Origin of the sequence: Corynebacterium xerosis NBRC 16721 = ATCC 373, assembly GCF_001552415.1 — a bacterium.
GTDB lineage: Bacteria > Actinomycetota > Actinomycetes > Mycobacteriales > Mycobacteriaceae > Corynebacterium > Corynebacterium xerosis.
On sequence record NZ_BCRD01000005.1, the window covers coordinates 113,784 to 171,454 of the forward strand.

48 protein-coding genes (2 of these 48 cut by a window edge) are annotated in these 57,671 nt (G+C 69.8%); 7 read left to right on the plus strand and 41 right to left on the minus strand.

Features of this window, described 5'->3' with window-relative positions; all coding sequences use genetic code 11:
* Positions 1-485: the 5' portion of a CinA family protein gene (locus CX1_RS09285; RefSeq protein WP_060925565.1), read on the minus strand. 55 nt of this gene lie to the left of the window's left edge; the window shows 485 of its 540 coding nt (coding positions 1-485); the start codon lies at positions 483-485; the stop codon falls past the left edge of the window.
* Positions 482-1,057 carry a CDP-diacylglycerol--glycerol-3-phosphate 3-phosphatidyltransferase gene (gene pgsA, locus CX1_RS09290; RefSeq protein WP_046650445.1) on the minus strand — a complete coding sequence of 192 codons (576 nt, stop codon included), beginning with the start codon at positions 1,055-1,057 and terminating at the stop codon, positions 482-484. Before pgsA ends, CX1_RS09285 begins: the two co-directional genes overlap by 4 nt.
* Positions 1,058-1,122: 65 nt before the next feature.
* Between pgsA and CX1_RS09295 the strand changes: the two genes are divergently transcribed.
* Positions 1,123-1,407 carry a YciI family protein gene (locus CX1_RS09295; protein WP_046650446.1) on the plus strand — a complete coding sequence of 95 codons (285 nt, stop codon included), beginning with the start codon at positions 1,123-1,125 and terminating at the stop codon, positions 1,405-1,407.
* Here CX1_RS09295 and CX1_RS09300 read toward each other — a convergent pair.
* The 7 genes from CX1_RS09300 to dapB all read right to left on the minus strand — a co-directional run bounded on the left by CX1_RS09300 (position 1,404) and on the right by dapB (position 11,461).
* The gene (locus CX1_RS09300) at positions 1,404-2,579 is read right to left on the minus strand and encodes a TerC family protein (protein WP_046650447.1); all 1,176 of its coding nucleotides are present in this window, start codon (positions 2,577-2,579) and stop codon (positions 1,404-1,406) included. The genes CX1_RS09295 and CX1_RS09300 overlap by 4 nt on opposite strands.
* Before the next feature lie 240 nt (positions 2,580-2,819).
* Positions 2,820-6,044 (minus strand): DNA translocase FtsK, encoded by a 3,225-nt coding sequence (locus CX1_RS09305; protein ID WP_046650448.1) that lies wholly within the window; start codon positions 6,042-6,044, stop codon positions 2,820-2,822.
* A 71-nt stretch (positions 6,045-6,115) separates the two neighbouring features.
* Positions 6,116-6,733, minus strand: a complete 618-nt coding sequence (locus tag CX1_RS09310) for a TIGR03085 family metal-binding protein (protein ID WP_046650449.1) — start codon at positions 6,731-6,733, stop codon at positions 6,116-6,118.
* Between the two features lie 122 nt (positions 6,734-6,855).
* A complete protein-coding gene (locus CX1_RS09315) occupies positions 6,856-8,982 on the minus strand; it encodes a ribonuclease J (RefSeq protein WP_046650451.1) in 2,127 nt (708 codons plus the stop codon).
* A complete protein-coding gene (gene dapA / locus CX1_RS09320) occupies positions 8,983-9,888 on the minus strand; it encodes a 4-hydroxy-tetrahydrodipicolinate synthase (RefSeq protein ID WP_046650452.1) in 906 nt (301 codons plus the stop codon).
* A 49-nt stretch (positions 9,889-9,937) separates the two neighbouring features.
* Positions 9,938-10,690, minus strand: a complete 753-nt coding sequence (gene thyX, locus CX1_RS09325; protein WP_046650453.1) for an FAD-dependent thymidylate synthase — start codon at positions 10,688-10,690, stop codon at positions 9,938-9,940.
* A 12-nt stretch (positions 10,691-10,702) separates the two neighbouring features.
* The gene (gene dapB / locus CX1_RS09330; RefSeq protein WP_046650455.1) at positions 10,703-11,461 is read right to left on the minus strand and encodes a 4-hydroxy-tetrahydrodipicolinate reductase; all 759 of its coding nucleotides are present in this window, start codon (positions 11,459-11,461) and stop codon (positions 10,703-10,705) included.
* A 379-nt stretch (positions 11,462-11,840) separates the two neighbouring features.
* Between dapB and CX1_RS09335 the strand changes: the two genes are divergently transcribed.
* Positions 11,841-13,298 (plus strand): MDR family MFS transporter, encoded by a 1,458-nt coding sequence (locus CX1_RS09335; RefSeq protein WP_060925566.1) that lies wholly within the window; start codon positions 11,841-11,843, stop codon positions 13,296-13,298.
* A 30-nt stretch (positions 13,299-13,328) separates the two neighbouring features.
* Here the strand turns inward: CX1_RS09335 and CX1_RS09340 are convergent, their stop codons facing one another.
* From CX1_RS09340 to CX1_RS09375, 8 genes are all read right to left on the minus strand, one after another.
* On the minus strand, positions 13,329-14,072 hold the full coding sequence (locus CX1_RS09340; RefSeq protein ID WP_060925567.1) for a DUF2786 domain-containing protein: 744 nt from the start codon (positions 14,070-14,072) through the stop codon (positions 13,329-13,331).
* A gap of 206 nt (positions 14,073-14,278) precedes the next feature.
* The gene (gene galK / locus CX1_RS12935; RefSeq protein WP_082719268.1) at positions 14,279-16,669 is read right to left on the minus strand and encodes a galactokinase; all 2,391 of its coding nucleotides are present in this window, start codon (positions 16,667-16,669) and stop codon (positions 14,279-14,281) included.
* 6 nt (positions 16,670-16,675) lie between these two features.
* The gene (locus CX1_RS09350) at positions 16,676-16,963 is read right to left on the minus strand and encodes a hypothetical protein (protein WP_046650457.1); all 288 of its coding nucleotides are present in this window, start codon (positions 16,961-16,963) and stop codon (positions 16,676-16,678) included.
* A gap of 11 nt (positions 16,964-16,974) precedes the next feature.
* A complete protein-coding gene (locus CX1_RS09355; protein WP_082719269.1) occupies positions 16,975-18,636 on the minus strand; it encodes a sodium:solute symporter family protein in 1,662 nt (553 codons plus the stop codon).
* A 48-nt stretch (positions 18,637-18,684) separates the two neighbouring features.
* Positions 18,685-19,668 carry an aldose 1-epimerase family protein gene (locus tag CX1_RS09360; protein WP_046650458.1) on the minus strand — a complete coding sequence of 328 codons (984 nt, stop codon included), beginning with the start codon at positions 19,666-19,668 and terminating at the stop codon, positions 18,685-18,687.
* Between the two features lie 267 nt (positions 19,669-19,935).
* Positions 19,936-22,203 carry a polyribonucleotide nucleotidyltransferase gene (locus tag CX1_RS09365; RefSeq protein WP_060925568.1) on the minus strand — a complete coding sequence of 756 codons (2,268 nt, stop codon included), beginning with the start codon at positions 22,201-22,203 and terminating at the stop codon, positions 19,936-19,938.
* A 182-nt stretch (positions 22,204-22,385) separates the two neighbouring features.
* A complete protein-coding gene (gene rpsO / locus CX1_RS09370; RefSeq protein ID WP_046650459.1) occupies positions 22,386-22,655 on the minus strand; it encodes a 30S ribosomal protein S15 in 270 nt (89 codons plus the stop codon).
* Positions 22,656-22,833: 178 nt separating this feature from the next.
* Positions 22,834-23,814, minus strand: a complete 981-nt coding sequence (locus CX1_RS09375) for a bifunctional riboflavin kinase/FAD synthetase (protein ID WP_046650460.1) — start codon at positions 23,812-23,814, stop codon at positions 22,834-22,836.
* 51 nt (positions 23,815-23,865) lie between these two features.
* Between CX1_RS09375 and truB the strand changes: the two genes are divergently transcribed.
* Complete coding sequence (truB, locus tag CX1_RS09380) at positions 23,866-24,786, plus strand: tRNA pseudouridine(55) synthase TruB (protein ID WP_046650461.1); 921 nt, start codon at positions 23,866-23,868, stop codon at positions 24,784-24,786.
* 45 nt (positions 24,787-24,831) lie between these two features.
* On the opposite strand, the gene CX1_RS09385 is transcribed toward truB, so the two are convergent.
* The 9 genes from CX1_RS09385 to rimP all read right to left on the minus strand — a co-directional run bounded on the left by CX1_RS09385 (position 24,832) and on the right by rimP (position 35,305).
* Positions 24,832-25,476 carry a 4'-phosphopantetheinyl transferase family protein gene (locus CX1_RS09385; protein WP_046650465.1) on the minus strand — a complete coding sequence of 215 codons (645 nt, stop codon included), beginning with the start codon at positions 25,474-25,476 and terminating at the stop codon, positions 24,832-24,834.
* 2 nt (positions 25,477-25,478) lie between these two features.
* Positions 25,479-26,294: a metallophosphoesterase family protein gene (locus CX1_RS09390; RefSeq protein WP_060925569.1), complete on the minus strand. Its 816-nt coding sequence runs from the start codon at positions 26,292-26,294 to the stop codon at positions 25,479-25,481.
* 276 nt (positions 26,295-26,570) lie between these two features.
* Positions 26,571-27,890, minus strand: coding sequence for an MATE family efflux transporter (locus tag CX1_RS09395; RefSeq protein WP_240452604.1), 1,320 nt, complete (start codon positions 27,888-27,890; stop codon positions 26,571-26,573).
* A gap of 1 nt (position 27,891) precedes the next feature.
* Positions 27,892-28,974 (minus strand): DHH family phosphoesterase, encoded by a 1,083-nt coding sequence (locus CX1_RS09400; protein ID WP_244465473.1) that lies wholly within the window; start codon positions 28,972-28,974, stop codon positions 27,892-27,894.
* A gap of 1 nt (position 28,975) precedes the next feature.
* On the minus strand, positions 28,976-29,419 hold the full coding sequence (gene rbfA / locus CX1_RS09405; protein ID WP_046650462.1) for a 30S ribosome-binding factor RbfA: 444 nt from the start codon (positions 29,417-29,419) through the stop codon (positions 28,976-28,978).
* A 659-nt stretch (positions 29,420-30,078) separates the two neighbouring features.
* The gene (infB, locus tag CX1_RS09410) at positions 30,079-33,018 is read right to left on the minus strand and encodes a translation initiation factor IF-2 (RefSeq protein ID WP_060925571.1); all 2,940 of its coding nucleotides are present in this window, start codon (positions 33,016-33,018) and stop codon (positions 30,079-30,081) included.
* A gap of 124 nt (positions 33,019-33,142) precedes the next feature.
* Positions 33,143-33,502: a YlxR family protein gene (locus tag CX1_RS09415; protein ID WP_046650991.1), complete on the minus strand. Its 360-nt coding sequence runs from the start codon at positions 33,500-33,502 to the stop codon at positions 33,143-33,145.
* Between the two features lie 193 nt (positions 33,503-33,695).
* Positions 33,696-34,733: a transcription termination factor NusA gene (gene nusA, locus CX1_RS09420; protein WP_046650992.1), complete on the minus strand. Its 1,038-nt coding sequence runs from the start codon at positions 34,731-34,733 to the stop codon at positions 33,696-33,698.
* The gene (gene rimP, locus CX1_RS09425; RefSeq protein WP_046650993.1) at positions 34,730-35,305 is read right to left on the minus strand and encodes a ribosome maturation factor RimP; all 576 of its coding nucleotides are present in this window, start codon (positions 35,303-35,305) and stop codon (positions 34,730-34,732) included. The genes nusA and rimP overlap by 4 nt, the downstream gene beginning before the upstream one ends.
* Positions 35,306-35,347: 42 nt before the next feature.
* Here rimP and CX1_RS09430 point away from each other — a divergent pair, with 42 nt between their 5' ends.
* A complete protein-coding gene (locus tag CX1_RS09430) occupies positions 35,348-36,292 on the plus strand; it encodes a DUF4439 domain-containing protein (protein WP_060925572.1) in 945 nt (314 codons plus the stop codon).
* Positions 36,293-36,296: 4 nt separating this feature from the next.
* On the opposite strand, the gene CX1_RS09435 is transcribed toward CX1_RS09430, so the two are convergent.
* Positions 36,297-38,048 carry a proline--tRNA ligase gene (locus tag CX1_RS09435; protein ID WP_060925573.1) on the minus strand — a complete coding sequence of 584 codons (1,752 nt, stop codon included), beginning with the start codon at positions 38,046-38,048 and terminating at the stop codon, positions 36,297-36,299.
* 100 nt (positions 38,049-38,148) lie between these two features.
* On the opposite strand from CX1_RS09435, the gene CX1_RS09440 reads away from it, so the two are divergent.
* On the plus strand, positions 38,149-38,904 hold the full coding sequence (locus CX1_RS09440; protein ID WP_060925574.1) for a YaaA family protein: 756 nt from the start codon (positions 38,149-38,151) through the stop codon (positions 38,902-38,904).
* A gap of 20 nt (positions 38,905-38,924) precedes the next feature.
* On the opposite strand, the gene cobA is transcribed toward CX1_RS09440, so the two are convergent.
* From cobA to mqo, 7 genes are all read right to left on the minus strand, one after another.
* The gene (gene cobA / locus CX1_RS09445) at positions 38,925-40,004 is read right to left on the minus strand and encodes a uroporphyrinogen-III C-methyltransferase (RefSeq protein ID WP_046650163.1); all 1,080 of its coding nucleotides are present in this window, start codon (positions 40,002-40,004) and stop codon (positions 38,925-38,927) included.
* Positions 40,005-40,048: 44 nt separating this feature from the next.
* Positions 40,049-41,440 (minus strand): cobyrinic acid a,c-diamide synthase CobB, encoded by a 1,392-nt coding sequence (locus CX1_RS09450; protein ID WP_060925575.1) that lies wholly within the window; start codon positions 41,438-41,440, stop codon positions 40,049-40,051.
* A complete protein-coding gene (gene cobO, locus CX1_RS09455) occupies positions 41,434-42,054 on the minus strand; it encodes a cob(I)yrinic acid a,c-diamide adenosyltransferase (protein ID WP_046650162.1) in 621 nt (206 codons plus the stop codon). The genes CX1_RS09450 and cobO overlap by 7 nt, the downstream gene beginning before the upstream one ends.
* Positions 42,055-42,064: 10 nt before the next feature.
* On the minus strand, positions 42,065-42,739 hold the full coding sequence (locus CX1_RS09460) for a hypothetical protein (RefSeq protein WP_146780690.1): 675 nt from the start codon (positions 42,737-42,739) through the stop codon (positions 42,065-42,067).
* 20 nt (positions 42,740-42,759) lie between these two features.
* Positions 42,760-43,422 carry a vWA domain-containing protein gene (locus tag CX1_RS09465; protein ID WP_244465442.1) on the minus strand — a complete coding sequence of 221 codons (663 nt, stop codon included), beginning with the start codon at positions 43,420-43,422 and terminating at the stop codon, positions 42,760-42,762.
* 109 nt (positions 43,423-43,531) lie between these two features.
* Positions 43,532-44,602: a magnesium chelatase ATPase subunit I gene (locus tag CX1_RS09470; protein ID WP_046650160.1), complete on the minus strand. Its 1,071-nt coding sequence runs from the start codon at positions 44,600-44,602 to the stop codon at positions 43,532-43,534.
* Positions 44,603-44,699: 97 nt separating this feature from the next.
* A complete protein-coding gene (gene mqo, locus CX1_RS09475) occupies positions 44,700-46,196 on the minus strand; it encodes a malate dehydrogenase (quinone) (RefSeq protein ID WP_046650159.1) in 1,497 nt (498 codons plus the stop codon).
* A gap of 180 nt (positions 46,197-46,376) precedes the next feature.
* On the opposite strand from mqo, the gene CX1_RS09480 reads away from it, so the two are divergent.
* Positions 46,377-47,345, plus strand: coding sequence for an alpha/beta hydrolase (locus CX1_RS09480; RefSeq protein ID WP_244465441.1), 969 nt, complete (start codon positions 46,377-46,379; stop codon positions 47,343-47,345).
* Positions 47,346-47,402: 57 nt separating this feature from the next.
* Positions 47,403-48,824 (plus strand): mycothione reductase, encoded by a 1,422-nt coding sequence (gene mtr, locus CX1_RS09485; protein WP_046650157.1) that lies wholly within the window; start codon positions 47,403-47,405, stop codon positions 48,822-48,824.
* Here mtr and CX1_RS09490 read toward each other — a convergent pair.
* The 7 genes from CX1_RS09490 to dxr all read right to left on the minus strand — a co-directional run.
* Complete coding sequence (locus tag CX1_RS09490) at positions 48,821-49,819, minus strand: esterase/lipase family protein (protein WP_052753146.1); 999 nt, start codon at positions 49,817-49,819, stop codon at positions 48,821-48,823. The genes mtr and CX1_RS09490 overlap by 4 nt on opposite strands.
* Before the next feature lie 109 nt (positions 49,820-49,928).
* Positions 49,929-51,422, minus strand: coding sequence for a cobyric acid synthase (locus CX1_RS09495; protein WP_046650156.1), 1,494 nt, complete (start codon positions 51,420-51,422; stop codon positions 49,929-49,931).
* A gap of 4 nt (positions 51,423-51,426) precedes the next feature.
* A complete protein-coding gene (gene map / locus CX1_RS09500; protein WP_046650173.1) occupies positions 51,427-52,335 on the minus strand; it encodes a type I methionyl aminopeptidase in 909 nt (302 codons plus the stop codon).
* A gap of 31 nt (positions 52,336-52,366) precedes the next feature.
* Positions 52,367-54,220, minus strand: coding sequence for a penicillin-binding transpeptidase domain-containing protein (locus CX1_RS09505; RefSeq protein WP_082719271.1), 1,854 nt, complete (start codon positions 54,218-54,220; stop codon positions 52,367-52,369).
* A gap of 106 nt (positions 54,221-54,326) precedes the next feature.
* Positions 54,327-55,487 (minus strand): flavodoxin-dependent (E)-4-hydroxy-3-methylbut-2-enyl-diphosphate synthase, encoded by a 1,161-nt coding sequence (gene ispG / locus CX1_RS09510; RefSeq protein ID WP_046650155.1) that lies wholly within the window; start codon positions 55,485-55,487, stop codon positions 54,327-54,329.
* Between the two features lie 44 nt (positions 55,488-55,531).
* Positions 55,532-56,764 carry a M50 family metallopeptidase gene (locus tag CX1_RS09515; protein WP_046650154.1) on the minus strand — a complete coding sequence of 411 codons (1,233 nt, stop codon included), beginning with the start codon at positions 56,762-56,764 and terminating at the stop codon, positions 55,532-55,534.
* Positions 56,761-57,671, minus strand: the 3' portion of a protein-coding gene (gene dxr / locus CX1_RS09520; protein ID WP_046650153.1) for a 1-deoxy-D-xylulose-5-phosphate reductoisomerase. It continues 268 nt past the right edge of the window; 911 of the gene's 1,179 nt are visible here — the last part of the coding sequence; its start codon lies beyond the right edge, outside the window; it ends in the stop codon at positions 56,761-56,763. Before dxr ends, CX1_RS09515 begins: the two co-directional genes overlap by 4 nt.

Sequence of the window (57,671 nt, forward strand, 5' to 3'; positions counted from 1 at the left end):
GCGCGGATCCCCCAGCGCCCGGCGCCCGGATCCACCTCGAGACGCTTGACGACGACCACGTCCCCGTCATCCGCCCCACGCGTGCCGGGGACCGCGATCCCGCACCACACCTCGCCGACGGGGTGCCCGTCCTGGGCGTCGGGCCCGGCCACGCCGGTCAACGCGACGCCCCAGTCCGCGCCGCAGCGTCGCTTCGCCCCCGCCGCCATGGCGCGGGCCGTGTCGGGAGCCACGGGCCCGTGGGCGCGCAGCGTCTCGGCGGGGACGTCGGACAGCGTCTCCTTCAAATCGGTGGCGTAGGTGATCAGCCCGCCCCGCAGCGCCGCCGACGCCCCGGGCACCCCTGCGACGGTGGCGCAGAACAAGCCGGCCGTCAGCGACTCGGCGGCGGCCAGAGTCTGGCCCCGCGCGGTGAGCTCCGCGACGACCTCGGCGGCACGGGTGGAACCGGCCAATGGATCGGCGGCGGGCTCCCCCGGCGTCACGCGGCGGCCTTGCGCGAATCGACGATGTACTGGATGCCGGTGACCACGGTGATGGCCACGGCGATGATCATGACGATCCACGCCGGCCAGAACAGCCACGCCAGCGGCATGAGGAACAGCGCCACGGCCAACGACTGCGCCACGGTCTTGAGCTTGCCGCCCTTCGACGCCGGCACCACGTGGCCGCGGCGCAGCTGCACCACGCGCCACAAGGTGATGCCCAACTCGCGCACGACGATGATCGCCGTGATCCACCACGGCAACAGCTCGATGATGTTCAGCCCGACCAGCGCACCGATCATCAGCGCCTTGTCCGCGATGGGGTCGGCGATCTTGCCGAAGTCCGTCACCAGATTGCGGCTGCGCGCCAGATCACCGTCGATCTTGTCGGTGATCATGAGCAATGCGAACACGCCGAACGCCCACCAGCGCCACCCGGCGTCCTCCCCGCCCTCCTGCAGCAGCAGCCACAGGAAGACGGGGACGCCGAGAATGCGCAGCACGGTCAGCGCATTGGGCAGGTTCCAGTTGGAGGGCGCGGCATCCGCGGCGGGACGGGTCTGATCGGTCACGCGGACAACACTACCGCCGAATCCGAAACGCTCTAATCGGAGGTGCCGGTCGTAGACTTTCGGCCATGACCATCTACGCAGTGTCCTACCGCTACGACCCCACCGATCCCCGCATCGCCGAGGCCCGCCCCGACCACCGCGCCTTCATCGCCGTGCTGAAGGACGAGGGCAAGATCATCGGCTCCGGCCCCCACCCCGACGCCGAAGGCGGGGCCCTCATCGTCATCCGCGTGGATGACGGCGAAGACCCCGCCTCGGTGATGGACGCGGATCCGTTCCACGTCCGGGGAGTTCTCGATGACCGGGCGATCCGGGAATGGAACCCGGTCATCAACGTCTGGGACGACTAGACCCGGCCGGGACCGCGCCCGTCGTCGCCCGCGTCCGCGTTGCTCGGCGCGGACGCCGGGCCGTCGGAAAGCGAACGGGCGTTGCGCCCGACCGCCTGCGCATCCGCACCCGTGGGTGCCGCGGAACCGTTGGATCCGTTGATCTCCTCGTGCTCCTCGTCGTGGCCTGTCCAGCGCTTCGGGGCGACGCCGCCCATGTTCTCGTCGCGCTTGTTCTTCAGCCAGGACGCCACGACCGTGATCACCAGGACGCCGACGATGACGGCCAGCGACGTCCACGTGCCGATCTCCGGCACCTTCACGTCCTCGCCGCCGTTGATGAACGGCAAGTTGTTCTCGTGCAGCGCGTGCAGGAAGAGCTTGACGGCGATGAAGCCCAGGATGATGCCCAGGCCGTAGGCCAGGTACACCAGGCGATCGAGCAGGCCGTCGAGCAGGAAGTACATCTGGCGCAGACCCATCAGAGCCAACGCATTGGCCGTGAACACGATGTAGGGCTCGTCGGTCAGGCCGAAGATCGCCGGGATCGAGTCGAAGGCGAACATGATGTCCACGAAGCCGATGGCCACCAGCGCCACCGCCAGCGGCGTGAAGAAGCGCTTGCCGTCGATCTTCGCCGTCAGGCGATCCTTGTGGTACTTCGACGAGATCGGGATGACCTTCTTGAGCATCTTGATCACGGCCATGTCGTTCGGGTCCGTCTCCGGCTTGTCCGCCGCCTCGTCCCACACCGTCTTGATGGCGGTGTACAGCAGGAAGATGGCGAACAGGTAGAAGATGTCGGACCACGCGGAAATCATCGCCGCGCCGATGAGGATGAACACCGTGCGGAACACCAGCGCCATCGCGATGCCGAAGAGCAGCACCTTCTGCTGGTACTTACGCGGGATCTTGAACGCGCCGATGATCAGCGCGAACACGAACAAGTTGTCCACGCTCAGGGCCTTCTCGGTGACGTAGCCCGAGAGGAACTCGATGCCGCGTTCATGGTCCCAGAACAGCCAGATGAACCCGCCGAACAGCAGGGCCAGGACGACGTAGAAGGCGGTCCAGCCGCCGGCCTCCTTGAGCGACGGCTCATGGGGCGTGCGGACGTGGGCGTAAAAATCGAAGGCGATGAAGCCCATGACGATCACGATGGTGATCGCCCATACATACAGGGGTACGTGCACTGGTGGTGCTCCTCCGGTCGGTCGACGAATAACCGGAGGTCTCTCCCACCCCACGCATCTGCGTGGGCCGATGGTGCCGGGGTTTCGCCGGCGGGCTGTCGCGCCCGCCGCGATTCCCGTGCTGACGACGGCCATCGCGGTGAAATCCGGGGATACTCCCCTCCACGGCGACCCACTGTACACGGCGACGGGCCCCGCGCGAATTGACTCGCGCGGGGCCCGTCGGCGTCGTGAAGCCCGTTACGCCATGCCGTCGGTCGGCTCGGCGTCGACGACCGTGACGTCGTCGTCGGTGGGCGCATCGGCCGGGTCGGCGCCGCGGATCATCCAGATGATGGTCTCCAGCTCGTCCGGCTTGACCAGCACCTCGCGGGCCTTCGAGCCCTCGGAGGGGCCGACGACGCCGCGGGTTTCCATGAGGTCCATGAGGCGGCCGGCCTTGGCGAAACCGATGCGCAGCTTGCGCTGGAGCATCGACGTCGAGCCGAATTGCGAGGTGACCACCAGCTCGACGGCCTGCACCAGGTCCTCGAGATCGTCGCCGATGTCCGGGTCGATGTTCTTGACCGCCTCGGCGGCCTTGTCCTCGGTGACGCCCTCGGTGTAGTCCGGCTCGGCCTGGTCCTTGCACGCCTCGACGACGGCCTGGATCTCCTCGTCGGTGACGAACGCGCCCTGCAGGCGGCGGGGCTTGCCGGCGCCCTGCGGGATGAACAGCGCGTCGCCCATGCCGATGAGCTTCTCCGCGCCGCCCTGGTCGAGGATGACGCGCGAGTCGGTCAGCGACGACGTGGCGAACGCCAGACGCGACGGCACGTTGGTCTTGATCAGGCCGGTGACCACGTCGACCGACGGGCGCTGCGTCGCCAGCACCAGGTGGATGCCGGCGGCGCGGGCCTTCTGGGTGATGCGGACGATGGCGTCCTCGATGTCGCGCGGGGCGGTCATCATCAGGTCGGCGAGCTCGTCGACGATGCACACGATGTACGGGTACGGGCGATACTCGCGTTCCGAGCCGAGCGGCGCGGTGATCTCGCCGGACTTGACCTTGCGGTTGAAGTCCTTGATGTGGCGCACGCGGGTGGACTTCATGTCCATGTACCGCTGCTCCATCTCCTCCACCAGCCACTGCAGCGCGGCGGCGGCCTTCTTGGGCTGGGTGATGATCGGCGTGATCAGGTGCGGGATGCCCTCGTAGGGGGTCAGCTCGACCATCTTGGGGTCGACGAGGATCAGGCGCACCTCGTCGGGCGTCGCGCGGGTCAGCAGCGACACCAGCATCGAGTTGACGAACGCCGACTTGCCGGAGCCGGTGGAGCCGGCGACGAGCAGGTGCGGCATCTTCTGCATCGAGTGGCTGATGAACTCGCCCTCGATGTCCTTGCCCAGGCCGATGAGCATCGGGTCGTCGTTGGACACCGTCTTCGGTGCCTCGAGGACGTCGGCCAGGCGCACCATCTCGCGGTCGTTGTTGGGCACCTCGATGCCGACGGCGGACTTGCCCGGGATCGGGGTGAGCAGACGGACATTGTCCGTGGCCACCGCGTAGGCGATGTTGGACTGCAGGTTGGTGATCTTGGAGACCTTCACGCCCGGGCCCAGCGCGATCTCGTAGCGCGTGACCGTCGGGCCGCGGGAGAATCCGGTGACCTGCGCGTCGATGTTGAACTCGGCGAAGACGTCCGTGATCGCCTCGATCATGCGGTCGTTGGTCGCGGTGCGGGTCTTCGGCGGCTCGCCGGGGATGAGCAGATCCGTCGACGGCAGGCGGTAGCCGTCGGCGATGGACGGCCGCGCGGGCGCCACGGGTTCCTTCGGCTCGGTCTCCGACTTCGGCGTCGACGCCGGAATCGCGGAGGCGTCGATGCCCGAGCGCGCCGCGATGGCGTCCATCTGGCGACGGGTCGCCTGGGACACCGCGTCGCCGGAGTCGTTGCGGGCCGGCTTCGGGGCGGGCTCGCGCTTGACGACGCCGACGTCGCCCTCGTCCACCGCATCCGTTTCGGCGGCGGTCACGGACGGGGTGGCGACGGGCTCCGCGATCACGGGCAGCGAGGCGGTGGTCGCGGCCTCGTCGTCGATGGTCAGCTGGCGCGTGGCGGTGTCGTCGCCACGGTCGTCGCGGCGATCGTCCACCGGGTACGCGTCCGCGGGCGACGGGCGGCGGGACGCCCGGGTGGGCGCCTCGTCGTCGAGCAGATCGTAGAGGTTGTCCTCCACGGGCGGCGTCGGAGGCGTCGACGGGGTCGCGGCACGACCGCGGGAACGGCGGGTGGCCCGGGACGGCCGGCGGGCGGGCTCCGTGGGGCGGTCGTCGGCATGGTCGTCGAAGGCGTCGACTGCGGTGGCCGAGGCGGCGGGCCCGTCGGGGCCGTCGTAGGCGTCGGCACGCTCATCGAGCATGCCGTCGACTCCGGCGTAGCGGTCGTCGGGATCGAACGCCTCGTCCTCGGCGCGGCCACGGCCGACGCGGCCCGACCAGTCGCCGAGGTTCAGGTACTCGCCGACGACGTCGACGAGACGGCGCACGGTGGTGCCGCTGAGCAGCAATGCACCGTAAAAGACCATGCCGAACAGCAGAATGACGGCGACCCACGGCGTGAAGCCGGCGGCCAGCGGTGTCCCGATGTAACCGCCGATGGCTCCGCCGGCGGCGCGGCGGCCCTCCCAGTCGGCGGGACGCCCGGAGCCGATGTGGACGATCGCGAGCATGCCGCCGGCGATCAGGGCCACGCCCAAGCCCGCCGACGACACCCGGTCGCGGCGGGGAACGGTGCCGAGCATCATCATGACGGCGAGAATGCCCAGCACGACAGGCAGGATGAAGGCGCCGACGCCGATCAGGGTGCGGAACAGCGTCTCGATGAGGTCGCCGACCGGACCGGCCAGCGAGAACCACGTGGCGCCCGCCAACACGATCGACAGGGCGAGGACGAGCAGGGCCGCGCCATCGCGCGATCCCTCGATGGCCGGCTCGACGGGACGCTCGGCCGCGGTGGCCGACGCCTTCTGTCCGGTGGCCTGCACCGGAGGCTCGAGGTCGTCGTAGCCGTCGGCCTTCTTCCGGCGCTTCGGACGGGAGTCCCGAGAGTCAACGGGTGCAACTTGATCCGGGGCGTTCCCGGCGGAAGCTGCCCCGTTCTTGCGCTTGCCGCGCCGTCCGCCCTTCACCTGCGCATCATCCGCGACATGGTCCTCCATCACATTCCTGCCGTCTCGGCCGCCACCGCGGCCACCGAGCTTGCGGGCCAGGCCCGCCACGCCGCGCGCGGTCTGCGACCACGCGCCGGACAACCCCTCCCCGACTGCACGATAGGCGCTGCCGGTGCGCTCGAAATCGCCGCCGTACCCGTCGTCCATGCGTCGGGTGGCGTCACGGGTGGTTCGGGGGCCCGCGGGCCGATGCGCCGGGCCGCGCGAGGTGGGGCGCGTCCGGGGGCTGCGGGTGCGGCTGGTGGCTGACATGGGAACCACCCTAGTCGTTTTTCGCCCCTATTTTCACATCAGTCACACGCGTGTCAGTTAGGCGGAACCTCTCAGATGGTCAGATGCACGACGCCGGACGGGTCCCCGTCAATCTCCACGTTCGCCTCGTCCCGCCCGAACAGCCACAACACCAGCTCCCCCGGATCGCCGGTCACCGTCACGGTATCGGCACCGGACGCGGCCCGGTCCACCGGCGTCGTCGCCGCCCCGTCATCGCGGACGAGCACCACCGTCGACGTGGAATCGCGGAGCATCCGCCGCGACATCGTCGTGGCTATGCGCCACAGATCCCTGCGGCCCGACGGCGACAGCTCACGGGGCACCCACCCCTCGCGCGCCCTCCGCACGTCCTCGTGATGGACGAAATTCTCCGCCGCGTTGACCAGCTGGTCGGCCCAGCGCATCGGATTCCACACCGGCGCTCCGTCGGCCCACGTGTCCACGAGCTCCTCGAAGGGCTTCGCCTCGTAATCGGCGGTGACCTTCTCCAGCCGCTCCCGCAGCGCGGGCACGAACATGCCGCCGGCCGCATCCGGGCGGTTCTCCCGCAGCACCAGGTGCACCACCAGATCCTTCGTGGTCCAGCCCTCGCACAACGTCGGGGCGTCCGGTCCCGTCTCGCGGAGCAGCTCCGCCAATTGCCGTCGTTCTTCCTGCGCGAATGTCATGCCCGCCAGTGTACGGGGATCACCGCCGTTGCATCCGCGGACGCGAAACGGCCCCTCCCGGCGAAAAGGCCGGGAGAGGCCGTCGTAAAGCAAAGTCCGGAAACCACCGGACCGCGCGAAAGCTACAGGCTCTCGCGGGCGTCGTGCACGTCGTCGTCGGAGACGACGCCGGCGGACTCGGAGGACATGGGCACGATGGTCGGGACGATCATCGGGCTGCGGCGGTACTTCGAGTTGATCATCTTCTCCGCGCGACGGCGGACCTCCTGCGCCATGCGGTACGGGTTGTTCTCGCCCGAACCGGCGAGGTCGTACATGGTCTCGTCGACCAGCTTCTCGACCTCGGCGAGGACCTCCTTGACGTCGTCGGAGAAACCGCGGGCCTGGGCGCGGGGCTTCTCCAGCGGACGGCCGGTGCGGTTGTCGATGACGGAGGTGACCGTGATCAGGCCGCCTTCGCGCATCTCCGCACGATCGGCCAGGACGTCGGCGTCGACGTCGCCCATGGACGTGCCGTCCACGTACAGCTGGCCGACCGGGACCTGGCCCGCGACGCGGGCGCGGCCGTCGACCAGGTCGACGACGACGCCGTTCTGCGCCAGCACCACGTTCTCGGCGGGGACGCCGGTGGAGATGGCCAGATCCTTGTTCGCGCGCAGGTGGCGCCACTCGCCGTGCACCGGCATCGCATTCGACGGGCGCACCGCGTTGTACAGGAACAGCAGCTCGCCGGAGTAACCGTGGCCCGAGGTGTGGACCATCGCGTCGCGGCCGGTGATGACCTCGGCGCCGATCTGGGCGAGCATGTTGAGCACGCCGAACACCGACTCCTCGTTGCCCGGCACCACCGACGACGACATGATGATGCGGTCGCCGTCGCGGACGGTGATCTGGCGGTGCTCGCGGCGGGCCATGCGGCTCAGGGCGGCCATCGGCTCACCCTGGGTGCCCGTGGTGACCAGCACGATCTTGTGCGGCGCCATGCGGGCGGCCTCGTTCATCTCGACGATCGTGCCGCGCGGGGCGTTGAGCAGGCCCAGTTCCTCGGCGATGCGCATGTTGCGGATCATGGAGCGGCCGTTGAACGCCACCTTGCGGTTGGCGGCCACGGCGGCGTCGATGACGGCCTGCACGCGGTACACGTTCGACGCGAAGGACGCGAAGATCACGCGCTGCTTGGCCTCGGTGACCAGGCGACGCAGGGTCGGCACGATCTGCGATTCGGACTCCGAGATGCCGGGGGTGGTGGCATTCGTCGAGTCGCACAGGAACAGGTCGACGCCCTCGTCGCCCAGGCGGCTCAGGGCCGGCAGGTCGGTCGGGCGCTTGTCCGGCGGGGTCTGGTCCAGCTTGATGTCGCCCGTGTGGACCACCAGGCCGGCACCGGTCTTGATGGCGATGCCCAGGCACTCCGGGATGGAGTGGTTGACCGCGAAGAAACGCAGGTCGAACGGGCCGCGCTGGAGACGATCCTGCTCGTTGACCTCGACGGTCTTCGGGCGGATGCGGTGCTCCTGCAGCTTCGCCTGGATCAGCGCCAGGGTGAAGCGGGAGGCGATGATCGGGATGTCGCCGCGCTGCTTGAGCAGCCACGGGATGGCGCCGATGTGGTCCTCGTGGCCGTGCGTGACCACCAGGGCCTCGACGCGGTCCCACTTGCCCTCCATGTAGGAGAAGTCCGGCAGGATCAGGTCGACGCCCGGCTCGTCGGAGCTGGGGAACAGCACGCCGCAGTCGACGATGAGCAGACGGTCCTTGTACTCGAAGACCGTCATGTTGCGGCCGATCTCCGAAATGCCGCCGAGGGCGACGATGCGCAGGCCGTCCTTCGGCGCCTTCGGGGGCTCCGGCAGACGCTGGGTCAGGTCCGCGCCCTGCATCGACTGCACGACGTTGCGGCGACCGCCGCGGTCATTGCCGCCGCGACCGCCCTGGCCACCCTGTCCGCCACGGCCACCGCGGTTGCCGTTGCCCTGGCCGCCGCCGTTGCCGCCCTGGCCTCCACGGCCTCCGCGGCCACCACGGCCCCCGCGGGAGGAACCGCCGGAGCGGCCCTGGCCCTGCTGGTCCTGGCGCTGGCGGCCGGACTGCTCGGAGCCCGAGTTCTTGTTGCCGTTCTTGGCTTCGTTCTTCGAGTCGTTCTTGTCTTCGTTCTTCGGCGCCTGGGATTCGGCGCGCGCGATCTCCGCGTCCTGCGGCGGTCCGGCCTTGCGGACGACCTTGCGGGGGCGGCTGCGATTCTCGCTCACTTAGAGGACACCGGCCTCTCGCATGTCGGCGGCGAGCAGATCAAGCTGCTCGGTGGTCGGGGAAATCTGAGGCAAACGGGGTTCTCCTGTCTGAATGCCCTGCAGCTTCAAGGCTGCCTTGGCAAAGCTCACCCCACCCAGGCGGGCCTGGGCGCGGAAGAGCGGGGTCATGGAAGCATGCGTCTCGCGGGCCTCGACCAGCTGCCCGGCGTCGAACTGCGCTCGCAGATCGGCGAGCTTGCGGGGCGCGGCGTGGCCGACGACGGAGATGAATCCGGTGGCGCCGATGGACAGCCACGGCAGATTCACGACGTCGTCGCCGGAGTACCAGGCCAAATCGGTGTTGGCGATGATGTTCGCCGCCGCGCCCAGGTCGCCCTTGGCGTCCTTGACGGCAGTGATGCGGGGATGCTCCGCGAGACGGTAAAGAGTGTCCGTGTCAATCGGGATGACCGAGCGGGGCGGGATGTCGTACAGGCACACCTCGAGGTCCGTCGCGTCGGCGACGGCCGTGAAGTGGCGGTACAGGCCCTCTTGGCTCGGCTTCGAGTAATACGGCGTAACCACCAGAAGCGAGTCCGCGCCCGCCTCGGCCGAGGCCGTGGCGAGTTCGATGGACGATGCGGTGTCATTGGTGCCCGCGCCGGCGACCAGCTTGACGGAATCGCCGAGCTCGGCGCGCACGGCGCGCAGCAGCTCCAGCTTCTCGTCGGTGGACGTCGTCGGGGATTCGCCGGTGGTGCCGGCGAGAATGAGCGAATCGCAGCCGTTGTCGGCCAGATGCCCGGCCAAACGCACGCCTGCATCGACGTCCAGGGCGCCGTCCGCGTCAAACGGGGTCACCATGGCGACGGCGACGGTGCCGAAGGCATCGACGCCTCGGTTCGAAGCGAATCCAGTGGTCATTGTTGTAAGGCTACCTGTTCTATGTCGCGAAGCCGGGTATCGCCCCGGCTTATCCTTCAAATGCGTACGGGCTCGACGCGACGACGGAACCGTCGCGGAGGCGGCTGACCTCGAAATCCCCGAACGCCGTCGGGGCCGCGGCCTGCAGTTCGCGCAGGCACGCCACCGCCAGCGCCCGGATCTCCGAATCCGCATGTTCCGTGGCGCGCATTCCTATGAAATGTCGCCACGAACGGTAGTTACCGGTCACCACGATACGTGTTTCCGTGGCGTTGGGCAGGACCGCCCGAGCGGCCTGGCGCGCCTGTTTCCGGCGCAGCAGGGCGTTGGGCTCTTCCGCCCACTTTTCCTCCAGCGCGTCGAGCAGCTCCTGGTAGGCGAACCGGGATTGGTCGACGACTCCCTCGAACAGCGCCAGCAGTTCGGGGTCTTCGGCGATGGCGGCCGGGGCGACGACGCGATTGGCGGTGTCGGGGACGAATCGCTGGGACAGCTGGGAAAACGAGAAGTGCCTGTGCCGCGTCAGCTCGTGCGAACACGATCGGGACAGCCCGCGGACGTAGATCGACGCCGACGCGTGCTCGAACAGGCTGGTGTGCCCGACTTCGAGCACGTGGCGGAGGTACCCCTCGTTGGTCGCGGTGCGCGGGTTGGGCTTGTCCCAGGTTTCGTAGCAGGCGCGGCCGGCGAATTCGATGAGCGCTTCCCCGCCTTCGGCGTCGGTGCCCCAGTCGATGTCCGCCGGCGCGGTGAACTGCGTCGACGCGATGAGCTGGGCGCTCAACCCCACGATCTCGGACATGCGGGCTCCCCCTTACAGACCGAGGTAGGACTCGAGCCCGACGGTCAGGCCCTCATGGTCGGCGATCTTGCGCACGCCGACGAGCACGCCCGGCACGAAGGACGTGCGCGAGTAGGAGTCCTGCTTGATGGTCAGGGACTGCCCCTCGGTGCCGAAGATGACGGTTTCGTGGGCCACCGCACCGGTCATGCGCACCGCATGCACGGGCACGCCCTCGACGTCGGCGCCGCGGGATCCGTCCAAGGACTGTTCGGTGGCGTCGGGCTGGGCGGGCATGCCTGCTTCACGACGAGCCCGCGCGATGCCTTCGGCAGTGTGGATCGCGGTGCCGGAGGGCGCGTCCTTCTTGTGCGGATGATGCATCTCGATGACCTCGGCCGACTCGAAGTACGGGGCCGCGATCTCGGAGAAACGCATGGTCAGCACCGCGGAAATGGCAAAGTTGGGGGCGATGAGCACGTTGGCCTTGCGGCCGTCCTCCCCCGCGTCGATCCACGCGCGGACCTGGTCCAGGCGCTCGGGAGTGAAGCCCGTGGTGCCGACGACGGCGTGGATGCCGTTGGCCAGGCAGTACTCGAGGTTGCCCATGACGGCGTCGGGCTGGGTGAAGTCGACGATGACGTCAGCAGCGGCCTCGGACAGCGCAGCGAGGTCGTCGCCGAAATCGAGCTGCGCGACCAGGTCGAGATCATCGGCGGCGTCGACGGCCTCGCAGATGGTGGATCCGACCTTGCCCTTGGCGCCGAGCACGCCGACCTTGATGTTGCCCATGTTCTCCTGGCTCTCCCCTCGTGGCGGGCGCTCCTGCGCCCCGTCCCTCGTATTGGTTCGTCTCGCATCTTCCGGCCGGCTTCGATCGTCGATCTCGGCCGGCCCATGTTCCGTGAACCCACTCTAGGCCGCGCACCCCGGTCTGCGCGCCGACCCGCCGCTCCGCCCCGTCCCTGCCACCGCTCCGCACGGCGCGGGTGCCGCCACCGGAAGAGCTCGCTGACCCCGGTATTCACGTGACTGGCATTGCGGCCGGAGTGGGCGTATGTTGATCCGGTTATCTCCGAGGGCAACTATCGCGCGGCCACCACGCCGCGCCCGGTTGCCCTCCTTCCACCTTCGCAACGTCCCGGCACCACGGGGCGGAAAGGAGTGGCGCATGTCCAGCGTCGAATCCGCCCAGTCCGGCGACACCCGCGAGGCGGCCACCGCCACCGGCGGGCGCACGCCGTACATGGCGATCTACGTTCTCCTCGCCGCCGCGTTCATCGCGATCCTCAACGAGACGGTCATGAGCGTCGCCATCCCGGTGATCAAGAACGACCTGGGCATCACGGCGGCATTGGCGCAGTGGGTCACCACCGCCTTCCTGCTGACCATGGCCGTGGTCATTCCCGTCACGGGCTTCCTGATCTCAAAGCTGACGCTGCGCCAGCTCTTCGTCGCCTCGCAGGGCCTGTTCGTCGCGGGCACCGTCATCGGCGCGTTGGCGCCGGACTTCACGGTCGTCATCATCGGCCGCGTCATCCAGGCGGCGGGCACCGCGGTGCTGTTGCCGCTGCTGATGACCACGGTGCTGCGTCTGGTCCCGGAGGACAACCGCGGCACGATGATGGGCAACATGTCCATCGTCATCGCGGTGGCCCCGGCGATCGGCCCGACGGTGTCGGGCTTCATTCTCAAGCTCGCCGGCAACAACTGGCACATGCTGTTCTGGTCGATGCTGCCCATCGGCATCGTCGTCCTGGCGGTGGGCACCTTCCTCTTGCCCTCGTTCGGCGAACGCTCCGACAAGCGCGTGGACGTCCTGTCCGTGCTCTTGTCCGCCGTCGGCTTCGGCGTGACCGTCTACGCCCTGTCGCTGGTCGGCACCGGTGCCGGCGCGAAGATGTGGATCGCGCTCGCCATCGGCCTGACGTCGCTGGTCGTGTTCGGTGTCCGTCAGGTCCGCCTGGCCCGCACCGATGCCGCGCTGCTGGATCTGCGGGTGTTCCGCACCAAGAGCTTCGCCATTTCCACGGCGATCCTGTCGGTCGGCATGCTGGCCATGTTCGGCGTGATCATCATCCTGCCGTTGTACCTGGCTCTGCGCGGCGTCGAGGTCCTGACCATCGGCCTGATGCTCATGCCCGGGCCGCTGGTGATGGGCCTGATGGGGCCGTTCGTCGGCCGCTTGTACGACAAGTTCGGCCCGCGCCCGCTGGTGCCGCCGGGTGCCGTCCTGGTGACCCTGGGCGTGTTGGGCCTGGCGTTCATCGGCATGAACACGCCGCTGTGGTGGATCGTCGCCTCGCACATCGTCCTGGAAATCGGCCTCGGCCTGCTGTTCACCCCGCTGTTCACGTGGGGCCTGGGCGATCTGCCGAAGAAGCTGTACCCGGACGGTTCCGCCGTGGTCAACACTCTGCAGCAGGTCTTCGGAGCGGTGGGCACCGCGGCGTTCGTGGCCATCGCTGCCGCCGCGACGGCGACCATGACCACCTCCCCCACCCCGGCGGTCGACGAGACCATCGCCGGCTACCGCATCGCGCTGTGGGTCGGCGTGGGCTTCGGCGTGTTCATCATCGCCCTGTCCACCCAGGTCAAGCGCACCCGCAAGCGGGTGGAACTGAACTAGCCGTTCCGACCGGGGGCCGGGACCGGCCCCTCACGCCCCCAGCGCCCGCCGCGCACCCATCCGGGTCTGCCCCAGATCCGTGTGGTGCCCGGCGGCGCACCCGTGCATGAACGCGTCGCCGTCGAGCCGGGCGTTGGACTGCGTCCGGCGCAGGTACGGGTAACGCCTGCGGGTTTCCTCGCGAGCCCTGTCCGCGTCGTTTTTCAGCACCAGCGCCGCGTCGGTCCCGGCCCCCGCCCCTCCGGCCTGCGCCGCCCGCGTCGCCTCGCCCGCCGCACTGCGTTCCTGCGCCGCCAACCGGTCGCCGACCACGGTGGCGAATCCCACCATGAACGATCGGCGCCACCGGGCCGTCACCGCAGAGTTTCCCGCCCGCAGATCCGCGGCGCCGGCGAGCATGTGCGGACACAGCACCGAGAACAGCAATTGCACCCGTTCCACGTGCCTGGCCGCCCCGATGACGGTTCCCCTGGCCGCGGAGCGCCCGTACCCGTGCCCGCCGCCGCCCCAATAGATGACTTCGCAGTGCAGCGCCTGCCCCAGCGCATTGAGCAGCCCGATCTGCTGGCGCTGATACGACCCCGACAAGTCGAGCTCGACGACCGTCATCTCGGCGCCCGCATCCGCCGGATCCCCCAGCTTCGCCGGGTCCAGCCCATACTGCGCGATCAGCGCGAACGCCTTGTCGCGGAACGCGTCGCCCTCCGGCGTGCCCTCCCGGTCCGCCGCTTGATTGAGCAGCTTGCGCACCTTGTCGCGGATGTCTCCCCGCATCGATCCCATGTGACCCCTTCCCCCTTCGGCGCGGGCTTCCCCGACCCATCTCGTGCCGCCCCCGAACACCGAGGAACATCGCACTCGTTTTCGATTCCCCCGCGATGTTACGCGACCGAACACCCCTTCGCATGCCGAAAGGCCCGGCCACCTCGAATCGAGATGGCCGGACCCATTTTCGGCTCCGCGTAGTGCGGGGGAACCGATTATCCGATCTTCTCGGCGCCGTCGGACGGCACTGCGGCGAGGAACTCCGGCGGCCGGAATCCCGCTTCCGCGTACGCTTCGGCGATGGCGTCCGCGATGGGTTCGACCTGCGCGGCGTCGACCAACGCGATGGCGCTGCCACCGAAACCGCCGCCGGTCATCCGGGCACCGACCGCGCCATGGGCCATGGCGGTGTCCACTGCCAGATCCAGCTCGAGGCACGTGACCTCGTAGTCGTCGCGCAGGGACGCGTGGCTGGCGCACATCGACTCGCCGAAGCCGGCCATGTCCCCGGCCTTGAGCTGGCCGATCGCCTTGGCGGTGCGCTCGATCTCGGACACGACGTGGCGCACGCGCTTGACGACGGTCCGCTCCCACTCCCCGGCGTCCGTCCCATCGGGAACGTTGGCCGCGGCCCATTCGGCGGCCGCGCCGAGCGCATCGTCGCATTCTCGCAAGGAACCCACGCCGAGCCCCTCGGTGACCGCATCGATGACGCCGCGCCGCGAGGCGTACTGGCCGTCGGCGAGGAAGTGCGGCGCCTTCGTGTCGATGACCAGGATGGCCAGATCATGCGAGGGAAGATCGCAGGGTACCTGTACCGCGGAATCGTCCGCGTAGTCGATGGCCAGAGCGTTGCCGGCCTGGCCGAACAGCGAAATCCGCTGGTCCAGGCCGCCGGTCGACGCGCCCACGACCTCGTTCTCCGCGCGGATGCACGCGGCGACCAGGCCGGCGCGGACGTCGGAGCCAGCTTCATCGGCGGGTCCGCCGATGGGGCCGACGGTGAGCTCGTATGCGGCCAACGCGGCCGAGCATTCCAGGGCCGCGGAGCTGGACAAACCACCGCCGATCGGAACGTCGGAGGTCACGGCGATGTCGAATCCGCCCAGCTGCTCCGGCAGCAGTCCAGCCTCCTGCTGCGCCCAGATGGCGCCGACGACGTACCCGGTCCAGTCGGAGGGACTGCCCGGCCCTACCTCGTCGACGCCGATCTCCACCACCTGCGGCTCGCCGCCGCCCATGTCGGACACCAGCCGGTACAGACCGTCCTCGCGCGGCGACACGGCGACCCACGTGCGCTGCGACAGCGCGAAGGGCAGGCAGATGCCGCCGGCGTAGTCGACGTGCTCGCCGATGAGGTTCACGCGCCCGGGCGCCGCCCACACCCCGGCGGGCGCCGCATCGAAGGCGGTCTTGAACAGCGCGGTCGCAGCGGCGGCGCCGGTGGCGTCGTCACGGGTGGGCGACCACTTCGCCCCGCCGATCTCGCGGAACCGGTCGGCGATGCGCTCCGGCGTCGTATCCGAGATCCAGGCGCCCTGCCCCGACTCGGAACCGGCCAGGAATTTCATCCGCCCGGGCGAGCGCATCATCGAGTACAGCTGCAGATGCAACCTGCCGTGCACGCGATCCTCGCCCACCGGCGCCTGATTCCAAGCCGCGATGTACGGGGTGCGCTCCACGCCCTCGAAGAACCGGTCCATCCGGCCCAGCAGATCGAGGTACATGCGGGTGAGCTCGTCCTTCTCGTCATCGGTCAGCGCCGCGAAATCCGGCACCGCCCGATTGGCCATCAGCATGACCTCGACCGGCCACTTCGCCGCCGCCGGCACGAAGGCGGTGAAGTGCTCGCCTTCGGCGATGATCCGGCGGCCCGAACGCTTTTCGGCGGACAGGACGTCGTCGAAAAGCGAACGTCGCGTCTCCGCTTCATGTGCCTTGCTCGCCGCGACGATCGACGCCGCCCGCGACGGCAGGTACGGGTACGAGTAGATCTGCCCGTGCGGATGCTGCAGCGTGACGCCGATTTCCTTGCCGCGGTTCTCGAACGGGAACACCAGGCGCACTCCGTCGATCTCCGACAGCTCGCGCGTGCGGTGCGCCCACGCCTCCACGACCGTGCGCGCCCGGGAATAGGGCAGGTCACGGAAGTTCGAGGTCACGTCCGGGGTGAAGCAGACGACCTCGCACCGGGCCAGCGCCGGGCGGCGCGGGAACAGCTCCTCGCCGTCGACGGCGGCGGCGAAATCCTCCGGCACCTCCATGTGCATGGACAACGACGGGAAGCGGTTCTCGAAGACCACGACGTCGTAGTCGTCGGCCGGGATCTCCGTGGGCAACTCCCCCGGCTTGGTCGGGGCCAGCGGGTTTTCGTTGGCCGGCGGCATGAACGTGCGGTTCATGCGGTGCGCCGCATAGACGTTCCATTCCCCGGTGAGGGGATCCCGGCGCAACTCGGACTCCGTCACCGCCTCAGGCAGCCGGCGATCATCGACGGTCTTGCGGGTGCGGCGGCCCTCGACGAAATCGGGCTCGTCATCGAAGTAGATGAGCTCGCGGCCGTCTGCCAGGGTCATCCGCGTGGTGGAAAAGGGATGGGCGGTCATTGCTGCCTACGCCTCCTTCGGGGAGGTCTCGGCCTGGTCGTCGACCTCGACGGGTACCACAATGGGGCGGATCTTCGCCCACGCGAAGAACACGGCGGCCACGATGACCAGCGCGAGCCCGGTCCAGGTGTTGTAGGACGCGTCCTTCGGCAGGCCAGTGTCCGGATTCATGCCCGGGTCCAGCAGGAACGCCGAGATCAGCAGGACGACGCCGTAGATGCCGAGCAGCAGGCCGATGATGTTGCGGATGTCGAAGGCGCCTGCGGCCTTCTTGTTCGAGGTTACGTTGCTCATGTCAGTCACTCCTAGGCGAACACGATGTTGAGAGCAAGGACCATGACCAGGCACAGGATGCCCAGCGGCACGGTGCGCTGGTACCACGGGAGCGCCGCTTCGTTGGCGTCCGTGAGGTTCTCCTTCGGGGTCACGGACTTGACGAAGCCGACGAGTTCATGGTCGGGCTTCGGCCTGGTGACCAGGGAGACGAGGATGGAGAAGACGATGTCGACCACGAAGGCGATGGACGCGGCGACGAACGCGGTGCCCTGGCCCGGCAGGTTGAAGAATCCGGCCTCGACGCCCGAGAACGTGGCGATGCCCCAGTAGATCATCGCGGCCACGGTGCCCAGCACCAGGCCGACCCAACCGGCGGTCGGGGTCATGCGCTTCCAGAACATGCCCAGGATGAAGGTGGCGAACAGCGGGGCGTTGAAGAAGCCGAACAGCGTCTGCAGGTAGTCCATGACGTTGCCGAACTGGTTCGCGATCAGCGCGGTGAAAACGGCGATGACGGCGGCGGCGACGGTGGCCCAGCGACCGAAGGACAGGTAGAACTTGTCGTCCTTGTTCTTGATGACGTAGGTCTCGACGATGTCGTAGCTGATCACGGTGTTGAACGCGGAAATGTTCGCGGCCATGCCGGCCATGAACGCGGCGAGCAGGCCCGCGATGGCGACGCCGAGCAGGCCGTTGGGCAGCAGGTCGCGCATCAGGTACAGGATCGCGTCATTGGGTTCGGCATTGCCGTCCATGATCGGGGTGACCGTGGCGCCGGCGACCATGCCGGGGATGACCACGATGAACGGGATGAACATCTTCGGGAACGCGCCGATGATCGGGGTCTTGCGGGCCGCGGACAGCGAATCGGCGGCCATGGAGCGCTGGACCTCGACGAAGTTGGTGGTCCAGTAACCGAAGGACAGCACGAAGCCGAGGCCGAAGACCAGGCCGATGGCGGAGACGATCGGGTTGTCGAAGCCCGAGATCTCGGTGCCCGGCCAGGTGTGGAAGTGCGACTCGGCGGCGACGGAGGCCTTCAGCCCGGCCCAGCCGCCGACGTTGTGCAGGCCGATGAGGGTCAGCGGCAGCAGCGCGGCGATGATGACGAAGAACTGCAGCACCTCGTTGTAGATCGCGGCCGACAGGCCGCCGAGGGTGATGTAGGACAGTACGATGACCGCGGCGACGAGCAGGGTCACCCACAGCGGCCAGCCGAGCAGCGAGTTGACCACCTTGGCCAGCAGCAGCAGGTTGACGCCGGCGATGAGCAGCTGGGCCACGGCGAAGGAGATCGCATTGACCAGGTGCGCGCCGGGACCGAAGCGCCGGAGCATGAACTCCGGCACGGAGCGGACCTTGGAGCCGTAGTAGAAGGGCATCATCACGATGCCGAGGAAGACCATCGCCGGGATGGCGCCGATCCAGAAGTAGTGCATCGTCTGGAAGCCGTACTGCACGCCGTTGGCGGAGTGGCCGACGATTTCGACGGCGCCCAGGTTGGCGGAGATGAACGCCAGTCCCGTCACCCACGCCGGCAGCGAACGGCCGGAGAGGAAGAAGTCGATGGAGCTGGACACCTTGGACCGGGCGGCCCAACCGATGCCCAGAACGAATACGAAGTAGAGGGCGACGAGCGAGTAATCCACCCAGCTCGCGTCCAGCCGGAGTGCGGCCTCGGCCAAAATCACGGCATTCTCCTTGTTCTTTCGGTGGTGAAGTTCATGTGGGTTTTCGCTTTACGACGACGGCGGGGTCGCCGCGCGAATGCCCAAGGACAATTCGATGCGGCCCGACGGCGGGATCCGGATCAGATCGCGTCCCGAACGCAACGCGTCCGGCGGGCAAGTCATGGGTTCCACCGCGAGCGCGCGACCGACGTGGGGGAAACCCTCGCGGCGAGCGGGGTCAGCGGTGAAGATCTGGAACCAGCCGAAGTGGTCGTCGGCCCACAACTCGACCCCCGTGCCATCCGGGCCCGTGAGCCGGGCTCGGGCCACCGGATCGGCGGCGTCCTTGCTCGGTGCGGGCGAGGTGAAGCAGTGGTCGAGCCAGAGCCCCGAGGTCGACACCCCGTCGGACAGTCCCGGGACCACTGCGTCGGCGGGGATGTCGGGGCCGGCCGGCAGGTTGCGCACCGGTTCCAACGGCAGGTTGCGCTCGACCGCCACGGACAGGACGCAATCGTCCAGATCCGCGCCGGCGGCGCTGAGATACGGGTGGAACCCGAACCCGAAGGGGCACTCGGAGGCGCCCAAGTTTTCGGCGGTCACATCGGCCCTCAAGCCGGCGTCCTCGTCGACGCTCCAGCGGACGGTGAACCGCATCGGCCAGTTCCAGCCGGGCTGCGGGCCCGGCTCGATGGACAGCGTCACGTGGTCCTCCCCCGCCTCCACGAAGCCCCAGTCGCGATTGCCCACGAATCCGTGGATGGCGTTGGAGCGGCCGGGCTCGGTGATCTGCATGCGGTGGACGACGCCGTCGTGGATGAACACCCCGTCGGTGACGCGGTTCGGCCACGGCGCCAGCAGGGTGGCGGCGCTCAGCGGCGGAAACTCTCCGCGCGGGTAGTCGACCAACAGCGGGCGGCCGTCATGTTCGAGGGAACGCGGGCCCCCGCCGAAAGCGGAAATGTCGGCGCGGTATCCGCCGGCCGAAATCTCGATGAACGGGTGATCGTGGCCGGGGCGCTCCAGCGCCTCTCCCACTCCGGTCGTGACCATCGTGACGCTCCTACGACGAAGGCTTCGGGTGTGACCCCATTGACACGAAGCATAACACCATTAGGTCACAACTGGTCATGACAGGTCTGTCTTTTCGGACACACCTGGGGCCACTGATTCGGTTCAGACGTTATGGCCACCCGCCTTCTGACCCCGGAAAACCGCTGACCTGGGCATGAACGAAGAAACGGGCCCCGGACCGTGTTTCCACGATCCGGGGCCCGTCCCCTGGTATTGGCGGGTGGTACCCGACCACCCGTTGCCGGATTACTCCTGAACCGGCACCAGCGAGATCTTGCCGCGGTTGTCGATGTCCGCGATCTCGACCTGGATCTTGTCGCCGACGTTGACCACGTCCTCGACCTTGTCGATGCGCTTGCCGTCGCCGAGCTTCGAGATGTGGACCAGGCCGTCGCGGCCCGGCACCAGGGACACGAACGCGCCGAAGGCGGTGGTCTTGACCACGGTGCCCAGGTAGCGCTCACCGACCTTCGGCAGCTGCGGGTTGGCGATGGCGTTGATCTTCTCGATCGCGGCGTCGGCGGCCTCACCGGTGGTGGCGGACACGAAGATCGTGCCGTCGTCCTCGATGGAAATGTTGGCGCCGGTCTCCTCGGTGATGCCGTTGATGATCTTGCCCTTGGGGCCGATGACCTCGCCGATCTTCGACACCGGCACGGAGATCGTGGTGATCTTCGGGGCGAACGGGCTCATCTCGTCCGGGCCGTCGATGGCCTCGGCCATGACCTCCAGGATGGTCAGGCGCGCGTCGCGGGCCTGCTCCAGCGCGTCGGCGAGCACCTTCGACGGGATGCCGTCGAGCTTGGTGTCCAGCTGCAGCGCGGTGATGAACTCGGACGTGCCGGCGACCTTGAAGTCCATGTCGCCGAAGGCGTCCTCGGCGCCGAGGATGTCGGTCAGCGCGACGTACTCGGTCTTGCCGTCGACCTCGCCGGAGACCAGGCCCATCGCAATGCCCGCGACCGGGGCGCGCAGCGGCACGCCGGCGTTGTACAGCGCCAGCGTCGACGCGCACACGGAACCCATGGACGTCGAGCCGTTGGAACCCAGCGCCTCGGAGACCTGGCGGATGGCGTAGGGGAACTTCTCGCGCGACGGCAGCACCGGCACGATGGCGCGCTCGGCGAGCGCGCCGTGGCCGATCTCCCGGCGCTTCGGCGAACCGACGCGGCCGGTCTCGCCGGTGGAGTACGGCGGGAAGTTGTAGTGGTGGAAGTAGCGCTTCGAGTCCACCGGGCCGAGCGAATCGATCTGCTGCTCCATCTTGAGCATGTCCAGCGTGGTGACGCCCAGGATCTGGGTCTCGCCGCGCTCGAACAGCGCCGAGCCATGGGCACGCGGGATCAGCTCGATCTCGACGCCCAGGTCGCGGATCGCGTCGACGGCTCGGCCGTCGATGCGGAAGCCGTCGGTCAGGATCATGTCGCGGACGATGGACTTCATCAGCCCGTTGTACGCGGCGGCGATCTCCTTGCCGCGCTCCGGGAACTGCGGCTCCAGCGCCTCGACGACCTCGGCCATCAGGGCGTTGGTGGCGTCGTCGCGGTCCTGCTTCGACGGGGTCTTCAGCAGCTTCGGCAGCTTGGCCGCGGCCTCGGACTCCACGGCGGCGTAAACGTCGTCGTTGTAGGCCGGGAACAGCGGGAACTCGCGCACGTCCTGGGCGGCCTCGGCGGCCAGGGACTGCTGCGCGGCGCACAGGTCGGCGATGAACGGCTTGGCGGCCTCGAGGCCCTCCGCGACGACGGACTCCGTCGGCGCCGGGCGGCCCTGGGCGACCAGGTCGGCCACGTGCTCGGTGGCGCCGGCCTCGACCATCATGATGGCCACGTTGTCGGCGTCGGCCTTGGCCTTGCGGGACTTGCCGCGGCCCTTGGCGGCGTTGTCGTCGGCCAGGCGGCCGGCGACGACGATCTCGAACAGCGCCTGCTCGTGCTGCTCGACGGTCGGGAACGCGACCCACTGGCCCTTCGGGTGGGCGTCATCGGCGATGAGCGCCATGCGCACCGCACCGACCGGGCCGGACACAGGCAGACCGGACAGCTGGGTGGCGGCGGAGGCGGCGTTGATGGCCACCACGTCGTACATGTCCTTCGGGTCGAGGGACATGATGGTGATGATGATCTGCACCTCGTTGCGCAGGCCCTTCACGAAGGTCGGGCGCAGCGGGCGGTCGATCAGGCGGCAGGCCAGGATGGCGTCCTGGCCCGGGCGGCCCTCGCGGCGGAAGAACGAGCCGGGGATGCGGCCCGCGGCGTACATGCGCTCCTCGACGTCCACCGTCAGCGGGAAGAAGTCGAAGCCCTCGCGGGGGTTGTTCGACGCGCACGTCGTGGCGAGCATCATCGTCTCGTCGTCGAGGTACGCGGTGACGGCACCGTCGGCCTGTCGGGCCAGCTGGCCGGTCTCGAACCGGATCTCGCGGGTGCCGAAGTCACCGTTGTCGATGACAGCGACGGCCTCCACGATGTCGTCGTAGCCGTTGTCGTCGTAGTCGTACTGGGTATCGGTCATGCGGGGAAAAACCACGTCTTTCGTTTGGTGTGCCCCCAGGGCGATCGTCGGTGCCGCCCTATCAGTTCATCTCGGGGCATCGCGAAGACTCTACCACGGTAAACGCGAGAAAGCCCGCCGCAACCAGGGTGTCCCTGGTCGGGGCGGGCTTGACGGGGCCTTCTGAGAGGGCCCGAAAGTTCTTAGCGGCGCAGGCCGAGGCGCTCGATGAGGTTACGGTAACGCTGGACGTCGTTGTCGGCCAGGTACTTCAGCAGACCCTTGCGGCGACCGACGAGCAGCAGCAGGCCGCGGCGCGAGTGGTGGTCGTGCTTGTGGAACTTCAGGTGCTCCGTCAGCTGGCGGATGCGGGTGGTCAGCAGCGCGACCTGGGCCTCCGGCGAACCGGTGTCGGTCTCGTGCAGGCCGAATTCCTTGAGGACCTCGGACTTTTCCTGGGTCGAAAGCGCCATGGGGCGTCTCCTTCGTCTCGTTGGTTGTTTCAGTCCACTTGATGCGGCCCCGGTACGACCGGCGGCATGGCGACTGTTCGTGGACCACAGTCACGGCCAACGGGCGAGAGTACCAGCAGCGCACGCACGGAACCTAATCCGCCCGCCGCCCCGCCACTCCGCCCGGGTCCCCGCCCGGCTACTCGACGCCGAGGATCCGCCGGGTCTCGGCGACGTCGAGGTTCATCCGCTCGATCAGCGGGTCGATCCCGTCGAACTTCTCCATGCCCCGGATGCGCCCCACGAAATCGATGGACCCGGTCAGCCCGTACAGGTCGGCCGAACGGTCGAGGATGAACGCCTCGACGGTGCGGGCGGTGTCGCAGAAGGTGACGTTCGTGCCCACGGACACCGCCGCGGGATAGGCGACGCCGAGTTCGACGTCACCGTCCGGGTCGACGCCGGTGCGCTCCGGCCCCTCGTCGGCGGTGAACCAGGCGGCGTAGACGCCGTCGGAGGGCACGGCCAGGCCGGGGGCGACGTCGATGTTGGCCGTCGGGAAGCCGAGCTGGGCCCCTCCCCTGCCCTGGCCGTGGATGACCTCTCCGGTGACGCGGTGCGGCCGGCCGAGGCATTCGGCGGCCGCGGCGACGTCGCCGTCGGCGAGGTAGCCGCGCACGCGCGTCGACGACACGCGGTCGCCGCCCTCGGCGAGCAGTTCGACGATCTCCACGTCGATGCCGTGGGCCGCGGCCTGCACCGGCAGCGTTTCGGTGGTGCCGGCGGCCTTGTGGCCGTAGGTGAAGTTCTCGCCGACCAGCACGGCGCGGGCGTGGAGCTTGTCGGCGAGGATCGTGCGCACGAAGTCCTCGGACTCCACGGCCGCCAGCTCACGGTCGAAGCGCAGCACCAGCATCGCGTCGACGCCGAGCTCGGCGGCCAGTTCCGCCCGCCGCGGCCACGTTGCCAGCGTCGCCGGGGCCCGATCGGGGGCGAAGACGGCGATGGGGTGCGGGTCGAAGGTCATCAGCACCGCCGGCACGCCCAGTTCGCGGGCGCGTTCCACCGCGCGGCCGATCAGCCGCCGATGGCCGAGATGGATGCCGTCGAAAACGCCGATCGTCACGACGGTGTCGCCGAGGTCGGCGGGTACCTTGTCTATCCCGTGCCAGATGTCCACGGACCAACCCTACGATACGCCGGGCCGCCCGCGCCGAATAGGATGCCCCACATGAACGCATCTCCGGAGAAGGTCGACCCGCTGGCGGATTCGGGGCTCGTGGTGGTGGACAAGCCCGCCGGAATGACCAGCCACGACGTCGTCGGCAAGCTCAGGCGCATTTTCGGCACCCGCCGCGTGGGGCACTCGGGGACGCTGGACCCGATGGCCACCGGTGTGCTGGTGCTGGGCGTCAACCGCGGCACGCGTTTTCTGCCGCACGTGCACGCCGACGCCAAGTCGTATGACGCGACGATCCGCCTGGGCTCCGCGACGCTCACCGACGACGCGGAGGGCGAGGTCCTGTCCACCGCCGATCCCGAACAGATCGGGGCGGTCACCGACGAGGCGATCATGTCCGGCGTCGCGGCGCTGACCGGCGACATCATGCAGCGCCCCGCGTCGGTGTCGGCGGTGAAGATCGACGGCGTCCGCGCCCACGAGCGCATGCGCCGCGGTGAAGACGTCGTACTGCCCGAGCGCCCGGTCACCGTTTCGCTTTTCGACGTCCACGCGATCCGTCGTGAAGCGGAATTCATCGATGTCGACGTGAGCGTGGATTGCTCGGCCGGCACCTTCATCAGGTCGTTGGCCCGGGACCTGGGAGCGGGACTGGACGTGGGCGGCCACGTCACGGCGCTGCGGCGCACGGCGGCCGGGCCGTTCCGCATCGAGGGGGCTAAGACGCTGGCGGAGCTGGAGGCGGATCCGGCGCCGACGATGAGCCTCGACGACGCGTGCCTGGCGTGCTTCCCCGTCCGCGACGTGACGGAGGACGAGGGCGTGGCCCTGTCGCAGGGCAAGTGGCTCGAGCCGATCGGCATGGACGGGGTGCAGGCCGCGCGGACCCCGGATGGTCGCGTGGTCGCGCTGATCACGGAATCCGGCAAGCGGGCGAAGACGGTGTTCGTCGCGCGGCCGTCGACCATGTGACCGTCGACGATGTGGCCGCCGTTCGCGGACACGGGCGGGCGGAATCTACCGCACGACGGCGGTGGCGATGACGTAGCCGTTTTCCACGGTCCAGTGGCCCTCGATGAAGTGCACGGGCGTCGGGCGCACCAGGATGTAGGACACGAAGGTGCCGTCGGGGCGCAGATCGATGTCGGCGTCCTCGAAGCCCAGCCACCGGCCGGTCAGCGGGTACCACGCCTTGTACGTGGCTTCCTTGGCGCAGAACAGCAGCCGGTCGGCGCAGGCCAGTCCCGCGGAACCGAGCGTGGCCAGCTCGCGGGGGCTGGCGATCGACTCCAGCACGCCCTCCGGCAGCGGTTCGGCGACCTCGGCGTCGACGCCGATGGACCGCACCAGCAGGCGCGGGGCGACGACGGCGGCGCGGAAACCGCGGGTGTGCGTCATCGACCCGGTGATCTGGTTGGGCCACAGCGGCATGCCGCGCTCCCCGCGCAGGATCGGGCGGGCCGACGGGCGGCCGGTGAGCTCCTCGATGGCCCGGTGGGCGCACCACCGGGCGTCGCCGAACTCCGCCTTGCGCGCGTCCACTGCGCCGGCGACGAGATTGCGTTCCGCCGGGTCGAGCGCGTGGTAGTGATCCAGGCTGTCGCCGTTCGTCCACATCTGATGGAACGAGGCGTGAGCCGGGAGCATGGCCTTGGTGAGCACCGTCATCGAACCTCCATAACAGGGTAGGGCCACGTCCGGTCGCCTTCCCGCGGCTGCCATTCCCTGGGGTAGCCCAGCGAGACCTCCGTGTGCGGCACGCCGTCGACGACGGTCGTGCCGGGGATGTGCAGATGCCCGTAAATGACGTGGCGAGCCTGGTACCGCGTGCCCCAGTCCTGCGTGTGCCGTGTGCCGGCCCACATGGACAATTCCGGGTAATACACCGCCGCGAGCGGTTCCCGGGCGAGCGGCCAGTGGTTGACCAGGATCGTCGGCCCTTCGACGCGGGCCAGCCGGCGCACCGTGTACGCCAGGCGGCGCCGGCACCACAGCACCGGGTCGACGAAGGGGCGGATGGCGAACTCGTCGGTCATCACGACCTGACTGCGGTTCGCCATTTCCAGCGCCTCGGCGACGGTCGTGCCCGCCGGGCGCCACGAATAGTCGTACAGGGTGAACAGCGGGCAGATGGTCACGCCGCCCAACACCGGGAACGGATCCTCCGGCGTGAGCACGCCGAGCCTGCGGCAACCGTCGACGAGCTGCGCGTAACGGTCCTCGCCCACGTGGGCGTCGGCGCCGCGGCAGAACAATTCGTGGTTGCCAGGGACCCAGATCACCTGCGCCCAGCGCCGGGACAGCTCGCCCAGCGTTTTGAGCACCAGTTCGGGCCGTTCGGCGACGTCGCCGGCGACTATGAGCCAGTCCGCAGGATTGCGCGGTCGCAGGCTCTCGACGACGGCCTTGTTCGCCTTGACGGCCACGTGCAGGTCCGAAATCGCCCACAGGGTGGTCGACGAGTGTTCGTCGTCCGCCATGGGCGCCTCCCTGCAGTCGATGTCCGCGCGGCGGGTGCCGCGCGGTGATCTCCGATCCGTGAACGGGTCTGGCCGGTATATCGCCGACAATCACGGAATCGTAACGGATCCGGGACGATTCGCGGCGAAAACTCATCCGGCACAGACTCGTAGGCCACTTTAGTCACAGGCACCCCACGGTCAACAGCTTTGGGGGCATGAACCATCCGTCGGGCATCCGCCGAATCTTCTGCGGGCCGCTCGAAGACGTCGCAAAGCAACGCCCGCACCCCGCCCCTACTCCCCCGCGGCCACCGTCCACTTGGGCCCGCGGTAGCGCACGGCGACGAAAACCAGCCGCAGCACCATGAAGGTGAGCAGGCCCCACCACACGCCGGTCAGGCCCCAGTCCATCGACAGCGTCAGCCACACCGGCGGCAGGAAGCCGAGCACCACGGCGGTGATGGTGGCGTTGCGCAGGAAGGCGGCGTCGCCGGCGCCGAGCAGCACGCCATCGATGGCGAAGACGACGCCGCCGACGGGGATCATGGCCACGAGAATCCACCACGGCCCGGCGGCGATGGCTGCGAGCACGCCGCCAGCGTCGGTGAACAGGCGCGGCAGCACCCCGTTGAGCACGGCGAACGCAGCGGCCAGCACGCCGGCGAAAACCGTCGACCACGCGATGACGCGCCTGGCCGTGAACCGCGCCGCCGACACCGACCCCACGCCCAGCGCGGCGCCGACGAGGGTCTGCGCGGCGATGGCCAGCGAATCGAGCACCAGCGACAGCAAATTCCACAGCTGCAGCAGAATCTGGTGCCCGCCCAGCGAGAACGCGCCCAACCGGCCGGCGACACCCGCCGCCGACAGGAACGCGACCTGGAACGCCAGCGACCGCAGGATGAGGTCGCGGCCCAGCACCAGCTGCCGCTTGATCAGGGACCATCGGGGCCGCTTTTCGACGGCCTGCTCGGACGCCGATGCGACGAGCTTCCGGATGAACAGCGAAGCGGTGATCGTCTCGCCGGCGATCATCGCCCATGCCGAACCGTCGAGCCCCAGCCAACCGACCAGCGGCACGATCATCAGCGCCGCCGGCCCCAGGCCGCCCACCACGTAGAGGAACGGGCGGCGAGTGTCCTGGATCCCGCGCATCCAGCCGTTGCCGGCCTGTGCGACGAGGGTCAGCGGAATGCCCGCGGCGGCGATGCGCAGCCACCCCGCCGCGGCGCCGGCCACGACCGGGTCGGGGGCGAGCAACCGGGTGATGGCGCCCGCGAAGATCTCCACGATGGCGAACAACAGCATGCCGACGAACACCGCCACCCACGTGGCCTGCACGCCTTCGGACACCGCGCCACGGACGTCGCCGCGGCCGAATGCGCGGGAGGCCCGGGCGGTGGTGCCGTAGGCGAGGAACGTCAGCTGCGCGGTGAGCATGGAGAACACCGTCGCCCCGGCGGCCAGCGCCGCAAGTTCCACCGCGCCGAGGCGGCCGATGACGGCCGTGTCCAGCAGCAGATACAACGGCGGCGCCGCCAGCACGCCGAGGGCGGGCAGCGCAAGGCCGAGGATCCGGCCCGCGGTGATGGGCCGGTCCACTTCGGTGGTCACGTCAGATGCCGTCGTCGGCGGCGGTGCCGTCCGAATCGGCGTCGGCCGGAGTCTCGATGGTGGCCGCGGCCATCTCGGAGGCCCCGATCAGCGCGCCCAGCGCCGCATCGCGGTCGCCGTTGACGCTGTAGCCGGCGGCGCGCAGGTGCCCTCCGCCGCCCATGAACCCGGCGACCGCGGAGGCGTCGACAAGCTCGGTGGAGCGCAGCGACACCGTCCAGTACCCGGGGTGGTACTCCTTGAACACCGCCGCGACGTCGCCGCCGCTGGTGGTGCGCACGACGTCGACGACCGCCTCGACCTCGTCGTGGCCCACGTCCGCCATGTCCTCGTGGGAAACGGTCACGTGCACCAGGCCCGCGCCGCCGCCCCAACCGGGCTCGCGGCCGGCGGTGGCCATGACGCGCCCCAGGAACGGCAGGTACTCGAAGGGGTGGCCCTCCAGCAGCTGCGCGCCGATGGTGCGCGGGTCCAGGCCCTGGTTCAGCAGCCGCGCCGCCGCGGTGTGCATGCGCGAGCGGCCGAACTGGAAGGACACGGTGTCGGTGAGCAGGCCCGCGTACAGCGCATGCGCCATCTCCCGGGTCAGCTTGATGCCCCACACCTCGAAGAAGTCGAGCAGCACCATCGTCGACGACTCGGAGAGCTCGTCGACCATGTTCACCGTGCCGTAGCGGGTGTTCGAGTCGTGGTGGTCGACGACGATCAGCCGCCGCGACCCCAGCATCCGCTCACGGAGGCTGCCCAGCCGCTCGGGACTGGCGCAGTCGACGGACACCCACGTGTCCACGGTCTCCGGGATGTCGTCCGGCGACACGAAGTATTCCCAGCCGGGGATGGTCAGCAGCGACTTGGCCGGCAGCTCGTCGTTGCCGTACGCCGCCAGGGCGCGGATGCCCCGCTGGCGAAGCGCCATGACCATCGCGGACGCCGCGCCGATGGCGTCGGCGTCGGGGTGGATGTGGCAGACCACGGCGACGAACTCGGCGTCGGCGAGCATGTCCATCGAGTCCTGGATCGGGCCCGACATCCGCCTGCTGATCGACTGCGACAGCTGGTGCGCCGCCTGCTCCGCCGGCCCCACGTCAGGACTCCGGCTCGTCGTCGCGGCGGTACGGGTCGGTGTCGCCGGCCGGGGCCGCGCCCTCGCGCAGCTTGGCCAGTTCAGCGTCGCGGGCGCGGGTCTTGGCCAGCAGCTCCTCCATGTGGGCACTGGCCTCGGGGACGGTGTCGACCTCGAACGACAGCGTCGGCGTGTAGCGGACGCCGAGCGAGCGGCCGACCAACGAGCGCAGCTGGCCGCGGGCGCGGTGCAGGGCCTCGGCGGCGGCCTCCCAGTCGGGGTCCTCGTCGATGGTGCGGCCGCGGGTGGTGTAGAACACCGTCGCGTCGTGAAGGTCTCCGGTCACGCGGCAGTCGGTGATGGTGACCAGCTCGAGTCGGCGGTCCTTGACCTCGCGTTCGATCGCTGCGGCGACGACCTCCTGGATTCGCTTGGCCATGCGGGCGGCGCGTGCGGGATCGGCCATCTCGATCTACTCCTCTGGTCGGGGACGATTCGTCGGGGCGGGCGCAGGTTCCCTGCGCGATCGCACCCGATCTACGGCCACCCAGGATAGCCGTTCCACCCCCGTGTCGGCCGCCCGGCCCGCCCGATTCGGGTACGCCCTCGGAGAACGCCAGGTTCCCTTCTCCGTCGGCGCTTCACGACGCCCCAACCGCCCCGCCCCTGCCCTTGCCTCCACCGCCATTGCTTCCGCCGCCACCGCCGCCGCCACCGCCACCATCACCACCATCACCGCCGTTGGAGCCCCGAGCCCCACATTCCCGTGCCAAGGAGATGACGACGACGCGTCGCCAACTACGTTGTCCCAGGTCGCCGAAAAAGGTGGCATGCCCTTGGCACGAAACTGCCTTTCGACGGCGACCGTGGCGCCCAATCTCCCGACCCGGCCAAACCGGCCTCCAGCGACAGCCGGCACCATTTCGGCGATGCATCCGGCGACGATGCCGGCCACGCCAACTCCGGCGGTGCAGCCACCGCCACCGTGGCGCCACCGCCGCTCCGAACCAGCGCACCGCCCCGACAACGGCGAAAGCCGGCCCCCACGCTGGAAAGCGTGGGGGCCGGCTCGTCGTCAAGCAGGGACCGCGGGATCAAACCGCGCGGCCCGGCCCAACCCGTGCACTACGTGCGCGGGACCTCGACCATCTCGTAGGCCTCGACGATGTCGTCGACCTGGATGTCCGGGTAGGACAGCACCATGCCGCACTCGTAACCGGCCGACACCTCGGTGGCGTCGTCCTTCTCGCGGCGCAGCGAGGTGATCGTGGCCTGCTCCGCGATGACGTTGCCGTCGCGGATGAGGCGGACCTTCGCGTTGCGGCGCATCTTGCCCGACTCCACCATGCAACCGGCGATGAGGCCGATGGCGGACGCCTTGAAGATGGCGCGGATCTCGGCGCGGCCGATCTCCCGCTCCTCGTAGATGGGCTTGAGCATGCCCTTGAGCGCCTGCTCCACCTCTTCGATCGCCTTGTAGATGACCGTGTAGTAGCGGATGTCGACGCCCGCGGCGTTGGCGGCCTCGGTCGCCTTGCCCTCGGAACGGACGTTGAAGCCGATGATCACGGCATCCGACGCCTCGGCCAGCGTGACGTTCGTCTGCGTGACGGCACCGACGCCGCGGTCGATGATGTTGAGCTGGACTTCGTCGTCCATCTCGATCTTCAGCAGCGCCTCTTCCAGCGCCTCGACCGTACCGGCGTTGTCGCCCTTCAGGATGAGGTTGAGGGAGTTGGTCTCCTTCATGAACTCGTCCAGGTTCTCCAGGGAGACGCGGCGGCGGTTGCGGGCCTGCAGCGCGTTGCGGCGGCGGGCGTCACGACGATCCGCGATCTGACGGGCAGTGCGGTCCTCGTCCACGACCAGCAGGTTGTCGCCGGCACCACAGACCGACGTCAGGCCCTGGACCTGCACCGGACGGGACGGGCCCGCCTCGGTGACGTCCTTGCCGTACTCGTCGACCATGCGGCGCACGCGACCGTAGGCGTCGCCGACCACGATCGAGTCGCCCACCCGCAGCGTGCCGCGCTGGACGATGACGGTGGCCACCGGGCCACGGCCGCGGTCCAGGTGCGCCTCGATGGCGATGCCCTGGGCGTCCATGTCCGGGTTGGCGCGCAGATCGAGCGCCGCGTCGGCGGTCAGGAGGACGGCCTCCAGCAGCGACTCGATGTTCTCGTTCTGCTTCGCGGAGATGTCGACGAACATGGTGTCGCCGCCCCACTCCTCGTCGGTGAGACCGTACTCGGTGAGCTGACCGCGGATCTTCTGCGGATCGGCGCCCTCCTTGTCGATCTTGTTGACCGCCACGACGATCGGCACGCCGGCCGCCTTCGCGTGGTTGATGGCCTCCACCGTCTGCGGCATGACGCCGTCGTCGGCGGCGACGACCAGGATCGCGACGTCGGTGGCCTGGGCACCGCGGGCACGCATGGCGGTGAACGCCTCGTGGCCCGGGGTATCCAGGAACGTGACCTTGCGCTCGTGGTCCTCGAACATGACCGGCACCTGGTAGGCGCCGATGTGCTGCGTGATGCCGCCGGCCTCGTCGCCGCCCACGTTCGCCTTGCGGATGGTGTCCAGCAGGCGGGTCTTGCCGTGGTCGACGTGGCCCATGACGGTGACGACCGGCGGGCGGACCATGAGGTCCTCCTCATCGCCCTCGTCCTCGCCGAACTGCAGGTCGAAGGACTCGAGGAGCTCGCGGTCCTCGTCCTCCGGGGAGACGACCTGGACCTTGTAGTCCATCTCGTCGCCCAGCAGCTGCAGGGTCTCGTCGCTCACCGAGGCGGTCGCGGTGACCATCTCGCCGAGGTTGAACAGGGCCTGCACCAGGGCGGCCGCGTCGGCGCCGATCTTGTCGGCAAAGTCGGACAGCGAGGCACCGCGCGCGAGACGGATGGTCTGGCCCTGGCCGTTGGGCAGCTTGACGCCGCCGACGACCGAAGGAGCCCGCATCGACTCGTACTCGTGCCGCTTCTGCCGCTTCGACTTGCGTCCGCGGCGCGGAGCGCCACCCGGACGGCCGAAGGCACCGGCGGTACCGCCGCGGCGACCGCCGCGACCACCGCGCGGGCCACCGCCACCGGCGCCACCGCCCGGGCCGCCACGTCCACCGCGTCCGCCGGGAGCGGACTTAGCGGGCATCTGGCCCGGATTCGGGTGCGACGGCATCATCGACGGGGTCGGACGGTTTCCGCCGCCCTGGCCACCCTGACCGCCCTGGCCACCGGGGCCGCGGCCGCCGCCCTGGGGACGGGGGCCGCCCTTGCCGGCGCCCTGGGGGCGCGGGCCGCCGGGACGACCTCCCGGCTTCGGGCCGGGTCGGCCACCGGCCTGCGGGCGGGGCATCGCCGACGGGCGCGGCGCGGGGCGCTCACCCGTCGAGAAGGGGTTGTTGGCGACGCGCGGGGCACGGCCACCGGGCTTGGGGCCCGGCTTGCCGCCGGCACGGCCCTGCGGGCGCGGCATGGAGTCGCCGCCCTGCGGGGACGGGCGACCCGGGGCCGGGCGCGGAGCCGGGGTCGGCTTGGCGCCGGGCTTCGCGGAACCCGCCTGGTCGGCCTTGGGGGCCTGCGGCGTCTTCGGCGCCGGCTGGCCCGGGCGAGCCGCCGGGGACGGCGTGCCGGCGGACGCGGCCGGAGCCTGCTGGCCCGGGGTCGCCTTGGGGGTCGCCTTCGGCGCGGCCTTCGGGGCCGGCTCGCCCGGCTTCGCGGACGGGGCCGGGGACGGCGTGCCCGCGGACGGAGCCGGAGCCTGCTGGCCCGGGGTCGCCTTGGGCGTCGCCTTCGGGGCCGGCTGGCCCGGCTTGGCGGCGGGCGCCTTGGGGCCGGGCTGGCCCGGCTTGGCGGCGGCGGCCGGCTTGCCGGCGCCCGGCTTCGCGTCGGCGGACTGGCCGTCCTTCGACGCGTAGAGCTGCTTCATTCGCTTGACGACCGGGGGTTCTACGGTCGACGAAGCGGTCTTGACGAACTCACCCTGCTCCTTGAGCTGGGCGAGAAGTTCCTTGCTGGTGACCCCGAGCTGCTTTGCGAGCTCATGGACACGGAGCTTTCCGGACACTGTTCTCCTCACTGGTGGAGTCGAACAGTTCCCGGCGGGTTCGTTTCCCGCGCATTGGTGTACTGCCGACTCCCGTTATCGGTTGCCGTTCATCGCTGATGCTTCATCGTGCGCTCATCAGTGTTCAGGTCTTTCCGTTGGTCGGTTCCCGGTCTCCGAGACCGCGGGGTGCGGTGTCGGCTTGTGCCCCGAGTGATTCGAGGTACTCGCGGACCGGGTTCGCGTCCGCGTTGGCGGACACCTTCAATGCGCGGCCGAACGCGCGGCGCTTGTCGGCCACCGCCCATGCTTCGAGCGTGGGGGTGATCCAGGCGCCTCGTCCCGACATTCGGCGTCGGGGGTCGGGGACGACTCGGGTGACGTCGCCGTCGGGGCGCGCCACCATTCGCAGCAGGTTGCCCTCGGGCATCCGCGTGCGGGTGGCGATGCAGGTGCGTTCACGTTCGACGAATGTCGGGGCTTGCTCGTCCCGGGTCATCGTCATGCGTGGTTGCACCTGTCCTTCCACCGTCGTCTCTTCGTTGGCCGCCTTACAGCTTAACCCGAAAAGGGTCCCGAATCCCAACCCCGTGACTCGGGCGCGGCGAGCGCGAACGACGGGGCGGTCCCGCCGCGGGTGCGACGGGACCGCCCGGAAGTGCGTTGCGGGGACTGCTTTTCGACGCCCCGCGTGGTGCCTATTCGACCGTCCCGGCCTCTGCGCCGGGTGCCCTGGCCTCTGCCTCGGCGATCTCGGCGTCGGAGTGGATGTCGATGCGCCAGCCGGTGAGGCGGGCGGCGAGGCGGGCGTTCTGGCCCTCGCGGCCGATGGCCAGCGACAGCTGGTAGTCCGGGACGACGACGCGGGCCTGGCGCTCCTCGGCGTCGAGCACCTCGACGCTGATGACCTTCGCCGGGGCGAGGGCGTTGCCCACGAACTTCGCGGGATCCTCGTCGTAGTCGATGATGTCGATCTTCTCGCCGCCGAGCTCGTTCATGATGGCGCTGACGCGCTGGCCGCGGGGGCCGATGCAGGCACCCTTGGCGTTGAGGCCCTTGACGGTGGGCTGCACGGCGACCTTGGAGCGGTGGCCGGCTTCGCGGGCGATGGACACCAGCTCCACGGCGCCGTCGGCGACCTCGGGGACCTCGAGCTCGAAAAGCTTGCGCACCAGCTCGGGGTGGGTGCGCGACAGGTTGATGGCGACGCCGCGCGGGGTCTTGTTGACGCCGACGACGTAGCACTTGGCGCGGTCGCCGTGCTCCAGGGTTTCGCCGGGCAGCTGCTCGGCGGGCAGGAGGATGCCGTCGCGGCCGTGGGCCTCGGACCCGATGTGGACGACGATGATGCCCTTGTCGTTGGCGCGGATGTCGCGCTGGACGACGCCGGAGATGACCTGGTTCTCCAGGTCGGCGTACTCGCCCATCACCTTGTCGGATTCAGCGTCGCGCAAGCGCTGCAGGATGGTCTGGCGGACGGGGTAGGCGGCGATGCGGCCGAAATCCTCGGGGGTGTCGTCCCACTCGGCGACCAGGTTGCCCTCTTCGTCGCGTTCCTGGGCGAAGACCGTGACCTCGCCGGAGTCGTAGTCGATGTCGACCCGGGCGTACTTCGCCGGCGAGTCGGTGCCCCGGTAGGCCTCCCGCAGCGCTCGGCCGAGCAGGCCGATCATTTCGCCGAACGGGATGCCCCGCTCCTTTTCCAGGGTGCGCAGGGCGGCGAGTTCGATCTTCACTTGTCCAGTTCCTCCAGCCGGGTCACGGCATCGTAGAAATCCAGTCCGGCCAGGTCGAGCTCGACCGCCGGTGCCTTAGAGAACTCAATTTCTACCACCGCCTGCTCCACGGAAGCCAACTCGAGCACGGCACCCGTCGCGGTGGGCCGCCCCTTCGGGCCGGTGGAGGTGGCGATGATCACGCGGTCGCCGTCGTCGGCGAGCGCCCCGATGCGGCCGACCACCTGATCGCCGCCATCGAGCCGCACCCGGACCAGGCGGTTGCGGTTGCGGCGCCAGTGGCGCGGGGCGACCAGCGGCGCGGACACGCCGGGCGTGCTGACCTCGAGGGTGTACTCCAGTTCGCCGAAGCGGATCTCGCGGTTGGCCTCGGCCTCGTCGAGGGCGGCGGAGATGTCGCGGGTGACCGCTTCGATGGCGTCGAGGTCGGGGGCGTCGTCGCCGTCGACGAGCACCGTGACCTGCGTCTTGCGTCCGGCGCCGGAGACCTTCACGTCCTCGATGTCGAGGCCGCGGGCGGCGGCTGCGGGGCGGATGACGTCTGCGATTGCTTCAGCGGGGGGAAAGGCCATGCCGTGAAGTCTAGCCGCCGCCGATCGTGGCACGATGGACGCGTGAATCCCCCGCTTCCCGCTCTTCCCCGCCGTTCGTTCCTCGTCGGCGCCGCCGGTCTCGGCGGCGCGCTGACGTTGGCGGCGGCGGGCTGCACCTCGATCGTCGCCCCCTCCGCCGATCCGGTCGTGGAGGCCGCGTGGGCGCTGGCCCTGCGCGACGCCCCGTTGCTGCGCGACGCCGCGGCGCCGGCGGCCGAGGCCCGCGCCGCACAGGCCGATGCACTGGCGGCCGAGGTCACCCGCGCCTGCGGCGTCCTCGACGACGGCTCGTCCCCGCAGGAATGCGTCGCCGCGCCCTCTCCCCTGCCCGCGGCGCCGTCCCCGGCCGATGCGCGGACCGTGCTGCTCGATTCCCGTTCCTCGGGTTCGCTTCACGACGCCCTGGCCGAGAGCCGTTCGCTGCAGGATCCGTATGAGGCGGCGCTGGTGTCCGCCGTCGACGGCGGCCTGGTCCTGGCGCTGCGGGGGTTGGACGTCGATTGGCGGGAGCTGACCCCGGAGTACGCCGGCGACGAGGTCCTCGACGACGACGATGCGGCGGTGTTCGCCGACGCGCTGATCGCCGAATACGCGCTGATCTACGGCATGGGGGTCGCCGCCCCGCGGCTCGCCGCCGAGTACCGCCAGTCGGCGTCGACGAGCGCCGACCGGCACCGGGTGCTGCGCGACCGGGCCATCGGCGCGCTGGAGGACGCCGGGGTCCCGGTGCCGGTGGCCGAACCCGGCTACGCCGTCGTCGATGGCGCCCCGGACCCGGAAACCGATGCCGCCGGATTCGCCTCCGCGTTGGAGGATTCCTGCGCCCAGGCCTGGCGCCAGGCGCTCGTGGACGCGAAAGAACCCGCCGCTCGCGCTTTCGCGCTGCAGGCGGCGGGTCTGGCCCAGGCCGGTGCCTCGGTCTTCCGCGGCGATGGTTCGGCCGCGCTGCCGGGGCTGCCGGCCTGACCGGCTACTTCACCAACTTGAGCACCGCGTCGACGGCGCCGTCGTAGTCGATCTCGGCGGTCTCACCGCCCATGCGGTCGCGCAGCTCCACCTTGCCGTCGGCGAAGCCGCGGCCGACCACGACCACCACCGGCATGCCCAGCAGCTCGGAGTCCTTGAACTTCACGCCCGGGCTGACCTTCGGGCGGTCGTCGAAGAGCACGGTGACTCCGGCGGCGTCGAGCTCCTCGGCGAGCTTCTCCGCCGCGGCGGCCGCTTCCGCGTCCTTGTTCGCGATGACCACGTGCGCCTGGAACGGGGCGACCGACGCCGGCCAGCGCAGGCCCCGGTCGTCGTGAAGCTGCTCCGCCACCACCGCGACCAGGCGCGAGACGCCGATGCCGTAGGAACCCATGGTCGGGCGGGAACGCTTGCCGTTGACGTCGAGGATGTCGACCTCGAACGCCTCGGTGTACTTGCGGCCCAGCTGGAAGATGTGGCCGATCTCGATGCCGCGCTGCAGCGTCAGGGTGCCCTCGCCGTCGGGGGCGGCGTCGCCCTCGCGGACCTCGGCGGCCTCGATGGTGCCCGCCGGGTGAAAGTCGCGGCCGACCACCAGGTCGACGACGTGGCGGTTGGCCTCGTCGGCGCCGGTGATCCACGCGGTGCCCTCGACGACGCGGGGGTCGACGTAGAGCGGGACGTCGTTGGCGGCCAAGCCGCGCGGGCCGATGTAGCCCTTGACCAGGAAAGGATTCTTGGCGAAGTCCTTGTCCTCCAGCAGGCGCACCTCGGCGGGCGCCAGGCCGGCCTCGACGCGCTTCATGTCGACCTCGCGGTCGCCGGGCACGCCGATGCCGGTGAGCTCCCACTCCCCGCCCGGCTGGCGGATGGCCACCATGACGCACTTGAGGGTGTCGGCGCCGGTGATCTCGCGGCCCAGGCCGGCTTCCTCGGAGTTGGCCCACTCGACCAGCGCCTCGATGGTCGTGGCGTCCGGGGTCTCGTGGACCACGGCCTCCGGCTTGCCCTCGATGGGCTCGGCCGGCGGCGCCGGGGTGATCACGGCCTCGACGTTGGCCGCGTAATCGGAGGCGGTGGAGCGCACGAAGGTGTCCTCGCCGGAAGGCGACACCGCCAGGAATTCCTCGGACGCGGAGCCGCCCATGGCGCCCGACGTCGCCGAGCAGATGACGTACTCCAGGCCCAGGCGATCGAAGATGCGCTGGTAGGCGCCGCGGTGCAGCTGGTACGAGGAATCCAGGCCCTCGTCGTCCATGTCGAACGAGTACGAGTCCTTCATGATGAACTCGCGGCCGCGCATGATGCCGGCGCGCGGGCGGGCCTCGTCGCGGTACTTGGTCTGCACCTGGTACAGCGTCACGGGGAAATCCTTGTACGAGCTGTACAGGTCCTTCACCGCCAGGGCGAACATTTCCTCGTGCGTCGGGCCGAGGAGGTAGTCCGCCTTCTTGCGGTCTTTGAGGCGGAACAGGTCGTCGCCGTACTCGGTCCAGCGGTTGGACTTCTCGTAGGGCTCGCGGGGCAGCAGCGCCGGGAAAGAAATCTCCTGGGCGCCGATTCCGTCCATCTCCTCGCGCACGACGTTCTCGATGTTGCGCAGCACCTTCAGCCCCAGCGGCAGCCAGGAGTAGATGCCGGGGGCGTGGCGTCGGATGTAGCCGGCCCGGACGAGGAGCTTGTGGCTGGGGACCTCGGCATCGGCCGGGTCGTCCCGCAGGGTGCGCAGGAACAGCCGTGACATTCGCGTGATCATGGCGGTTACTCTACCGCCCGCCCGCCGTTTCGCGGTGACCGCCCGGCCTTTGCGTCGGCCGATGTCGGCGGCGGAATCCGGGCCGATAAAATCAGCCTTCATGCTGATCCTCCTGCCGCCGTCGGAAACGAAGTCGACCGGGGGTTCCGGTGCGCCGCTGGACCTGTCCTCGCTGTCGTGGCCGGAGCTCGCCGACGTCCGCCGCTCCATCGCCGACGACCTGGTCGCGCTGTCCGCCGACCGCGACGCCGCGATGGCCGCGCTGAAGTTGGGGCCGAAGCTCGCCGACGAGGTCGACGCCAACGCCGCGCTGTTCACCTCCCCCACGGCGCCGGCGCTGGACCGCTACACGGGCGTGCTCTTCGACGCCCTCGACGCTGGTTCCCTATCCCCCGCCGCACGCGCCCGCCTGGCGGTCGGCTCGGCGCTGTTCGGCGTCGTCGGCGCCGAGGACCTGATCCCCAAGTACCGCCTGTCCGGCGGTTCCAAGATCCCGCTTCACGACGGCCCCTCGGCGGGTGCCGCGCCCACCATGCGGGCGCGCTGGGGGAAGTCGATCACGCGGGCGCTTACCGAAGGCGACCACGGCCTCATCGTCGATTTGCGCTCCGGCACCTACATGAACCTGGGCAAGGTGCCCGGCGCCATCACCGCGACGGTGCTGACCACCGAGGGCAAGGTCGTCTCGCACTTCAACAAGCACCACAAGGGGCTGCTGGCCCGGGCGCTCGCGGACGCCGCCGGGACGTCGTCACGCGACATCGGTTCACTGGACGACGCCGTGGACGTCGCCCGCGACGCGAGGCTGGATGCGCGGGCCGGAGACCGCGGGATCATCGTCACGGTGCCGGCCTAGGCGCCCGCGCGGGCGGGGTGCTACCGGCCCAGCGCCACCACGTCACCGATGATCAGCACCGCCGGGGGCTTGACCTCCCGGTCGACGATCGTCTGGCCGAGGGTGCCCAAATCGCAGTGCAGGACGCGCTGGTTTTCGGTGGTGCCCTCCTGGATGATCGCCGCCGGGGTGTCGGCGGGGCGGCCCGCGGCGACGAGCGCGTCGGCGATCTTCGGGCCGTTCTTCACGCCCATGATCACCGCCACGGTCCCGTTCATCTTGCCCAGCGCGTCCCAATTGACCAGGGACTTCGGGTGCCCCGGCGGAACGTGGCCCGACACGATGGTGAAGTCGTGGTTGATGCCGCGCTGCGTGACGGGGATGCCCGCCGATGCCGGCACCGAGATCGCCGAGCTGATGCCGGGCACCTCCGTGACGGGGATGCCGGCCTCGCGCAGCGCGACCAGTTCCTCGAAGCCGCGGCCGAACAGGTACGGGTCGCCGCCCTTGAGGCGGACGACGAAGAGGCCGTGGCTCGCGCGATCGACGAGCAGTTCGTTGATGCGCTCCTGCGCCATCGCGCGGCCGTAGGGCAGCTTCGCGGCGTCGATGATCTCGACGTCCGGATCCAGCTCGCCCAGCAGCGACAGCGGGCCCAGGTGGTCGGCCAGCACGACGTCGGCCAGGCGCAGCAGGCGGCGGCCCTCGACGGTGATCAGGTCCGGATGACCGGGGCCACCGCCGACGAGGGCGACGGTGCCGGCCAGATGGCCCGCGCGGGAGGCCCGGCGGCCCTTGAATTCCTGAGCGTGCTGGGCGGCGCCGTCGGTGGCGTCGTCGACGAGGACGCCGTGCAGGTTCGACTGCACCATCACCTCGCGCAGCAGATCCGGGTCGGTGACCACGACCATGCGCTTGCCCCACAGCATCGCCGGGGTGAAGGGGGTGCGCCACAGTCGGATGCGACCGCGCTCGGCCCAGCCTTCGATGCCCGGCGAGATGTCGCCGCCCTCGCAGACGATCACTTCGGCGCCGGCGTCGACCAGGCCCGGAATGACGCGCTCGGCCACCGTCGATGCGCCGACGACGAGGACGCGGCTCCCCTTCAGCATCAATGTCATGAGGGGATCTTATCGCCTGGCCATCGGGTTGCGCTCACCGGCCCTCATCTGCAGGAGTCGACGAAACTGCGCAGCACCCCGGGCGCTCCCACCGGATGTACGTGCAGGTAGGAAGCGTGCACACGGCCATCCGGAGACACGAATCCCTCGGTGACCGCGTCGCCGCCCCAGCCCCGCCAGCCCCACGCGGGGCGCCATCCGGCCGCGTGCGCCGCGGCCGCCGTGTCCTCGTCGAGCCGGGTCTTGTGGAACTCGTGGCCGGTGACGCGTCCGCCCGCGCCGCCGAGCGCGGAATCCGACAGCATGGTCGCCGTGCGGTAGCCCAGGCTCAGGCGCCCCATCGACGCCGACCCCGGGATGACGCCGCACATGCGGTGCCCGCCCAGCGATTCGAGCAGCCACAGCAGCCCGGCGCATTCGGCGTGGACCGCGGCGCCGTCGGCGACCATGCGGCGCACGGCCACGGCGAGGTCGTCGCGGGCGGCGAGGTCGGCGGCGTGCTCCTCCGGGAAGCCGCCGGGGACGACGAGCCCGTCGGCGTCGGGAAGCTCGTCCACCAGCGGATCGAAGATCTCGACCCGCGCGCCGGCTGCGGCGAGCAGTTCGGCGTGCTCGGCGTAGGCGAAGGTGAACGCGGGGCCTCCGGCGAGCGCGATGCGCGGGCCGGCGTCGGTGCTTGGCGACGTCCCGGCGCCCACCGCGTCCGCCGGGCTCCATGGTTCGAAGCCGGGCCGCACGGCGGCGAGGCCCAGGACCGCATCGAGGTCGACGTGGCGTTCGACGAGGTCGGCCATCATGGCCACCGCCGCGTGGGACTCTTCCCCGCCCTCGGCCGCGGTGACCAGGCCAAGGTGGCGCGAGGGGACCTCGATGCCGTCGACGCGCGGGATGGCGCCGAGAACCGGCACCCCGACCGCCTCGATCGCCTCGCGGACGACGGATTCGTGCCGGTCGGAGCCCACGCGGTTGATGATGGCGCCGGCGACGTGCACGCGGTCGTCCATCGTCGCGAAGCCATGCACCAGCGCCGCGGCGGATTGGCTCATGTGGCGGGCGTCGACGACGAGGATGACGGGCATGCCCAACAACCGGGCGATCTGCGCCGTCGATGCGGCCGCGTCGAGGGGATCGCCGCCGATGCGGCCGTCGAAAAGCCCCATGACGCCCTCCACGACGCCGATGTCGTGGCCCTGCGCACCATGGGCGTACAGCGGGCCCATGAGATCCGTGCCGCACATGACCGAATCGAGATTGCGGCCCGGTCGGCCGGCCGCGATGGCGTGGTAGCCGGGGTCGATGTAGTCCGGGCCGACCTTGAACGGCGCGACCGACATGCGGCGGGCCAGCGCCCCGATGAGGCCGGTGGCGATGGTCGTTTTGCCCGTGCCGGAGGCGGGGGCGGCGATGACGACGCCGCCGGGGACGCCCGCTACCACTCGATGCCCTTCTGGCCCTTCCGCCCGACGTCCATCGGGTGCTTGACCTTGGTCATCTCGGTGACCAGGTCCGCGACGTCGATGAGCTTCGGGTCCGCGTCACGGCCGGTGATGACCACGTGCTGTCGGCCGGGCCGGTTGGCCAGGGTCTCGGCGACGTCGGCGGCGTCGACCCAGCCCCATTTGATGGGGTAGGTGAACTCGTCGAGGACGTAGAAGTCGTGCTCCTCCGCCAGCAGGCGGCGCTTGATCTCCGCCCATCCCTCGGCGGCGTCGCGGGCATGGTCCTCGTCGGAGCCCTTCTTCCGCGACCACGACCAGCCCTCGCCCATCTTGTGCCACTGCACGGGCCCGCCTTCGCCGGTGTCGGCATGAAGTTCGCCGAGCCGCTTGAACACGGTCTCCTCGCCGACCTTCCACTTGGCGGACTTCACGAACTGAAAGACGCCGATGTTCAGCCCCTGGTTCCACGCGCGCAGCGCCATGCCGAACGCCGCCGTGGACTTGCCCTTGCCGTGCCCGGTGTGGATCGCGGTGATGGGCAGCTGCCGCCGCTGTCGCGTGGTGAGCCCGTCGTCGGGGATGTTCTTCGGATCAACCTGTCCCTGTGCCATGTGCGAGATATTAGCCGAGGTCATCGGGGCCGGTTGCCCCGCCCGCGCCCTGCGACTTCCGCCACTCTTCGCGGGCCGCCTCGAACGCCGCACGGGACCGGACCTGCACGCTGGTCACCTCGGGGGCGGGCCCGCGCACCGCCGCAACGAGGCCCCGCAGCCGGCCGACCGCGGCGGCGACCTCCGGGTCGTTGTCGGCATGCTTGGCGACGGTCGCCCGCGGAATGTCCGCCGTCCACCGAGAATCACCGAAGGGCACGTGATCGGGGTTGACCCCGTCGTAGTCCAAGTCGGCCTCGCCCGTGCCCGCCTGGGCCAGGCCGTCGAGGGCATCGAGGATGATTGCCAGCTTTTCGTCCTCGTCGGCCATGTCGGCGTCGTCGTCGAAACGGCCCTTCGGATCGCCGGTGAACCACGCGGTGATCTTGTACAGGTCCTTGTCCGCCGGCGGCGTCGCTCCCCGGTTGAGCTCCTTCCACTGGTCGATCAGGTGCCAGTGGTCCTCGTCGCCGCCCTCCTCGACTTCGGCGACGTCGAACCCCGCATCGACCGCTCCGAGATGAGCCCCGATCGCCAGAGCCAGCCGTCCGAGCAAGAGGTCGGCCCGCCACCGTTCGGCGAAAATGACGATGTCGATGACGTTGACGGAGATGGTGTCGGCTGAATCGGCGTGCTCTGCGCTCATGCCCGCGAGCATACGGCCCCCTACCCCGCCGCCACCGCCGCCCTGACGACGCCGGCCACCGAGTCCGAGCTGAGCTCCCCGATGCGAAGGCACGGGGCGCCCAGGTGGTCGGCCAGCTCCGTGGCCAGGCCCAGGCGGACGCGCCCCGATTCGCAGTCGACGACGATCGCACCGGCCAGTCCTCTGCGCCGAATCGCGTCGGCCACCGCCCGGGCGCCGTCCCTGCCACCGGACGACGTCGCGCGGCCGTCCGAGAGCACCACGAGCATCGCCCGCCGAGCCGGATCCCGGCGGTGCTCCCGCTCGATCAGCTCGCGGGCCTTGTCCAGCCCCGCGGCAAGCGGCGTCCGACCTCCGGTGCGCACGTCGCCGAGGCGCCGACTCGCGGCCACCGTCGACTTCGTCGGCGGCAACTCCACCGTCGCGCCGTCACCGCGGAAAGTCACCACCGCCACGCGGTCGCGCCGCTGGTAGGCGTCGCGAAGCAATGACTGGACGGCTCCCGTCACGGCTTCGAGTCGGTCACGGGCGGCCATCGACCCGGAGGCGTCGACCAGGAACACGATGAGGTTCGACTCGCGACCCTCCCGCTCGGATCCGCGCAGGTCCGCTCCGGCGAGTGCGACCATGCCGTCTTCGAGGCCGGCGCCGCGCTCGGCGGCGGCGAGCACCGTGCCCGGCACGTGCACTCCTCGGCCATTCCGCACCGCCCGGATGTCGCGGCCCCTCGGTCCCTTCGCGCGCCCTCGACGGCCGTCGGCCCCTTCGCCGACGCCGTCGAGCAGCAGCGTCCTAGCCGCGAAAGGGATCGCCCAGGCGGGCAGTACCTCCCGTCGGCGCGGGGGCCTGCGGCTGTTCCGGGGCAGGTTCCCCGCTTGACGACGGGTCGACGTCCCCGCCCTCCGGCCGTTCGCTTTCCTCGGGCCGCTCCGACTCATCGGGGAACCGGTCCTCCGCGCGATCGAGGGCCTCGTCGAGGTCCGACTGGTCGACGCCCGGTTCATCGAAGGGGTCGCGGCGTCGACGGTGCGGCAACGCGAGCTCCGCGGCGACGCGGATGTCCTCCGAATCGATCTCCGCCGCCCCGCGCCACGCGGCATGGGCGCGGGCGGTCCGCGCGATGACCAGGTCCGCACGCATGCCGTCGACGTCGAAGTCGGCGCACAGCGAAGCGATGCGGGACAAGTGCACGTCGCGCAGCGGGATCTCCCCGACCAGCGCACGGGCCCGGGCCAGGCGGTCGCGCAGATCGCCGTCGGCCTCCGCCCACTGCGCCGCGAAGGCGCGGGGATCGGACTCGTAGGCCAGGCGGCGCCGCATGATCTCCACCCGCACCTCCGGGTCACGCGACGCCGCGACGTCGACGGCCAGGCCGAAACGGTCGAGCAGCTGCGGGCGCAGCTCGCCCTCCTCCGGGTTCATGGTCCCCACCAGCACGAAGGACGCTTCCTCCACATGGGACACCCCGTCGCGCTCCACGGTGACCCGGCCCGTGGCGGCGGCGTCGAGAAGCACGTCCACCAGATGATCCGCGAGCAGATTGACCTCGTCGACGTAGAGCACTCCCCCGTCGGCGCGCGACAGCAGGCCCGGGTGGAACTCCGCATGACCGGTCGTCAGCACCGACTCCACGTCGATGGAACCGACCACCCGATCCTCCGTCGCCCCCAGCGGCAGATCGACCACCGCCCCCTTGGGCAGCAGCGGCCCCAGGGCACGCACGGCGGTGGTCTTCGCGGTGCCCTTCTCCCCGCGCACCACCACACCGCCGATGCCCGGCGAAATGGCGGTCAGCAGCAGCGCGAGACGGAGGCGGTCCTGGCCCACGATGGCCGAAAACGGGAAACCCGGAAAGGCAGACATGCAGTCATTCATACCCTGCGGCGAAAAGCCGTCGGCGGCGGACCCCCGTGATGCCACGGGGATCCGCCGCCGACTGCGACGTGCGGTGCTTCGGCGACTAGCGCTCCAGCTTCAGAGCCTTCTGCGAGGCGTCCCAGACCTTCTTGTACAGGGCGGTGTCCTCGGAAAGCTTAGTGCCGTAGGAGGGCACGAGCTCCTTGATCTTCGGGGTCCAGGCGCTCATCTTGTCGCCGAAGCAGCGCTCCAGCAGCTCGATCATCACGGCCGGGGCGATGGAGGCACCCGGGGACGCGCCCATCAGGCCGGCGATGGAACCGTCGGCGGAGTTGATGACCGCAGTGCCGAACTCCAGGGTGCCGAACTTCGGCGCCTTGGCGGGCTTGATCACCTGGACGCGCTGGCCGGCGTTGACGATCTCCCAGTCCTCGTCGCGGGCGTTGGGCACGTACTCGCGCAGGGACTCGACGCGGGCGGCGTGGTTCTTGATGACCTCGGTGATCAGGTACTTGGTCAGGCCCATCTCATGGACGCCGACGCCGAGCAGCGTGGTCAGGTTGTGCGGGCGCAGCGACTTCGGCAGATCGGTGAACTTGCCCTGCTTCAGGAACTTCGGGGTCCAACCGGCGTAGGGGCCGAACAACAGGCCCTTCTTGCCGTCGATGACGCGGGTGTCCAGGTGCGGCACGGACATCGGCGGGGTGCCGACGGACGCCTTGCCGTAGACCTTCGCGGAGTGCTTCTCGATGAGCTCCTCGTTGGTGCAGCGCAGCCACTGGCCGGACACCGGGAAGCCGCCGTAGCCCTTGATCTCCGGGATGCCGGCCTTCTGCAGCAGCGGCAGGGCGTTGCCGCCGGCGCCGACGAACACGAAGTTCGCCCGGACGGTGCGGGTGTCGCCGGTGTGCATGTTCTTCACCGTGATGACCCACTTGGAGCCCTCGCGGGTGATGTTCTTGACCTCGTGGCCGTAGCGGATCTCGGTGCCGCGGTCGGACAGGGCCGCCAGGTACTGCTTGGTCAGGGCGCCGAAGTTGACGTCCGTGCCGTTGGGGTTGCGGATCGCGGAGACCGGGGTGGAGAAGTCGCGGCCCTCGGCCATCAGCGGCAGGTACTCCGCGAAACGGTCGTGGTCCTCGATGAGCTCCTGGTCGTGGAACAGGGGCTCGTCGTTCAGCGCGTCGAAGCGGCGGCGCATGAACGCCATCTGCTCCGGGCCCTGGGCGAAGGTGGTGTGGTCGACGGCGTTGATGAACGCGCGCGGGTCGGTGATGACGCCGTCCTCGACCAGGTTGGTCCACAGCTGGCGGGAGACCTGGAACTGCTCGTTGATCTTCAGCGCCTTGTCGACGTTGACCACGCCGTTGACCTCGGGCGTGTAGTTGAGCTCGCACAGCGCCGCGTGGCCGGTGCCGGCGTTGTTCCACGGCGAGGAGGACTCCTCCGCGGGCTGGTCCAGGCGCTCGAAGATGACCTGGGACCAACCGGGCTCGAGTTCCGTGAGGAGCACGCCGAGCGTGGCGCTCATGACGCCCGCACCGATCAGGGCAACGTCGACTTCGTCACCGACGGTGGCGGGAAGATTGTTTTCAGACACTGCGGTCAACATCCTTCATGGCTAGGTAATCGGGCGGCGCACGCACGTCCCCCGGACTGACACACTGTTCTCATCCATTCTGTCACAACCCCGCCGACACCCCCAGAATGTGCCGCTAGGCTGTGGCCCGTGACCATCAATGACCCGTTCCCCCCCACCCCCGAATGGACACCGGGGCTCATGGGCGAAGAATTCCCCGAAACCGTCCTCGAACTGGGCGAAGATCCCGACGGAGAGTCCGACGTCGTCGCCACCGTGATCCGTTTCACGCCGCCCGGCACGGACCCCGCGGAGTTCGCGCACCGCCCGGCGGTGCTGTGGATCCATGGCATGAGCGACTATTTCTTCCACGAACACGTGGCCCGCGTCCTCGATGACGCCGGCTACGCGTTCTACGCCGTCGACCTCCGCAAGTGCGGCCGGTCGCGGCGCGAGGGACAGCGGTGGCACCACGTCACCGATATGAGGCTTTACGACGTCGACCTGGACGCAGCAGCGGCGCTGATTCTCGGGGCGGGCCACCCGACGCTGTCGCCGTTGGCGCATTCGACCGGCGGCCTCGTCGCGGCGCTGTGGCTCGACGGCCTGCGCACGCGCGACCCGAAAACGCATGCGGCCATCGCCGGGGCGGTGCTCAACAGCCCCTGGCTGGATCTGCAGTATCCCCGGTTGCAGCGGACCGTCGTCAAGCTGGCCACCCGCGTCATGGCGCGGCGCGCACCCGACCGCCTGACGCCGGACAAGGGGCTTAAGGGCTACGGCCGGTCGATCTTCAAGGGCGAGCACGGCGACTGGGATTTCGACGTCATGCTCAAGCCGGTCGCCGGCCACGTGAAGTCGTGGTCGTGGCTCGATGCGGTGCTGCGGGCGCAGCGGCGCGTCCACCGCGGCATCGAGGTCGGGGTGCCGTGCATCGTGCTGCATTCGGACCGGTCCATCCTCAACCAGGACTGGTCCCCGGCGCTGGATACGGCGGACGCGGTGCTCGACGTGGAACAGATCCGGGCGCGGACGCGTTGTCTCGGGAGTGGCGCGAGGTCCCGGACCATCCCGGGCGCCCGCCACGACGTGTTCCTGTCCAAGGACCACGCTCGTGCGCAGGCACTGTCGGAGACGATCCTGTTCCTCGATGCCGTCAACGGGCGCTGACGCCGCGCCCGGAACCTGGCCACCTTCCGCCCGACCCCTTCCCCACGAGGAGATGCATTGAGCACCGACACCGCCCGGCATTACGACCTGATCATCATCGGCACCGGATCGGGCAATTCGATCCCGTCGCCCGCTTTCGATGACGTGAGCATCGCGCTGGTGGAGGAAGGCCGCTTCGGCGGCACGTGCCTCAACGTCGGCTGCATCCCCACGAAGATGTACGTGCTGGCCGCCGACGCCGCACGCAACGTCTCCGAGGCCGCGCGACTGGGCGTCCACGCCCACGTCGATTCGATCGACTGGGACTCGATCAAGGAGCGCGTCTTCGCCAAGCGCATCGACGCCATCGCCGACGGCGGAGAGGCGTACCGGCGCGGCCCGCAGACGCCGAACATCGACGTCTACGACCGCCACGCGGTCTTCGTCGGCCCCCGCCGCATCCGCACGGGCCAGGGCGACGAAGAAATGGAGATCACGGCCGACCAGATCATCATCGCGGCCGGTTCCCGCACCAAGGTCCCCGGTTTCGTCCGCGAGTCGGGCGTGAAGTACCGGACCAACAACGACATCATGCGGCTGGAGAAGCTGCCGGAGGAGATGATCATCCTCGGCGGCGGGTTCATCGCCACCGAGTTCGCCCACGTCTTCTCGTCGCTGGGCGTGAAGGTCCACGTCATCGTCCGTTCCGGCGCGATGAACCGCGAGTCGGACGCCGAGGTGTCTAAGCGGTTCACCGAGGTCGCCTCCCGCGATTGGGACGTGCGGCTGAACACCCTCATCGACGATCTGCGCGAGGAGACCGATGAGTCGGGCGAGACCGTCGCCGTCGCCTCCCTGTCGGACGGCACCGAAGTCCGCGGCGGCGTTTTCCTCGTCGCCACCGGCCGCGTGCCCAACGGCGATCTGATGAAGCTGGCCGCCGGCGGCATCGAGATGCACGACGACCGCCGCATCGTCGTCGACGAGCATGGCCGCACCACCGCCGAGGGCGTGTGGGCGCTGGGCGACGTGTCCAGCCCGCACCTGCTCAAGCACATCGCCAACCACGAGGCGAAGGTCGTCTTCCACAACGTTCTCAACCCGGATGACCTGCGGTCCTTCGATCACCGGTACGTCCCCTCGGCCGTGTTCTCGCACCCGCAGATCGGCCAGGTCGGCATGACCGAGGACGAGGCCCGCGAATGGGCGGAGGCCAATGGCACCGATGTCACGGTCAAGGTGCAGAACTACGGCGACGTGGCCTACGGCTGGGCGCTGGAGGACCGCGACGGATTCGCGAAGCTCATCGCCGACAAGAAGACCGGCCGCCTGCTGGGCGCCCACTTCATCGGCGAGCAGGCCGCGACGCTGGTCCAGCAGTGCATCCAGATGATGGCGTTCGAGCAGGACGTCCGCGAGGTCGTGGCCAAGCAGCACTGGATCCACCCGGCGCTGCCCGAGGTCATCGAAAACGCGATCCTCGGCCTCGAGTTCAACTAGCCGAGTTCGGCCGGGGCGCACACGACCGGGCGCCCCGCCAGGGCCTCGAGGACGAGGCCGTGGACGATGGGGTGATCCCTCATGTGGTCGTGGGTGAACGGCGACGGCGCGGCCGGGCACACGTCCTGGATCAGGGCGTTCGTCACGGTTGCGCCGGGGCCCGCTTCGAGGAACGCCCCCGGCGCGGTGCTGGCCGTGGTGTCGTCGACGGAGGCCAGAACCGTGTAGTCGACGCCCGGTTGGGTGTCCGGCAGGGACTCCAGGTGCGCCACGACGTCGGACCCGTTCAGCTGCTGCAAGGCCGCCGGCCCGAGGACGGCGTCGCCGACGGCCACGGCCGCGGAGCTGGAATGCAGGTTGAGCTGGTCGAGGCCGTCCATCGACGTGCCCCGGTGCGTGCCGGCGAGGTAGATCGCGTCGTCGACGAACTCCGCCGCGCCGTGGTCGTTCATGGCCAGCCGCATCAGCGCCGCGGCCTGCGAATGCCCGATGACGTCGACGGCGCCGGCGGCCCGGCCCGCGGCCGTCTCGCCGGCGACGTACCGGATCGCCCGATCGACCGCCGCCGCGCTCTCGCGCACGTCGCCCACGCCGTTGGTGCCGGGGACGTTGCCTCGCGCCGATTCGCGGTGCCACCCGTATTCCAGCGAATGCACGCAGTAGCCGGCGACGAGGGGCGTGGCCAGCGCCTTCATGTCCTCGGCGGAACTCCACGTGCCGTGGATGAGAAGGACCGGCTGCGGATGCTCGGGGGCGGGCACGCACTCGGGGTCGTTCGCCCAGCCCAGTTCCGGGAACGGCTCCTCCACCACGGCCGCAGAGCCGATGCCCACCGAGCCAAGATCCGACGAACCGAGCCCGCCCGAACCGGAGGGGACGGCCATGGCGGCGGGGGCCCCGACGGTGGCACCCATCAACGCGGCCGCGCCGATGGCGGCGACCGCCGACCATCCCCGTCGCCCGTTGCCCGTGCGCACCCGCGTGATCGGCTTCATCAGTCACTCCCCTGGTCGGTTCCCCGCGGGCACTCCGCGCGCAGTTCACTCCGGAACGTAAGGGGTGAAACGGAGTCACCCGGGCATTTCACCCGCAGTCGGCGAGCGATCACCCCAGTTCGGGCACTCCGGTCGCCGCCGCGAGCGCCGGGCCCGCCAAGTGCTCCTCGATCGCGTCGGCGATGAGGTCCAGCTGCCGCAGCCGCTCGGCCCGGAAGTCGGTGTCGGCTGCGACGACGAAACCGTCCAGCCCCGCAGCGGAGGCAACCGAGCGCAGGTAATCGCGGCGCACCTCATCGTTTTCCAGAAGGCCGTGCCGGTGGGTGCCGGCGATCGCGCCGCGCACGGCACCTTCGCCGTGCGGCCAGTGCTTTTCGACGCTCCTGGCCACCCGGCCATTGTGCACCTCGTAGGAGCCGTCGCCGTGCCTGGCCAGCACCTTCGGCTCGGCGAATTCGATGTCGGCGTCGAAGATGCCCAACCCCTCGACGCGCACCGGATCGGAGCCGGGGGCACCGCTCTCCACCCCGTCGACGATCGACGCGCACATCATCTGGAATCCGCCGCAGATGCCCAGCGTCGGTTTCCCCTGGGACGCGCGGCGGACCAGGGCGTCGTCGAGCTTCCGTTCGCGCAACCACCCGAGATCATGGACCGTGGCCTTCGTGCCGGGCAGCACCACCAGGTCGGCCCGTGCCACGGTGCTGGGGTCGACGGTCCATTCCACGCGCACGCCCGGCTCCGCGGCCAACGCCTCGACGTCCGTGGCGTTGGACACCCGCGGCAGCCGGATCGCCGCAACGGTGAGCACATCGGTGCCCAGCGGTGCGCTCGCCGGCCCGATCGATGTCGCGGCGACGGTGCCCAGCGAATCTTCCGCGTCGATCCACAGGCCCCGGAGGAACGGGAGGACGCCGAGGACCGGCACCCCCGTGCGCTGCGCGACCACGTCCAGGCCCGGGACGAGCAACTCGACGGCGCCGCGGAACTTGTTGACCACGAATCCCGTGATCCGGTCGCGGTCGCCCTCGCCGAGGATCGCGTGCGTGCCCACGAAATGCGCCAGCACCCCGCCGCGGTCGATGTCGCCGACGACCAGGACCGGCAGGTCGGCCGCTTCCGCCAACCCCATGTTGGCGATGTCCGACTCCCGCAGATTGACTTCCGCCGGGGACCCGGCGCCCTCGCAGACCACGACGTCGAACCGCGAGCGCAGATCCTCCAGGCAGGCGGTGGTCACCGACCGCAGTGCTTTGCGACGCTCCCGGTACGTCGACGCCGACACACTGCCCTCGGCGCGGCCGCGGACGACGACCTGGCTGGTCTGATCCGAGCCGGGCTTGAGCAGCACCGGATTGAAATCGACGCTGGGCTCCAGCCCGCAGGCCAGCGCCTGCAGCGCCTGGGCGCGGCCGATTTCACCGCCGTCGGGGGTCACGGCGCAGTTGTTGGACATGTTCTGCGCCTTGAACGGCGCCACCGACACCCCGCGCCGCGCCAGCAACCGGCACATCCCCGCGACCAGCACGGACTTGCCGGCATCCGACGTGCACCCCGCGACGAGGAACGCGCTGCCCGGCTGATTCCGCCGCCCCCGCGTCATGGGATCAGGCGCCCGGGGTCCAACCGGTGAGGAACTGGCCCTCCACGACGTCGTCGGGAAGCGTCAGGATCTCGTAGCCCGAGTCCGTCACCAGCACCGTGTGCTCGAACTGCGCGGTCCACTTGCGGTCGGAGTTCTGGACGGTCCAGCCGTCCTCCCAGATCTCGTAGTCCAGCTCGCCGAGGTTGATCATCGGCTCGACGGTCAGCGTCATGCCCGGCTCGAGGACCGTGGTCTGCGACGGCTCGTCGTAATGCAGCACGACAAGGCCGTTGTGGAACGTGGTGCCCACGCCGTGGCCGGTGAAATCGCGGACCGTGTTGTAGCCGAACCGCTTGGCGTAGGCCTCGATGACCCGGCCGATGACGTTGATCTCGCGGCCCGGCTTGATGGCCTTGATGCCGCGCATGGTCGCGTTGTACGTGCGCTCGACCAGCAGGCGGTGCTCCTCGGAGACGTCGCCGGCGAAGAAGGTCGCGTTGGTGTCGCCGTGGACGCCGTTCTTGTAGCCGGTGACGTCGACGTTGACGATGTCCCCGTCCTCGATGACCTGCGTGCCCGGGATGCCGTGGCACACGATCTCGTTGAGCGACACGCACGAGCTCTTGGTGAACCCGCGGTAGCCCAGCGGCGACGGGTACGTGTCATGGTCCATGAGGTACTCGTGGACCACGCGGTCGACGTCATCCGTCGTGGCGCCCGGAACACAGGCCTTGCCGGCCTCGACCAGTGCGTTGGCGGCGATGCGGGACACCTCGCGCATGGCCTCGATGTCCTTGGGGCTCTGCACCAACGGCTCGCCGACGCCCTCGGCGACCTCGTCCTTCCACGCGTACTCCGGCCGCTCGATGTGGGCGGGCACGGGGCGGATCGGGGTGGGCTCCTGCATGGTCAACGGTGCACGATCGGTCATGGCGAACACGATACCCCCGCCCGGGGACCCGTCAGCCGACGGGCTCGTCGCGCCCGGATTGCTCGTCGAGATTGGCCAGGAACGCGTCGGTCACGCTCACCGCGTGCTCCGACCCGCCGCCGTGGACGATGAGCGTGGCGAACGCGATGTCGTCGCGCCACCCCGTGAACCACGCGTGCGAACCGCCGGAGACTTCGGCCTCGCCGGTCTTGCCGTAGACCTCGCCGCGCCCGGCGATCGCGGTCGCCGTGCCGGAGGTGACCACCGCGCGCATCACCGATCGCAGGTGCTCGGCCGTCTCCGGGGCCAGGGGCTCCGGGGACGCCGACGCCCACGTGCCCGCCTGCGGGACCAGCGACGGAGTCGGGGCGCGGCCCGCGGCGATGGTCGCCGACACCATCGCCATGCCGAACGGGCTGGCCAGGTCGAAACCCTGGCCGTAGCCGGCGTCGATGCGCTCGGCCTCGTCCGTGCCGTCCGACACCGAACCGGTGATGGTGTCCAGGCCGGCGATGCGGTAGTCGACGCCCAATCCGAAGCGCTCGGCCTCGGTCTGCAACTGCCCCGGTTCCATCTTGTGCGAGATGTCCGCGAAGGTGGTGTTGCACGACCGCGCGAAGGCGTCGGTCAGCGACGTGTCGCCCACTCCACTGCCGTTGTAGTTGATGACCACGCGCGGCCCCAGCGTCATGGTGCCCGGGCACGGCACCGTCGACGACGGGTCCAGGCCCAGATTGTCCATCCCGGCGGCCGCGGTGACGATCTTGAACGTCGAGCCCGGCGGGTACTGGCCCATCATGGCCAGATCGCCCTTCTCGTCGGCCTTGCGCGTCTGCGCCACCGCCAGCACCTCGCCCGACGACGGCCGCAGCGCCACGAGCATGACCTCCGCCTCCGGGCGCAGATCCACCGCCCGTTGGGCCGCATCCTGCACGGACTTGCTCACCGACGCCCGGATGGCCGGCCGCACCTCCGGGTCGACGGTGTGCAACGGGGCCAGCACGCCGCCGTCGGGATTGGCGGCCACGATGTTCCAGCCGTCGCCGCCCGAGACGTCGTCGGAGACGATGCGCTCCACGCGGCTCATCAGATCGGGCGCGAAACCCGGGTCGGGGCGCACCATCGCGGCTTCGTCGTTGACGCTGACCCCGGGCAGGGAGGCCAACTCGTCGCGCACCTCCGCCGGCGCATCCGCCGGCAACACGACCACGGAAAACGGCCCCGACCCGCCGGCCGCCTGCGGCCCCACCGCACGAGCGTCGACCGTCGCGGCCTGCCGGCCCTCGCCATCCTTGGGCATGCCGTTGTTGACCACCGTGGCGATGCGGTTGACCGCGCCCTGCACGTCCGGCACCGCCGAACGGTCCAGTACCACCCGATGCACGGTGCCCGGCTCCAACAGCGTCGCACCATCCGAGCCGACGACCGATGCCCGAGGCGCCGGAATGCGCCGAAGCTCCGGATGCTGGTTGTTGCCCAGGCGCGGATGCAGCGCCGACGGCGTCCACCGCACCGCCCACCGGCTGTCCGACTTGGTCAGGTGGAACGTGGTGTCATAGGCCCACTCCCGATCGCCCGCCAGATCCCAATCCAGCGTGACCTCCGCGGTCGTGCGCCCCCCATCGCCGCGCACCTCGCCGATCTCGGCCTCCAGCGACTCGGCCGACAACCCGCCCCACGCGGCGCCCAGGTCCCGGCGGGCCGTGTCCGCGTGATCGGTCATCTCCGCCGCGGCCGCCACGTCACCGCTGCCGAGCGCGCCGAAAAACTCCTCCAGCACGTCCTCGCCGGTGTCCGGGCGCGGTGTGCACGCCACCGTGGTGGCGGCCATGGCGACGGCCGTGAACAGCGCGGCGGCACGCTTGCGCGGGAAGGGGGCGTTCATGCCCGGGACGCTATCACCGGGGACGGATCCCTCCCGGATGGCACGCCGGACCGACCGCCACGCGGGCCGTCGTCAAGCCGGAAACCTTGCCCTGAAACGGGCCGACCTATGCGCCGGTGACCTTGACCTGCGGCTCGCCGGTGACCGTGGCCTCGTCGTCGCCCATCTCGGCGGCGATGCGCATGGCCTCCTCGATGAGGGTCTCCACGATCTGATCCTCCGGCACGGTCTTGATGACCTCGCCCTTGACGAAGATCTGGCCCTTGCCGTTACCCGACGCCACGCCCAGGTCGGCGTCGCGCGCCTCGCCCGGACCATTGACGACGCAGCCCATGACCGCCACGCGCAGCGGCACCTCCATGCCCTCCAGGCCCGCGGTCACCTTCTCCGCCAACTCGTAGACGTCGACCTGCGCGCGGCCGCACGACGGGCAGGACACGATGTCCAGCTTGCGCGGGCGCAGGTTCAGCGACTGGAGGATCTGGTCGCCGACCTTGATCTCCTCCTCCGGGGGCGCCGACAGCGACACGCGGATGGTGTCGCCGATGCCCTCCGCCAACAGCGCGCCGAACGCCACCGACGACTTGATGGTGCCCTGGAACGCCGGGCCCGCCTCGGTCACGCCGAGGTGCAGCGGGTAATCGCACTGCGCGGCCAACTGGCGGTAGGCCTCGACCATGACCACCGGGTCGTTGTGCTTGACCGAGATCTTGATGTCGCCGAAGCCGTGCTCCTCGAACAGGCCGGCCTCCCACAGCGCCGACTCGACCAGCGCCTCCGGCGTCGCCTTGCCGTACTTGTCCATGATCCGCTTGTCCAGCGAACCGGCGTTGACGCCGATGCGGATGGGGATGCCCGCGTCGCCGGCCGCCTTGGCGACCTCCTTGACGCGGCCGTCGAACTCCTTGATGTTGCCCGGGTTGACGCGCACTGCGGCGCACCCGGCGTCGATGGCCGCGAAAATGTACTTCGGCTGGAAGTGGATGTCCGCGATGACCGGGATCGGCGACTTCTTCGCGATGATCGGCAGCGCCTCGGCGTCGATGGTCTTCGGGCACGCCACGCGCACGATGTCGCAGCCCGACGCCGTGAGCTGCGCGATCTGCTGCAGCGTCGCATTGATGTCGTGCGTCTTGGTGTTGGTCATCGACTGCACGGAGATCGGGTGGTCCGAACCGACGCCGACGCCGCCGACCATGAGCTGGCGGGTCTTGCGACGTGGCGCGAGCACGGCGGGGGTTTCGGGGATTCCGAGCGAGACGTTCAAGGGTGTTCTTCCTCAATCCTTGGGTGGGGGTCTATGAAAGGACGTTAGCCGAAAAGCCGGATCGGGTTGACCACGTCGGCTGCGATGACGATCACGCCGAAGGTCAGCAGCACGGCGGTGAAGGCCATGGTGACCGGCATCAGGCGGGTGTAGTCGGCGGGCCCGATCGCGGGCTTGCCGGCCAGGCGGCGGAAGAAGTCGCGGAGCTTCTCGTAGACGACCACCGCGATGTGCCCGCCGTCGAGCGGCGGCAGCGGCACGAGATTGAACAGCGCCAGGAAGAAGTTGAGGTTGGCGAGCATCATCAGGAAACCGCTCCACATGTCGTTTTCGACCATCTCGCCGCCGACGCGTGAGGCGCCGACCACGCTCATGGGGCTTTCCTGGTCGCGTTCGGCGCCGAAGATCGACGCGACGACGCCGGGCACCTTCGAGGGGATGGACAACAGCCCGTCCCACACGGCCCCGAACATGTCGCCGGTGAACGCCAGCGCGCCCGGCACCGCGGTCAGCGGCGTGAACTCGTTGAGGGTGTTCTGCGGCCGCTCGAACAGCACGCCGACGGCCGGCGTCTGCGCGATGGCGCCGGAGTTGGTCCGGCGTTCGACGACCTCCGGCTCCACGACGATGGTCGCGGTGGTTCCGGCCCGGTCCACGGTGAATTCGATGGGCCCGCTTTCCGACGAGCCGACCTCCTCGATGACCTCCGGGTACGTTTCGACCGCCGTCCCGTTGACCGACGTGATCACGTCGCCGGCGCGCAGCCCCGCATCGCCCGCGGGCCCCGTGCCCGTGCACTCCGACAGCGTGCCGTCGGGGTTCTGGGTGGCCGGCACGCACTGGGTGGCCTGGACGCGCGGCGCGAAGTCGGCGTTCATGTTCGGCAGGCCCCACGCCACGGCGACGACGTAGATGAGCACCACGCCGACGACCAGGTTCATGGCCACGCCGCCGGAGAGCACCGCAATGCGCTGCCACCAGGGGCGGCGCCACATGGCGTGCTGTTCTTCCTCGGGGGCCACGGGATCCTGGGCGGTCATGCCCGCGATGTCGCAGAAACCGCCCAGCGGCACCGCCTTGAGGCCGTACTCGGTGACGTGCCCGCCACCGCCCGCATGCTTCCGGCTTGTCGACCACACCGTGGGGCCGAATCCGATGAAGTAGCGGCGCACCCGCATGCCGAACATCCGCGCGGCCTGCATGTGGCCCCACTCGTGCAGCGCGATGGTCACCGCGATGCCGAGGGCGAAGAGGAAGACGCCGAAGAGGAAAGTCACCGCGCCAGCTTATCCGCCAGCTCGGTGGACAGCGCCCTGGCCCGTCCCTCGACTTCCAGCACGTCGGCGATGTCGCGCGGCTCGGCGGTGGCGTCGATGGCGGCCAGCGTCTCCCCCACGACGTCGACGATGTGCGGGAAGGCGATGCGGCCGGCCAGGAAGGCTTCCGCGGCCTCCTCGTTGGCGGCGTTGTACACCGCCGGGGTGCAGCCGCCCGCCGTGACCGACTCGCGGGCCAGGCGAACCGCAGGGAAGACGTCGTCGTCGAGGGGCTCGAAGCGCCAGACCATCGCGTCGCGGAAGTCCAGCGCATGCTGTGCCTCCGGGACCCGGTCCGGCCACCCCAGCGCCAGGGCGATGGGCAGCTTCATCGACGGCGGAGACGCCTGCGCGATGGTCGCGCCATCGGTGAACGTCACCATGGAATGGATGATCGACTGCGGATGAACGGTCACGTCGATGCGTTCCGCCGGGACGTCGAAAAGCAACGCCGCCTCGATGAGCTCCAGGCCCTTGTTGACCATCGACGCCGAATTCAGGGTGTTCATCGGCCCCATCGACCAGGTCGGGTGCGCGCCGGCCTGCTCCGGGGTGGCCGTCATCAGGCGGTCGCGGTCCCAGCCGCGGAAAGGCCCGCCGGACGCCGTCAGCACCAGGCGATCGACTTCGTCCATGGTGCCCGAGCGCAGGCACTGCGCCATGGCCGAATGCTCCGAGTCGACGGGCACCAGCTGGCCGGGCTTCGCCGTGCGCAGCACCAGCGACCCGCCGGCGACGAGCGATTCCTTGTTGGCCAGCGCCAGGCGCGCGCCGGATTCGAGCGCGGCGAGGGTGGCGCCGAGGCCCATCGACCCGACCAGGGCGTTGAGCACGACGTCGGACTCGACCTCGCGGACCAGTCGCTCCG

Excerpts from the sequence above, each read along its gene's own strand:
- CX1_RS09295 (WP_046650446.1), top strand. The coding sequence starts at position 1,123 with ATGACCATCTACGCAGTGTCCTACCGCTACGACCCCACCGATCCCCGC.
- CX1_RS09305 (WP_046650448.1), bottom strand. The coding sequence starts at position 6,044 with ATGTCAGCCACCAGCCGCACCCGCAGCCCCCGGACGCGCCCCACCTCG.
- CX1_RS09310 (WP_046650449.1), bottom strand. The coding sequence starts at position 6,733 with ATGACATTCGCGCAGGAAGAACGACGGCAATTGGCGGAGCTGCTCCGC.
- dapA (WP_046650452.1), bottom strand. The coding sequence starts at position 9,888 with ATGACCACTGGATTCGCTTCGAACCGAGGCGTCGATGCCTTCGGCACC.
- thyX (WP_046650453.1), bottom strand. The coding sequence starts at position 10,690 with ATGTCCGAGATCGTGGGGTTGAGCGCCCAGCTCATCGCGTCGACGCAG.
- dapB (WP_046650455.1), bottom strand. The coding sequence starts at position 11,461 with ATGGGCAACATCAAGGTCGGCGTGCTCGGCGCCAAGGGCAAGGTCGGA.
- CX1_RS09335 (WP_060925566.1), top strand. The coding sequence starts at position 11,841 with ATGTCCAGCGTCGAATCCGCCCAGTCCGGCGACACCCGCGAGGCGGCC.
- CX1_RS09340 (WP_060925567.1), bottom strand. The coding sequence starts at position 14,072 with ATGCGGGGAGACATCCGCGACAAGGTGCGCAAGCTGCTCAATCAAGCG.
- galK (WP_082719268.1), bottom strand. The coding sequence starts at position 16,669 with ATGACCGCCCATCCCTTTTCCACCACGCGGATGACCCTGGCAGACGGC.
- CX1_RS09350 (WP_046650457.1), bottom strand. The coding sequence starts at position 16,963 with ATGAGCAACGTAACCTCGAACAAGAAGGCCGCAGGCGCCTTCGACATC.
- CX1_RS09360 (WP_046650458.1), bottom strand. The coding sequence starts at position 19,668 with ATGGTCACGACCGGAGTGGGAGAGGCGCTGGAGCGCCCCGGCCACGAT.
- CX1_RS09365 (WP_060925568.1), bottom strand. The coding sequence starts at position 22,203 with ATGACCGATACCCAGTACGACTACGACGACAACGGCTACGACGACATC.
- rpsO (WP_046650459.1), bottom strand. The coding sequence starts at position 22,655 with ATGGCGCTTTCGACCCAGGAAAAGTCCGAGGTCCTCAAGGAATTCGGC.
- truB (WP_046650461.1), top strand. The coding sequence starts at position 23,866 with ATGAACGCATCTCCGGAGAAGGTCGACCCGCTGGCGGATTCGGGGCTC.
- CX1_RS09390 (WP_060925569.1), bottom strand. The coding sequence starts at position 26,294 with ATGGCGGACGACGAACACTCGTCGACCACCCTGTGGGCGATTTCGGAC.
- rbfA (WP_046650462.1), bottom strand. The coding sequence starts at position 29,419 with ATGGCCGATCCCGCACGCGCCGCCCGCATGGCCAAGCGAATCCAGGAG.
- CX1_RS09415 (WP_046650991.1), bottom strand. The coding sequence starts at position 33,502 with ATGACGATGACCCGGGACGAGCAAGCCCCGACATTCGTCGAACGTGAA.
- rimP (WP_046650993.1), bottom strand. The coding sequence starts at position 35,305 with ATGGCCTTTCCCCCCGCTGAAGCAATCGCAGACGTCATCCGCCCCGCA.
- CX1_RS09435 (WP_060925573.1), bottom strand. The coding sequence starts at position 38,048 with ATGATCACGCGAATGTCACGGCTGTTCCTGCGCACCCTGCGGGACGAC.
- CX1_RS09440 (WP_060925574.1), top strand. The coding sequence starts at position 38,149 with ATGCTGATCCTCCTGCCGCCGTCGGAAACGAAGTCGACCGGGGGTTCC.
- cobA (WP_046650163.1), bottom strand. The coding sequence starts at position 40,004 with ATGACATTGATGCTGAAGGGGAGCCGCGTCCTCGTCGTCGGCGCATCG.
- cobO (WP_046650162.1), bottom strand. The coding sequence starts at position 42,054 with ATGGCACAGGGACAGGTTGATCCGAAGAACATCCCCGACGACGGGCTC.
- CX1_RS09460 (WP_146780690.1), bottom strand. The coding sequence starts at position 42,739 with ATGAGCGCAGAGCACGCCGATTCAGCCGACACCATCTCCGTCAACGTC.
- CX1_RS09470 (WP_046650160.1), bottom strand. The coding sequence starts at position 44,602 with ATGTCTGCCTTTCCGGGTTTCCCGTTTTCGGCCATCGTGGGCCAGGAC.
- CX1_RS09480 (WP_244465441.1), top strand. The coding sequence starts at position 46,377 with ATGGGCGAAGAATTCCCCGAAACCGTCCTCGAACTGGGCGAAGATCCC.
- CX1_RS09490 (WP_052753146.1), bottom strand. The coding sequence starts at position 49,819 with ATGAAGCCGATCACGCGGGTGCGCACGGGCAACGGGCGACGGGGATGG.
- CX1_RS09495 (WP_046650156.1), bottom strand. The coding sequence starts at position 51,422 with ATGACGCGGGGGCGGCGGAATCAGCCGGGCAGCGCGTTCCTCGTCGCG.
- map (WP_046650173.1), bottom strand. The coding sequence starts at position 52,335 with ATGACCGATCGTGCACCGTTGACCATGCAGGAGCCCACCCCGATCCGC.
- CX1_RS09505 (WP_082719271.1), bottom strand. The coding sequence starts at position 54,220 with ATGAACGCCCCCTTCCCGCGCAAGCGTGCCGCCGCGCTGTTCACGGCC.